This is a genomic window from Nocardia sichangensis, assembly GCF_047200615.1.
GTDB lineage: Bacteria > Actinomycetota > Actinomycetes > Mycobacteriales > Mycobacteriaceae > Nocardia > Nocardia sichangensis.
Window position 1 is genome coordinate 1 of record NZ_JBJZOK010000032.1, and the last position, 52701, is coordinate 52701.

73 protein-coding genes are annotated in these 52701 nt (G+C 66.1%); 22 read left to right on the forward strand and 51 right to left on the reverse strand.

Going from position 1 to position 52701, the window contains the following annotated elements; translation table 11 throughout:
• Window positions 1-160 precede the first annotated feature (160 nt).
• From ACL03I_RS32125 to ACL03I_RS32135, 3 genes are all read right to left on the reverse strand, one after another.
• Complete coding sequence (locus tag ACL03I_RS32125; RefSeq protein WP_412807722.1) at window positions 161-526, reverse strand: hypothetical protein; 366 nt, start codon at window positions 524-526, stop codon at window positions 161-163.
• Window positions 519-914: a hypothetical protein gene (locus ACL03I_RS32130; RefSeq protein WP_412807723.1), complete on the reverse strand. Its 396-nt coding sequence runs from the start codon at window positions 912-914 to the stop codon at window positions 519-521. The genes ACL03I_RS32125 and ACL03I_RS32130 overlap by 8 nt, the downstream gene beginning before the upstream one ends.
• Window positions 915-1047: 133 nt before the next feature.
• Window positions 1048-2337 (reverse strand): M23 family metallopeptidase, encoded by a 1290-nt coding sequence (locus tag ACL03I_RS32135; RefSeq protein WP_412807724.1) that lies wholly within the window; start codon window positions 2335-2337, stop codon window positions 1048-1050.
• 123 nt (window positions 2338-2460) lie between these two features.
• Between ACL03I_RS32135 and ACL03I_RS32140 the strand changes: the two genes are divergently transcribed.
• Window positions 2461-3075: a hypothetical protein gene (locus ACL03I_RS32140; RefSeq protein ID WP_412807725.1), complete on the forward strand. Its 615-nt coding sequence runs from the start codon at window positions 2461-2463 to the stop codon at window positions 3073-3075.
• Between the two features lie 4 nt (window positions 3076-3079).
• Here ACL03I_RS32140 and ACL03I_RS39570 read toward each other — a convergent pair whose 3' ends face one another.
• The 4 genes from ACL03I_RS39570 to ACL03I_RS32160 form a co-directional block, all read right to left on the reverse strand.
• Window positions 3080-3439, reverse strand: a complete 360-nt coding sequence (locus tag ACL03I_RS39570) for a DUF7240 domain-containing protein (RefSeq protein WP_459561395.1) — start codon at window positions 3437-3439, stop codon at window positions 3080-3082.
• Window positions 3364-3960: a hypothetical protein gene (locus tag ACL03I_RS32150; protein ID WP_412807727.1), complete on the reverse strand. Its 597-nt coding sequence runs from the start codon at window positions 3958-3960 to the stop codon at window positions 3364-3366. Before ACL03I_RS32150 ends, ACL03I_RS39570 begins: the two co-directional genes overlap by 76 nt.
• Before the next feature lie 106 nt (window positions 3961-4066).
• Complete coding sequence (locus ACL03I_RS32155; protein ID WP_412807728.1) at window positions 4067-4252, reverse strand: hypothetical protein; 186 nt, start codon at window positions 4250-4252, stop codon at window positions 4067-4069.
• Between the two features lie 106 nt (window positions 4253-4358).
• The gene (locus ACL03I_RS32160) at window positions 4359-4655 is read right to left on the reverse strand and encodes a hypothetical protein (RefSeq protein ID WP_412807729.1); all 297 of its coding nucleotides are present in this window, start codon (window positions 4653-4655) and stop codon (window positions 4359-4361) included.
• Between the two features lie 171 nt (window positions 4656-4826).
• Between ACL03I_RS32160 and ACL03I_RS32165 the strand changes: the two genes are divergently transcribed.
• A complete protein-coding gene (locus ACL03I_RS32165) occupies window positions 4827-5144 on the forward strand; it encodes a hypothetical protein (RefSeq protein WP_412807730.1) in 318 nt (105 codons plus the stop codon).
• Between the two features lie 132 nt (window positions 5145-5276).
• Here the strand turns inward: ACL03I_RS32165 and ACL03I_RS32170 are convergent, their stop codons facing one another.
• From ACL03I_RS32170 to ACL03I_RS32205, 8 genes are read right to left on the reverse strand one after another with little or no spacing between them, the layout of a single operon-like run.
• Window positions 5277-5912 (reverse strand): DUF7172 family protein, encoded by a 636-nt coding sequence (locus tag ACL03I_RS32170; RefSeq protein ID WP_459561392.1) that lies wholly within the window; start codon window positions 5910-5912, stop codon window positions 5277-5279.
• Entirely contained in the window at window positions 5885-6472 is a 588-nt protein-coding gene (locus tag ACL03I_RS32175; protein WP_412807732.1) for a DUF7172 family protein, read from the reverse strand. Before ACL03I_RS32175 ends, ACL03I_RS32170 begins: the two co-directional genes overlap by 28 nt.
• Entirely contained in the window at window positions 6472-7074 is a 603-nt protein-coding gene (locus tag ACL03I_RS32180; protein ID WP_412807733.1) for a DUF7172 family protein, read from the reverse strand. The genes ACL03I_RS32175 and ACL03I_RS32180 overlap by 1 nt, the downstream gene beginning before the upstream one ends.
• A 17-nt stretch (window positions 7075-7091) precedes the next feature.
• Window positions 7092-7757, reverse strand: a complete 666-nt coding sequence (locus ACL03I_RS32185) for a hypothetical protein (RefSeq protein ID WP_412807734.1) — start codon at window positions 7755-7757, stop codon at window positions 7092-7094.
• Window positions 7754-8764, reverse strand: coding sequence for a hypothetical protein (locus ACL03I_RS32190; RefSeq protein ID WP_412807735.1), 1011 nt, complete (start codon window positions 8762-8764; stop codon window positions 7754-7756). The genes ACL03I_RS32185 and ACL03I_RS32190 overlap by 4 nt, the downstream gene beginning before the upstream one ends.
• Window positions 8761-10011, reverse strand: coding sequence for a sugar transferase (locus tag ACL03I_RS32195; RefSeq protein ID WP_412807736.1), 1251 nt, complete (start codon window positions 10009-10011; stop codon window positions 8761-8763). Before ACL03I_RS32195 ends, ACL03I_RS32190 begins: the two co-directional genes overlap by 4 nt.
• Window positions 10012-10013: 2 nt before the next feature.
• The gene (locus ACL03I_RS32200) at window positions 10014-10160 is read right to left on the reverse strand and encodes a hypothetical protein (protein WP_412807737.1); all 147 of its coding nucleotides are present in this window, start codon (window positions 10158-10160) and stop codon (window positions 10014-10016) included.
• An 11-nt stretch (window positions 10161-10171) separates the two neighbouring features.
• Window positions 10172-16024 (reverse strand): hypothetical protein, encoded by a 5853-nt coding sequence (locus tag ACL03I_RS32205; protein ID WP_412807738.1) that lies wholly within the window; start codon window positions 16022-16024, stop codon window positions 10172-10174.
• Between the two features lie 244 nt (window positions 16025-16268).
• On the opposite strand from ACL03I_RS32205, the gene ACL03I_RS32210 reads away from it, so the two are divergent.
• Window positions 16269-16982, forward strand: coding sequence for a hypothetical protein (locus ACL03I_RS32210; protein WP_412807739.1), 714 nt, complete (start codon window positions 16269-16271; stop codon window positions 16980-16982).
• 3 nt (window positions 16983-16985) lie between these two features.
• On the opposite strand, the gene ACL03I_RS32215 is transcribed toward ACL03I_RS32210, so the two are convergent.
• The 13 genes from ACL03I_RS32215 to ACL03I_RS32275 all read right to left on the reverse strand — a co-directional run bounded on the left by ACL03I_RS32215 (window position 16986) and on the right by ACL03I_RS32275 (window position 26813).
• Window positions 16986-17396 carry an HK97 gp10 family phage protein gene (locus ACL03I_RS32215; protein WP_412807740.1) on the reverse strand — a complete coding sequence of 137 codons (411 nt, stop codon included), beginning with the start codon at window positions 17394-17396 and terminating at the stop codon, window positions 16986-16988.
• A 3-nt stretch (window positions 17397-17399) separates the two neighbouring features.
• Entirely contained in the window at window positions 17400-17678 is a 279-nt protein-coding gene (locus ACL03I_RS32220; RefSeq protein WP_412807741.1) for a hypothetical protein, read from the reverse strand.
• Between the two features lie 13 nt (window positions 17679-17691).
• A complete protein-coding gene (locus ACL03I_RS32225) occupies window positions 17692-18237 on the reverse strand; it encodes a hypothetical protein (RefSeq protein ID WP_412807742.1) in 546 nt (181 codons plus the stop codon).
• Window positions 18237-18926 (reverse strand): hypothetical protein, encoded by a 690-nt coding sequence (locus ACL03I_RS32230; RefSeq protein WP_412807743.1) that lies wholly within the window; start codon window positions 18924-18926, stop codon window positions 18237-18239. Before ACL03I_RS32230 ends, ACL03I_RS32225 begins: the two co-directional genes overlap by 1 nt.
• 75 nt (window positions 18927-19001) lie before the next feature.
• Entirely contained in the window at window positions 19002-20216 is a 1215-nt protein-coding gene (locus ACL03I_RS32235; RefSeq protein ID WP_412807744.1) for an SGNH/GDSL hydrolase family protein, read from the reverse strand.
• A complete protein-coding gene (locus ACL03I_RS32240) occupies window positions 20216-20722 on the reverse strand; it encodes a hypothetical protein (RefSeq protein ID WP_412807745.1) in 507 nt (168 codons plus the stop codon). Before ACL03I_RS32240 ends, ACL03I_RS32235 begins: the two co-directional genes overlap by 1 nt.
• A gap of 9 nt (window positions 20723-20731) precedes the next feature.
• On the reverse strand, window positions 20732-21517 hold the full coding sequence (locus ACL03I_RS32245; protein WP_412807746.1) for an LtfC-like domain-containing protein: 786 nt from the start codon (window positions 21515-21517) through the stop codon (window positions 20732-20734).
• Window positions 21518-21521: 4 nt separating this feature from the next.
• Window positions 21522-21743, reverse strand: a complete 222-nt coding sequence (locus ACL03I_RS32250) for an Acb2/Tad1 domain-containing protein (RefSeq protein WP_280413481.1) — start codon at window positions 21741-21743, stop codon at window positions 21522-21524.
• Window positions 21743-22852 (reverse strand): hypothetical protein, encoded by a 1110-nt coding sequence (locus tag ACL03I_RS32255; RefSeq protein ID WP_412807747.1) that lies wholly within the window; start codon window positions 22850-22852, stop codon window positions 21743-21745. The genes ACL03I_RS32250 and ACL03I_RS32255 overlap by 1 nt, the downstream gene beginning before the upstream one ends.
• A 193-nt stretch (window positions 22853-23045) precedes the next feature.
• On the reverse strand, window positions 23046-23297 hold the full coding sequence (locus tag ACL03I_RS32260; RefSeq protein ID WP_412807748.1) for a holin: 252 nt from the start codon (window positions 23295-23297) through the stop codon (window positions 23046-23048).
• Window positions 23287-23826 carry a hypothetical protein gene (locus ACL03I_RS32265; protein WP_412807749.1) on the reverse strand — a complete coding sequence of 180 codons (540 nt, stop codon included), beginning with the start codon at window positions 23824-23826 and terminating at the stop codon, window positions 23287-23289. The genes ACL03I_RS32260 and ACL03I_RS32265 overlap by 11 nt, the downstream gene beginning before the upstream one ends.
• Window positions 23827-23829: 3 nt before the next feature.
• Window positions 23830-24561 (reverse strand): hypothetical protein, encoded by a 732-nt coding sequence (locus ACL03I_RS32270; RefSeq protein ID WP_412807750.1) that lies wholly within the window; start codon window positions 24559-24561, stop codon window positions 23830-23832.
• A 104-nt stretch (window positions 24562-24665) separates the two neighbouring features.
• A complete protein-coding gene (locus tag ACL03I_RS32275; RefSeq protein ID WP_412807751.1) occupies window positions 24666-26813 on the reverse strand; it encodes a major capsid protein in 2148 nt (715 codons plus the stop codon).
• Window positions 26814-27071: 258 nt separating this feature from the next.
• Here ACL03I_RS32275 and ACL03I_RS32280 point away from each other — a divergent pair, with 258 nt between their 5' ends.
• The 18 genes from ACL03I_RS32280 (at window position 27072) to ACL03I_RS32365 (ending at window position 37017) form a co-directional block, all read left to right on the forward strand.
• Window positions 27072-27584, forward strand: coding sequence for a hypothetical protein (locus tag ACL03I_RS32280; RefSeq protein WP_412807752.1), 513 nt, complete (start codon window positions 27072-27074; stop codon window positions 27582-27584).
• A 124-nt stretch (window positions 27585-27708) separates the two neighbouring features.
• Window positions 27709-27951 (forward strand): hypothetical protein, encoded by a 243-nt coding sequence (locus tag ACL03I_RS32285; RefSeq protein ID WP_412807753.1) that lies wholly within the window; start codon window positions 27709-27711, stop codon window positions 27949-27951.
• Between the two features lie 89 nt (window positions 27952-28040).
• The gene (locus ACL03I_RS32290) at window positions 28041-29483 is read left to right on the forward strand and encodes a UvrD-helicase domain-containing protein (RefSeq protein ID WP_412807754.1); all 1443 of its coding nucleotides are present in this window, start codon (window positions 28041-28043) and stop codon (window positions 29481-29483) included.
• A gap of 175 nt (window positions 29484-29658) precedes the next feature.
• Entirely contained in the window at window positions 29659-30219 is a 561-nt protein-coding gene (locus tag ACL03I_RS32295) for a hypothetical protein (protein WP_412807755.1), read from the forward strand.
• Between the two features lie 59 nt (window positions 30220-30278).
• Complete coding sequence (locus ACL03I_RS32300; RefSeq protein WP_412807756.1) at window positions 30279-30491, forward strand: hypothetical protein; 213 nt, start codon at window positions 30279-30281, stop codon at window positions 30489-30491.
• Window positions 30492-30520: 29 nt separating this feature from the next.
• Window positions 30521-31201: a tRNA(His) guanylyltransferase Thg1 family protein gene (locus tag ACL03I_RS32305; protein WP_412807757.1), complete on the forward strand. Its 681-nt coding sequence runs from the start codon at window positions 30521-30523 to the stop codon at window positions 31199-31201.
• A complete protein-coding gene (locus ACL03I_RS32310; protein WP_412807758.1) occupies window positions 31198-31668 on the forward strand; it encodes a DUF6221 family protein in 471 nt (156 codons plus the stop codon). Before ACL03I_RS32305 ends, ACL03I_RS32310 begins: the two co-directional genes overlap by 4 nt.
• Window positions 31658-31918 carry a hypothetical protein gene (locus ACL03I_RS32315; protein ID WP_412807759.1) on the forward strand — a complete coding sequence of 87 codons (261 nt, stop codon included), beginning with the start codon at window positions 31658-31660 and terminating at the stop codon, window positions 31916-31918. Before ACL03I_RS32310 ends, ACL03I_RS32315 begins: the two co-directional genes overlap by 11 nt.
• Window positions 31915-32205, forward strand: a complete 291-nt coding sequence (locus ACL03I_RS32320; RefSeq protein WP_412807760.1) for a PadR family transcriptional regulator — start codon at window positions 31915-31917, stop codon at window positions 32203-32205. The genes ACL03I_RS32315 and ACL03I_RS32320 overlap by 4 nt, the downstream gene beginning before the upstream one ends.
• The gene (locus ACL03I_RS32325; protein WP_412807761.1) at window positions 32205-32504 is read left to right on the forward strand and encodes a hypothetical protein; all 300 of its coding nucleotides are present in this window, start codon (window positions 32205-32207) and stop codon (window positions 32502-32504) included. The genes ACL03I_RS32320 and ACL03I_RS32325 overlap by 1 nt, the downstream gene beginning before the upstream one ends.
• Window positions 32501-32698: a hypothetical protein gene (locus tag ACL03I_RS32330; protein ID WP_412807762.1), complete on the forward strand. Its 198-nt coding sequence runs from the start codon at window positions 32501-32503 to the stop codon at window positions 32696-32698. Before ACL03I_RS32325 ends, ACL03I_RS32330 begins: the two co-directional genes overlap by 4 nt.
• Window positions 32698-33090, forward strand: a complete 393-nt coding sequence (locus tag ACL03I_RS32335) for a helix-turn-helix domain-containing protein (RefSeq protein ID WP_412807763.1) — start codon at window positions 32698-32700, stop codon at window positions 33088-33090. The genes ACL03I_RS32330 and ACL03I_RS32335 overlap by 1 nt, the downstream gene beginning before the upstream one ends.
• Window positions 33091-33170: 80 nt before the next feature.
• A complete protein-coding gene (locus tag ACL03I_RS32340) occupies window positions 33171-33455 on the forward strand; it encodes a hypothetical protein (RefSeq protein WP_412807764.1) in 285 nt (94 codons plus the stop codon).
• Window positions 33445-33708, forward strand: a complete 264-nt coding sequence (locus ACL03I_RS32345) for a hypothetical protein (protein WP_412807765.1) — start codon at window positions 33445-33447, stop codon at window positions 33706-33708. The genes ACL03I_RS32340 and ACL03I_RS32345 overlap by 11 nt, the downstream gene beginning before the upstream one ends.
• Window positions 33698-34087: a hypothetical protein gene (locus ACL03I_RS32350; RefSeq protein WP_412807766.1), complete on the forward strand. Its 390-nt coding sequence runs from the start codon at window positions 33698-33700 to the stop codon at window positions 34085-34087. The genes ACL03I_RS32345 and ACL03I_RS32350 overlap by 11 nt, the downstream gene beginning before the upstream one ends.
• A gap of 208 nt (window positions 34088-34295) precedes the next feature.
• Window positions 34296-34871, forward strand: coding sequence for a hypothetical protein (locus tag ACL03I_RS32355; protein ID WP_412807767.1), 576 nt, complete (start codon window positions 34296-34298; stop codon window positions 34869-34871).
• Window positions 34872-35010: 139 nt separating this feature from the next.
• Complete coding sequence (locus ACL03I_RS32360; RefSeq protein WP_412807768.1) at window positions 35011-35577, forward strand: hypothetical protein; 567 nt, start codon at window positions 35011-35013, stop codon at window positions 35575-35577.
• Between the two features lie 21 nt (window positions 35578-35598).
• Entirely contained in the window at window positions 35599-37017 is a 1419-nt protein-coding gene (locus tag ACL03I_RS32365; RefSeq protein WP_412807769.1) for a hypothetical protein, read from the forward strand.
• A 145-nt stretch (window positions 37018-37162) separates the two neighbouring features.
• Here the strand turns inward: ACL03I_RS32365 and ACL03I_RS39575 are convergent, their stop codons facing one another.
• From ACL03I_RS39575 to ACL03I_RS32385, 5 genes are all read right to left on the reverse strand, one after another.
• Entirely contained in the window at window positions 37163-37336 is a 174-nt protein-coding gene (locus ACL03I_RS39575) for a DUF7196 family protein (RefSeq protein ID WP_459561393.1), read from the reverse strand.
• Window position 37337: 1 nt separating this feature from the next.
• A complete protein-coding gene (locus tag ACL03I_RS32370; protein ID WP_412807770.1) occupies window positions 37338-39431 on the reverse strand; it encodes a hypothetical protein in 2094 nt (697 codons plus the stop codon).
• Window positions 39431-41296: a hypothetical protein gene (locus ACL03I_RS32375; protein ID WP_412807771.1), complete on the reverse strand. Its 1866-nt coding sequence runs from the start codon at window positions 41294-41296 to the stop codon at window positions 39431-39433. Before ACL03I_RS32375 ends, ACL03I_RS32370 begins: the two co-directional genes overlap by 1 nt.
• Window positions 41297-41401: 105 nt before the next feature.
• The gene (locus ACL03I_RS32380; RefSeq protein ID WP_412807772.1) at window positions 41402-41701 is read right to left on the reverse strand and encodes a hypothetical protein; all 300 of its coding nucleotides are present in this window, start codon (window positions 41699-41701) and stop codon (window positions 41402-41404) included.
• Window positions 41698-42042: a hypothetical protein gene (locus ACL03I_RS32385; RefSeq protein ID WP_412807773.1), complete on the reverse strand. Its 345-nt coding sequence runs from the start codon at window positions 42040-42042 to the stop codon at window positions 41698-41700. The genes ACL03I_RS32380 and ACL03I_RS32385 overlap by 4 nt, the downstream gene beginning before the upstream one ends.
• A 169-nt stretch (window positions 42043-42211) precedes the next feature.
• On the opposite strand from ACL03I_RS32385, the gene ACL03I_RS32390 reads away from it, so the two are divergent.
• Window positions 42212-43393: a helix-turn-helix domain-containing protein gene (locus ACL03I_RS32390; RefSeq protein ID WP_412807774.1), complete on the forward strand. Its 1182-nt coding sequence runs from the start codon at window positions 42212-42214 to the stop codon at window positions 43391-43393.
• 208 nt (window positions 43394-43601) lie between these two features.
• Here the strand turns inward: ACL03I_RS32390 and ACL03I_RS32395 are convergent, their stop codons facing one another.
• From ACL03I_RS32395 to ACL03I_RS32480, 18 genes are all read right to left on the reverse strand, one after another.
• A complete protein-coding gene (locus tag ACL03I_RS32395; protein ID WP_412807775.1) occupies window positions 43602-44012 on the reverse strand; it encodes a hypothetical protein in 411 nt (136 codons plus the stop codon).
• 1 nt (window position 44013) lies between these two features.
• On the reverse strand, window positions 44014-44460 hold the full coding sequence (locus ACL03I_RS32400) for a hypothetical protein (protein WP_412807776.1): 447 nt from the start codon (window positions 44458-44460) through the stop codon (window positions 44014-44016).
• A gap of 81 nt (window positions 44461-44541) precedes the next feature.
• Window positions 44542-44886: a hypothetical protein gene (locus ACL03I_RS32405; RefSeq protein WP_412807777.1), complete on the reverse strand. Its 345-nt coding sequence runs from the start codon at window positions 44884-44886 to the stop codon at window positions 44542-44544.
• A 97-nt stretch (window positions 44887-44983) separates the two neighbouring features.
• Window positions 44984-45250 (reverse strand): hypothetical protein, encoded by a 267-nt coding sequence (locus ACL03I_RS32410; RefSeq protein ID WP_412807778.1) that lies wholly within the window; start codon window positions 45248-45250, stop codon window positions 44984-44986.
• Between the two features lie 81 nt (window positions 45251-45331).
• Complete coding sequence (locus ACL03I_RS32415) at window positions 45332-45661, reverse strand: DUF1360 domain-containing protein (RefSeq protein ID WP_412807779.1); 330 nt, start codon at window positions 45659-45661, stop codon at window positions 45332-45334.
• 161 nt (window positions 45662-45822) lie between these two features.
• Window positions 45823-46053 (reverse strand): hypothetical protein, encoded by a 231-nt coding sequence (locus ACL03I_RS32420; protein WP_412807780.1) that lies wholly within the window; start codon window positions 46051-46053, stop codon window positions 45823-45825.
• 8 nt (window positions 46054-46061) lie between these two features.
• Window positions 46062-46313 (reverse strand): hypothetical protein, encoded by a 252-nt coding sequence (locus ACL03I_RS32425; RefSeq protein ID WP_412807781.1) that lies wholly within the window; start codon window positions 46311-46313, stop codon window positions 46062-46064.
• Between the two features lie 111 nt (window positions 46314-46424).
• Complete coding sequence (locus ACL03I_RS32430; RefSeq protein ID WP_412807782.1) at window positions 46425-46913, reverse strand: hypothetical protein; 489 nt, start codon at window positions 46911-46913, stop codon at window positions 46425-46427.
• A gap of 148 nt (window positions 46914-47061) precedes the next feature.
• Complete coding sequence (locus ACL03I_RS32435; RefSeq protein WP_412807783.1) at window positions 47062-47445, reverse strand: hypothetical protein; 384 nt, start codon at window positions 47443-47445, stop codon at window positions 47062-47064.
• Between the two features lie 81 nt (window positions 47446-47526).
• The gene (locus ACL03I_RS32440; protein ID WP_412807784.1) at window positions 47527-49116 is read right to left on the reverse strand and encodes a hypothetical protein; all 1590 of its coding nucleotides are present in this window, start codon (window positions 49114-49116) and stop codon (window positions 47527-47529) included.
• A 76-nt stretch (window positions 49117-49192) separates the two neighbouring features.
• Entirely contained in the window at window positions 49193-49612 is a 420-nt protein-coding gene (locus tag ACL03I_RS32445) for a hypothetical protein (protein ID WP_412807785.1), read from the reverse strand.
• Window positions 49612-49836, reverse strand: coding sequence for a hypothetical protein (locus tag ACL03I_RS32450; RefSeq protein WP_412807786.1), 225 nt, complete (start codon window positions 49834-49836; stop codon window positions 49612-49614). The genes ACL03I_RS32445 and ACL03I_RS32450 overlap by 1 nt, the downstream gene beginning before the upstream one ends.
• Window positions 49837-49886: 50 nt before the next feature.
• Window positions 49887-50420 carry a hypothetical protein gene (locus ACL03I_RS32455; protein ID WP_412807787.1) on the reverse strand — a complete coding sequence of 178 codons (534 nt, stop codon included), beginning with the start codon at window positions 50418-50420 and terminating at the stop codon, window positions 49887-49889.
• Complete coding sequence (locus tag ACL03I_RS32460; protein WP_412807788.1) at window positions 50420-50935, reverse strand: metallophosphoesterase family protein; 516 nt, start codon at window positions 50933-50935, stop codon at window positions 50420-50422. The genes ACL03I_RS32455 and ACL03I_RS32460 overlap by 1 nt, the downstream gene beginning before the upstream one ends.
• A gap of 77 nt (window positions 50936-51012) precedes the next feature.
• Window positions 51013-51492 (reverse strand): hypothetical protein, encoded by a 480-nt coding sequence (locus ACL03I_RS32465; protein WP_412807789.1) that lies wholly within the window; start codon window positions 51490-51492, stop codon window positions 51013-51015.
• An 80-nt stretch (window positions 51493-51572) separates the two neighbouring features.
• A complete protein-coding gene (locus ACL03I_RS32470; RefSeq protein ID WP_412807790.1) occupies window positions 51573-51971 on the reverse strand; it encodes a hypothetical protein in 399 nt (132 codons plus the stop codon).
• Complete coding sequence (locus tag ACL03I_RS32475; RefSeq protein WP_412807791.1) at window positions 51971-52456, reverse strand: hypothetical protein; 486 nt, start codon at window positions 52454-52456, stop codon at window positions 51971-51973. The genes ACL03I_RS32470 and ACL03I_RS32475 overlap by 1 nt, the downstream gene beginning before the upstream one ends.
• The gene (locus tag ACL03I_RS32480) at window positions 52456-52695 is read right to left on the reverse strand and encodes a hypothetical protein (RefSeq protein ID WP_412807792.1); all 240 of its coding nucleotides are present in this window, start codon (window positions 52693-52695) and stop codon (window positions 52456-52458) included. The genes ACL03I_RS32475 and ACL03I_RS32480 overlap by 1 nt, the downstream gene beginning before the upstream one ends.
• Window positions 52696-52701 lie beyond the last annotated feature (6 nt).

A 52701-nucleotide genomic window follows, 5' to 3' on the forward strand; every position in this document is an offset into this window, starting at 1 on the left:
TCCGCCTCACACGCGGAAGGTCGCTGGTTCGATCCCAGCTGGGACCACACATAAAAAGAGGCCCCGACCAGGCAAATCCCTGGCGGGGCCTTCATGTATTTGCGATCACAATTCCGCGACTGTAGCCAAATCTGTAGCCGCCGCCCGAAAAACGACTCGGCTACACCACCGGTCGATTGTTGATTGCTGTCAGCTTTGCTCGGATCTCCGTCACCGCGTCGACATCACCATGACGCTCCAACCGGTACACCGCCAGCAACACGATGTCCTTGAGCGTGAGGATGGACTCCTGGAGAAAGTCGACCTTCCGGTCGAGTTCCGCGATATCCGTCTTCAGTTCCGCGTTCTCCGTCCGCAGCCCTGCCGCCACCTGCCCGGCGATGTCCGCCGCCTGCGCGCCGATCTGTGCGGTCGCCTGCGCGTAGTTTGCCTGCCTACTCCGCCACCCCACCACCAAACCGATGACGCCGACCAGGCCGCCACCAGCGCCGCCGATCGCGGTGATCAATCCCGGCCAGTCATTCACCTTCGCACCTGTCCATCTCCCGCATTCGACGCGTCACCGCGACGATCCACCGCACATCCCCATAGACGAGCCCCACCGCACATACCGTGAGGCTCGCAGTCACCCACGCCGCGAACGACGCCCGATCCGCCCACGTCGCCTGCAACACCGCCACCACATAGGCCGCCGACGCCGCACCCACGCCGAGATTCCCCGACAGCTGCATCCACGGCCCGCCAACCCACCGCTGTGCCGCCAACCCCAGCAGCGACACAGCAGGGAATATGATCAACATCACAATCCACACCACTGCGAACCAATTCCCCATCGCCTGCGACACCGCCCCCGGCGGCGCACCCTTCACCGCCGCATCCATCCCGGCAGCCATATAGCCGAGGAACACAACCACCTGGAAAGGCCGAACACTGCGCCGGTCATCCGGCCCAATCCCCACCACGGCTACGTCAGAACCGCAGCGAAAATGGTTGCCAACGCACCGAGAACCTTCGGCACATCCGACAACTCGAGATGCAGGTAGCTACTCATCCCTTGCTCACCCCCTTCCGCGGATCACGAAATCCCTCGATCCCCAGCCTCTGGCCGAGCACACCGAGCGCTTCCGGCACGGACAGGTCCGCCAGGAAATCCCAGCGGGTCGGGTCGAGATCCCTGCTCGGATCGTCCTTCGTGCCCGGCCCCGCCAGCTGGTCGAGCGTGTGCCCGGCATGCTGGTCGGTCCACGCAAGCATTTCTCCCGCTGTGGCATCGGTGCGTCCGTCCGGCTTCGCGGGCCGGTGCGCCCACACCGCCTTGGCGATCTCTTCTGCACTGGGCATGCCGTCCTCCTCGATGGTCGTGCTGTGGGTGAAATCTGCGACGTCGGCGGCGAACACATCCCACGGGAAGCCGGCACCGACGTCGGTGTGTGTGCCGATGCCGAGGCACTCGGTGACGTAGCGGTGATCGGAGATGCCGGGCCCACGCCGGTACGGCGGCCGGATGACGTTCGTCGAGAACCCGTACTTGCGGGCGTCCTGCACCGCCAGCCACGCCGCAATACGGATGTCGTCACGGATCCGCAGCCAGTCCTCCCGGCTCCATGAGACCCGGCTGCCCGCAAAACAGAGATTGATGGTGAACGAGTTCGCGTCCAGCACCGACCAGCTCGCCAGATCGGTGTCCACCACGTCGACCACGACCCCGTCACGGACGGTGTAGTGGTAGCTCACCCCGTTCGCCGGATTGTTCAGATAATTCGCCAGACTTTCGGCGGTACCGTCGCCCTCCTGCGTGTGCAGCAGGAAGTTCTCTACCTGCGCGCCGTGACGGCTGGACGCCGATTCGCCCATCCGGTCCAATTCGACGTAATCGGGCTTCATGGACTTACCTCCAGTCGATACAGGCTCGCCCGCCGCGGCGAGCCAGGGGAGCGGGTCGACGGCGCGGCCACCCAGGCGACCCGGCGCCGTCCAGGTCTCGAAATGCAGATGAGGACCGGTCGACTGACCGTGAGTGTTGACGGTGCCGACCAAGTCCCCGGCCTTGACGGCATCACCAGCGCATACGAGGGGATCGCCGTGGCCGTAGATCAGATCCCGACCCACCGAGGCCTGGCAGTCGATCCACACCCACCGGCCGAACCCGTCGACATCGGCCCGCTCGCCGCCCTCCACCACCACTCCGTCAGCGACCGCGTAGAAGGGGGTTCCTACCGCTGCGGCGAAGTCGACACCGAGATGCCCTTCCTGTACACCCGTCACCGGGTTGGCGCGCTGACCGAACCCGGACGACAGAACGTACGAGCCGGGGCGCATCGGATGTACGGGGTTCACCCGCGCACTGTGACAATCAGGGGCGCAACCCACGACGCCCCCTGCGCGGTGATCCGCCACACAACAGACTTGGACTATACATACGCTCACCGGTACGGTGGTGTGGAAGGAAGGAGGACCCCGATGACCGTGAGTTTGTCGATCGCCGGCGTGGCCGATCACCTCGGCGTGCCCCTCGCCACCGTCGAGGAATACGCCGCCAACGGGTGGATGCCACTACCGGACACCCACGTCGAAGGCGGCGGCGTCACTATCGACGGCTGGTTCCCCGACACCGTCGAGCGGTGGCACAGCTACTGGCCGACCGAATACCTGTCCCTCGCTGCCCTGGCCGAACACCTCGAGATCCCGCACAAGACACTCGCCACCTACCTCGAGAATCGGAAGTTCGCCGCCCCCGACGCGCGGATCGGCCGCATACAAGGCTGGCTCCCCGCGACCGGCGAAGCCTGGAAAGCCCGCCGACCCGGATCGGGTTCCCGGTCCGCCGGAGCATGGTGGGACCTCGGCAACGAGACGGTTGTCTATCTCAGCACCCCACAGGTAGCCGAGCGGATCGGCGTCCACCGCGGCGCGATGAACCACTACAAAACGAACATCCCTGACGCACGCATCGGCCGCGTCTTCGGCTCCCTGCCCCAGACCGTAGACGACTGGCAGGAGCGTCGACCAGGGAAGCGGACACCTCGCGACAGCGAGGACTGGAACCTTCCGCCAGCCCTGCAACGAATCGCGTAGCCGACTATCCGATCCCGCCCGCGAACGCAGTGAACGCCGCGAAGCCCTCCCGCTGCTCGGCCACCGAAAACCCCGGCGGCTCCGGATCATCCGCCCGGACCGTCGGGGTGTCGTGATACACGCGACGGTTGAACTCGTCCAACTCCTCCGCCGTCATATGCTCGGTGAACATCACCTCCACCACGCTGAGGAGCGCGTGCATATCGGGCAGATCCCGAAGTGGATCACGATGCCCCGCCAGAATCAGGCGCCCCTGAATCGTGCGCCAGTGTTTCGCCGCGAGAACAGCTAGGCCCGCGACGGCGCAGTAGGGCGTCCTGTGCCCTGCTTCGCGATCTGCTCCACCAGCCGCGACAGATCCGATTCCTCGTAATCCTGATCCGGGTCCATCATCGCGGCCATGATCTCCGCATGCGACCGCGCGGACAAGTACTGCACCAGGAACTGCGCGACCGCATCATTCTTCGCCTTCGCCGGGGTGTGCCTGGAATTGATCAGACCGAACACCTGCAAGGCCGCAGGCTTCGGGATGCGGGTCTGAACCGACCGGCCCTTGAACTCGATCGTCTCGTACGGCCATCGCGGCACCGGCTTACCGTCCTCATCCCGGTACGCCTCCCCCGTGTCAGGGTCGACATCCCACACATCGGCATCCGTGTAATCCGGTTCGGACACGGCGGTGTCCGCAGGTTCGGCGTCCACAACCACCACGTCGCCGGCCGGTTCGATCACCAGGGACTCACCGTCGAGCGCCGCCAGCTCGGCCTGCAACTCCGCGCGCCGCCGCTCCAACTCCGCGCGCCCCTGATCCACTCTCCGCTGCTGGCGGGCCCGCAGCATCGCCGCGTGATCTGCTTCCATCTGTGCGCGCTCGGCCTCGATCAACTCGGCCTGCGCAGCCAAATCTTCCGCCCCACTCGGCGGATCGAAACTCGACATAGTCCATCTCCCTCTTCTCGGCTGCCCTGGACACTGGTGCGGCACTGTAGGGCTAGAGGGCGCAGCCCGTTTGACCGATGGCGGTGTGACCACTGTCGGCCGGGATCACGGCCCAATCGTCATCGCCGACCTCGAACTCCTGGCCCGTCGAATCGATCACCGCCGGTGCAGCCGATTCGCTCACCGACGCAGCGGCGTCACCGCGGCGGGCGCGCACGAGCGCCTTCTCCTGCTCCAACAGGTCGCGCTCACCCAATAGGCGGGCTGCCCTGGATACAGGCGCGCACCGTAGGACGGAGGGGTGCAGCAGCTGAATGGCTGCACCCCGCGCGATCGCGGACAGCTCAGTCGGAAATCGCGTAGCCCCAGACCCCCATGCCGAAATTGCCGTCGCCGAGGGGAATCCTCCATTCCATCTGCACACCGGCCGGGTCGGCGGCGCCGGGGAGCCGCTTCATCTTGATCTCGAAGTGCTTGCCCGGCTCGATCCTCTGGCTGACGCTGTTGTTGCCGGGCTCGCCGGTCTTGAGTTCGACACCTCTCGGCGTGAAGAAGATCGCGGCGGCGGGCTTGTCGGTGTTGTTCGTGAAGCGGTAGACGCCCGCGGACGGGCTGGTAACTGCCCAGGGATCTGCGCTCATGAGGAAGTCCTGTCGTCGGTGGATTGCGGTGGTTCACAGACTGATCGAGGACCGGCTCGGATTGTTACGGGCGGCACATCGTCGGCTTCTGTGAATGACTATCCGTCTATCGGTAGACACTTCTGGCGTGGTGCCGTAATCTGTCTACCACTAGACAGTTAGGGAGGAATTGTGGAGCAGAAGATCATCACCGGCCCCGACAACCTGTACCTGCCGGGCACCGAGCACATCGGCTGGCTGGTCGAACCGGTCTTCCAGTTCGACACCGCGGTCGACGCCCTCAGGACCCTGTCGCTGCTCGGTGAGGACCTTGCCACGGCGCGCCAGCAGGTGAACCAAATCATGCGCTACCTGGAGGCGGCGGCCAAGGCCGCGCACGCCGGGACAGCGAAAGACGGGAAGGTCGCGCCGCAAGCCATCATCAACGAATCCGGCTTGGCCCGCCAAACCATCTACAACTGGATCGAGCCCACGAAATCACCTGAGTAGCATCACGATCGAGGTGCAGCAGTACCATCGGATCGGCGAGTCCCCTGGCGGGTGCGGTTCAAATCCGCGCGTGGCGTTTGGTAGCCCGAGGTCGCTCCTCGATCCCCGTTCAATTCGGGGACGGCTCGCCTCCTACGGGATCACCGGGACCGAGAAGAGATCCAACTTCACGGGCCCGACTTTCCCGATGCGATGAGGGATCGGGTCACCGTATCCGCTGTACCAGTTGAGACCCCACGCGTCGGTCTGCCACGACACCTGACACCGTGCTTTTACGGTCTGACCAGCGGGCAGAGTGATCAGGTCGCCGATCGGGAAACTGATCGGCGGTTGACGATCCTCGAGCAGCACGTATATGGCGACGTTCGTACTCGACACGGTGGTGGTGCCCGCGTCGACCAGGCCCCGAATCCGAGACTCCTCGGTCAAGGCCGGATCGGCAGGCGCGACTCCGAACGATGTGCCCCACTGGTACCGGATCACCAGATGTTTCAGGGCGTCGATCTGGTATCTGACCGCGCCCTGGGTCATCTGCGCGTACACCAACTGTGTGACCCCGGTGTTGTTCAGCCACAACACGTTCGTCGTGAACAACACGGTCCCCGGCGACGGGTTCGACGCTGGGGTGAACGTCGCACCCCCCGCTGTCGCGGACGCTCGGTGCGCAAGCTGATACTGCCGCTTCGGCGACAACACCCCGCTGGGAGAGTCGAAATAGGTTGGGTTCACACAGGGATAGCTCACGGCGTCGCCTCCGGAGTCGCCCACAGCCGCAGCCGCACCCAGTAGGCGCGCACCACCTGCAGCGGGTTGTTGGGTGCCCGCCAACTGCCAGGCGTGCTGTACAGCGCGGCGTATCGGGTGTGCACGATCTCTTCCGGTTGGAGGGTGCCGATTGACTGCCACCAGTTGGAGCTATCCCACCTGCGGAAGAACCGCGTGTAGGCGATCTGGTTCACGGTGACCGGTGTGACGCTGATCCGCGCGCCGATCCCGTTCTCTGTCGCCGACGGCGGCGGCGCGACCGGCGCCACCCCCGTATCCCAGCTCACCGCATCATCCAGCACGTACGAATTCGGGTTCGAGGTGATGATCATGCGCGGCGGCCGGTGGATCTCCAGCCAGATCCGCTGCTGCGCGCCTGTCGTGTTCGCCCACGTGAGTTCGGAAGCGATGAACGGCACCGGGTCCGGGCTGCGTTCCACCGCACCGTCCTTCGTGGACGTCGTGAACCGCTCGGCCACGATCCGCGGCACCCAGGCCGCCGCCACGTCCGTGCCCGTCGGCGACGACAGCATCCACTCTGAGGTGCAAATCGGCACAGACACTAGGCCACCCCCTCATCCAGGGTCGGGAACGCCCACAACCGCAGTTTCACGCCACGCGAATACGCCTCATGGACAGGGGTGTTCGCGGACGCGTTGTTGCTCCACGGTGGGGGAGTCCACACGTACACCACATACCGCACATTCAGCGTCGACCCCGCCGGAAGCTCGATCAACTCCTCACTGCTGCCAGCCGGATAATCCTGGTACACGACCCCTTTGAACGGTTGCGTGGTTGTGTCGGTACCGAGGTCCGGCGCCATCGTGCACAACGAATTCACGAGGTCATAGGTGGGGACCGCCGGGGTGCCGTTGATGCGGTAGTTCCACGCCTCCCAGATTTCGACCGCGTTTGGATTCGAGGAGATCAGCGTCCGGTATGGGCGGATCACCTGCAACCGCATCAACGCCGGCAACGGGGAATCCGACGCCCACGAAATCGACGTATCGATCATCAACCGCCCCGGCTGGGTGGTGAGCCCCGACGACGATATCGTGCCGTCACCCACCGATGTCGCGGTCACCTGCGCCACCATCCGCGGCGCCGACCACTTCTCCAAACCCAGCGTCGCGCCACCACCGGTGATCTTCAGATTCTTGCTCACGCATACCTGCGGCACGGCTATCCCCTCTCCGCGATCAGGAACATGTCCAGACTGCTCGGCACACCCGGGGAGAAGAACGCGTTCGCCCCGATCACGGTGGAGGTCTCCGCGATCACGAACACATCGACCCGCTGCCCGGCGACCAAACCCACCACCTTTCCCGGCGGCACTGTCACCCACGGGATCAAGTCCGGGTTGTCGACGCGCCCCCCTGCCACAGGCACACCATCCGCCCGGATCGACACCGACAGCCACTGCCGGGTCTTGAAATGGATGTTCGCCGACACCCAGTAGGCACCCGTCTTCGGAACCACCACCGAATCGAACATGGTTTGCCCACGGGTCCAGTCCCCGCCGACCTCCACCGCTGTGCCATCCCAGATCACCGCCGCGCCACTGGTGCCGATGTTCTGCTCTGCCGTGCGCGTCGCCCCCAACGTCGCCGCTATCGGGTCCTCGATCGCATCCGGATCGTTCTCCCCAGCACCAGGTTTCCGCGCCAGGATCACCGACCCGCCCTCGACATGGGACCCGACCAGATGCCCCTCGGTGGAAGCCGACAGAACCCACGGCCCCACCCGCACACTGGTCGGGTTCTCCAACGACTCGAGTCGGCGCGTGGTGTCGCGCGCCCACTCGGCATCTGTCGCCGGCGGAGTAACCGGCTCCGCTGTCCCGCTCACGTTTGCACCTGCGCTCCAGCTTTCTCGAGGTCGGTCAGGACATCCGGTGTCGCCAAGCGGACCGCTACCGAGGTTCCTTCCGCGCCGCCGGTTACCGTCACCTGGTCCAGACGCAGCACGGTACGCAAACCCAGCGCAGACACCACCAGGTGAACGCCCGGGATCAGCTGGTTCAGCTCGATCGGCGCATCAGGGGACAATGTCGCCGAGGTGGGGATAACCAGTTCGTCCCGGATCGCTGACCGCCGGTTGACGTACTGCGCTGCTGCGGTCTCGATGTTGGTGGCTCCACCGAGATCATCGAGGGACATGATCGATTGCAGATGCAGTCCGACCAGCGGTGTGCGGCCGGTGACAGCGCTGTTCTTCCCCTGCACCCGCACATCGTTCGAGGTCTTCGCGCCGGATCGGCGGATCATCGCGCCACCGGACAGATCGTGCTCGGACAGTTCGGCGACCGGTGCCACGGGCTGCTCACCGAGGACCGGCCGCCCTTTCGCCACCGTCCACCGCAACCCCATCTTCGAGAGCGCATCCATGTCCTGGTGCAGCATTTTCAGGTCGGATTTGACCTCGAAGTCGTAGCGGCTGTCGGTGCGCGCGGGCAGCACGATCGGATCGGCACGCACCGAATGCAGGGTCAGCATTTCCGCCCACAGGTCCGCGGCGATCGGGGCCACATCCATCCCTGACCAGCGGCGCGTGGTCTGTGTCCTGGTGCGCCACATGAACGTCGACACGTCCCGGCAATCCACGCTCATCCCGGTCCGATCCCGGGTGGTCTCCTGCACCGGCCCGATCCACTGGAGGCTTTGACCGTGCCAACAGGAAACCCAATGCAGCCAGGGTGTGATCTCCGCGCCCAAATCCTGCATGGGCGCGGTCAGCTGTAGCCGGGAGACCTCGTTACGCTCCCGCGACCACGTGAAGGTCTTCGGGGTTTCTATCGCGCCCAGCTGCACACCGTCGAACGTGTGCACCCCGAACGCCGCGGGTTCCAGCTTCATGCCGACCTACCTCGTACCTGCACCTGCACCGTGAAATCCAGGCCGGGCTCATGTTGGGCGACCAACTCCCAGCACTGCCCGACATCGAGCACCACCGCGGTCCATGGCGCACCAGACGGGGTGGACACGATCCCGCGCTGCTGGATCTGAGTACCGTCAACGATTGAGTACGGCCGTCCCTGAACCGAGTCCGCGACCACCGTCGCCCCAGCAGGCAACCCCGCGACCGACAGGAACCCGGTCCGGTCACACAGCGCGGTCTCGCCACACGGCCGGAACCAGAAATTCACCGACACCGGATCATCGCCCGCGGTGACGATCACGGTGACGGCCTGGTCCACACACAGCACCCCCGACGCCGTCGGGATCTCGTACACGCTGGTCTCGACCGCGCACAACGGGGTGCAGCCCGCACACACCGGCGGCTGCACCGGCCGCACATCCACCGTCGCAGGCACACACTCCACGCTGGCGAGGATCGGTATCTCATCACACGAGTTGGGGTCCGCGCAGTCCGGGGCGTGTGCCCACGTGATCTGCTCGGTGACCGTCGAATCCCACACCACCGTCGCCGAGGTGACCGGCCCATACACGTACGGGTCCAGCACCGCCAACGAGAAATTTCCTGCGAACAGGTTTCCCTGCCGATTCTGCTCACCCCGCGTCCCCCGCGACTGCGTCACCTGCGGTTCTTGGGTGACCGTGACCCGGTTCATCACCCGCCGCAGACTGGCAGGCACCGCCGCCGAGTTCTCCGGGTGTGCGGCAAGGAATTCGAGGGTTGTCCCGCCCCACGCTTTCGCCGGCCGCAACCGGCATGCCAACCACTCCAGCCCATACACCGCGCCAGCATTGGTGCACGCGACGATGCTGAATTCGATGTTGAGGGTGCGGTATTGGTCGCGGTGTGGACCTGCCACACCACCCGGACCGATCGCGTCATCCACCTGACGAGACACCGGCGTCGGACCCCACCCGTCGATCTGGGTCACCCAAAACCCCAGCAGTTCAGCGGATTGCGGGATCGCCGGGTCGTACCAGGGTGCATCGGCGATCACGTACGGGCCATCTCCGAGGAACGCTTGCAGTCCCGGCCATGAATCGTCATAGGACACGTAGTCGGCGCGGCAGACACATTGCCCCACGGCCTCTTCCATGGTCTGGGGGATGCCGGGGCGCGCGTGCGCCACCAACCGGCTGGTGTTGGTCAGCTCCACACCCGCGAGGGCGAGCCATCCCCTGAACACAATCAGCCCTCCGGATCAGGCGCGGACTCAGCGACCGGGGAAGGCGCGACCACACCCACCAACCCCATGTACGACTCCGGCTCCGGCGCGTCATCAGGCACCAACTCCGGCGCCGACCACGACCGCTGCGCCAAGTCCTCGGAATACACGACAGCCTCCATCAGTTGTTGAGCAGTTCGAGCAGGTGCGTTTGGACCGCGCGCGGGCCGCCAGCACCGACGTAGGTGATCGGCGCATGCACGGTCCGGTTGCCGCCGCGCGGCTGTGTCTCGAGCGCGGTCACCATGCGGTCGAACAGCGCTGTTTGCCGCGGCGACAGCACCCGTTCGGGTTCGACGATGTCCTTGGCGAGCAGGCCGCGCCCGACCGCGACACCACCAGAGTCGAAGCTGTCGATCGCCGCTGCCGCGCCCACCGCCAGCGCGCCGGTGAACACTGCGGCCACACCGCCCAGGGCCGCGCCGACCATCGCGCCGACGGCGGCACCGATGGCGGTACCGATGATCGGAATGAAACTGCCGATGGCCGCGCCGATGGCGGTACTGGCGAGGGTGATCATCGCGCCGAGGATGGCGGTCATGATCGGGATCACCACCGCGGTCATCAGGTATTTCAGGACGGCCTTGATGAGCTCGCGGTTGAGCCGGTTCTGTTCAGAGATCACCAGGTCACGGCTGGACTCGTTGCGCTGCATAAGTTCGGCGGTGTCCGCGACGATCCGGCCTTGGGTGTCGAACGACCCGATCAAATCCCCACGCATCCGCTGGATTTCCTCGAGCGTATTCAACAGAGTGTCCCGGACCTCGATCTCTACACCGGTCAACTGCACGATCAGGTCCACCAGCTGCCCGCCCGAGATGTCCTTACCGAGCACGCCCCGGGACTCGGCGACCCGCGACGGCTTCTGCTGCAACGCTGCGTTCGCGATGTCCTGCGCGACCCGCTGGAATGTCTGTGCCGCGGTATTCGCCACGGACACCACCGCGTCCGAAATCGCGGAGACCGCATCGAACGCGGATCCCGGCGCACCGAACGGCGCCGCCTGCTGTGGGGTATCCAGATTCGACGGCAACGCTTGCACCGCTGCTGTGGTCCGGTCCGTACCGGCCGTGATTTGGGTGCCGATGCCCTTGAGCCAGCCTTGGATCACACCGACGGCAGCGTCCATACCGGACTGGATGATCGGCTGGAGAACGTCGAAGCCCAGCCGCTGGGCGATATCGTCCAGCGCGGCTTGCAGCTGCGCGGTCTGCGCTGCTGTCACAGCTTCCTGACTGGACTCACTACGCTCGATCAGATCCCGCGTCTCCGCCAGGGTTTCGCCTTGCTCCGCGATGGCCTTCTGTGTCGCCTCCACCTGCGCGGCCTGCTGCTGCTCAGCCACCGTGCTCACGGTGGCGACTCCGGACCCCATACCGGCGATCCGTTGCAGCGCAGCCACCAACGCCTCGAACAACCGGGTCTGCTGCGGGTCCAACACCCGCTCCGGTTCGAGCACGTTTTTCGGCATGAAACCGACGCCGCTGGCGATACCACCGGAGTCGAACGGGGTCAGCAGATCGAACGCCCGCCCGGCCGCCCGCCCGGCCAGCTCCTGCGCCTTCGACCACACTCCCGGCAGCGCGCCACCCAGATCACCGACCAACCCGGCTAGGAACTCCACCGACTTGTTCTGCGCGACCGTGAGGAACTCTCCCGGAACTTGATTCCACAACGGTGGGGGAGGCCCGATCCGTGATTCGATCTCCCCACGGATCGGGTCGGTGATCTCCTTGAATATGCGGTTGATCTGCTGCTGAACGAACCCGGATTGGTCTGCGGGCGACGGGCCCACCGATCCGCCGGTGCTCGGCTGGAAGAAACCGTTGGCCCCGATCGGCAGCCCGTACAACATCTGGAAGCTGCCGACCGGAGTTCCACGGCCGTAGTGCACATCGCCCAGCGCGCCACCGGATTCCACCCGCGCGGGCGCGATTCCGAGTTCCGGGATGCCGCGCAGCTCGCCAGCGGTGTGCCCACCGCCGGGGCCGCCGTTGGAGACGCCGATGACCATGCCCACACCGTCGGTGAGGTTGTGCACGAACCCCTGCGGCCCCACCTGCTGGCCGGAGAAGAGGCCGGTGTACCAGTACCGCACCCACTGGTTCATGCCCATGATCACCGCCGCAATGCTGGACATGAACCCGGAGCAGTCGAATGAGTCACCCACCCAGCGCGGTCCGGCCCACTGATAAGGGCGGCCGTCCTGTGCGCGCGCGAAGTCGTGACCGGCCTTCAGCTGATACATCCACGGCATGACCGCGCCCCCGTCACGGAAGCGCGGCAACAACGGGTCGAACAGCCCTTGCGGGTCCACGTTCCCGATACCTGCGGACTTCACCGCGGCCCCGTAGGCGTCGAGGTTCTGGCGGCCCAGGTCTTGGACCACCCGGCCCCCGTCCCAGGTGAAAGGGATTCCGCGAGCGATCATGTCGCGGATCGCGTACCAGACGTTTTGTCCACCAGCGCGGATCACCTCGGCTGCGGTGATGATGTGCTCACCCGTGGACAGCCACGCCGGGATCGAATCCGATGTGCCGGTGCCGGGACCCCACACCGCACCACCGGTCGCGAAACCCAATGTGACAGGGGGGATCTCCGGTGCGCCCGGCAGGAACTGATTGACCGCGTTCCACGCCTTTCTGAGCCCGTCGTTGAACACCGTGTTGACGACGAACCGGACCGGCACGGCCGCCGCTTCCCGTAACTGATCGAACTTCTGTGCGATGCGTTCGACACCCGTGTCGAACCAGCCCTGCACTGTGTCCCACGCTCGACCCAGCGCGGGGAACGCGGTGTCGGTGATCCAGGTGAACGCGTCGGTCACCTTGCCGCGCCACCACTCGATCACGTCGGCGACGGTCTGCAAGCCCATGCGCAGCTGATCAACCCAGTCTCGGATGGCTGGGATCACGTACGGGATGATCACGTTCTGCACGAGCCAGGTCAGGGCATCGATCAGCTTGACCACCTGCGGGGTGATCTGGACCAGGATGTCCACCAGCGGCGGTAGTAGTTCGGCCGCCATCCGCGCGAACTCCGGCAGCAGCGGAGCCAGCGCCAGCAACAAATCAGAAAACGATCGGACGAGGTCGGGGATCGAGGGCGCGAGCTGCCGGATCGCATCAGCCAGCGCGACACCGACAATCCTCGCCGTCTCAGCGAGTATCGGGGCCAGCTCCGCGATGACCGGCTGCATCTGCGTCGCGAAATCGGATATCACCGGAGCGAGCGCGGTCGCCACTTCGGTCAGGGCTGGTGCCAGGGCCTGTAGAACCACGGACAGGTTCTCCGCGATCAGCGGCACCAGCGGAGCCACTGCGGTCACCAGCGCGGAGAAGGCGGTCGCCATGGGTCCGAGGCTCGGGGCGAGGGCCTGAACCGCGCCCACGAGTGCGCTTCCAACCGTCTGTGCGATATCGGACAAGGGTCCGATAAGGGGCGTCAGTGCCTGAAGCGCAGCACCCAGCAGTTGCGCGATCACCGGAAGCACCGGCCGCAAACCTTCAGCAAGCGCGGCGATGAAGGTGCCCAGCTGCGGCATGATCGAGGTCAGGGAGCGAGCGAATTCCGCTCCCAGCGCGCCCAGGGACGGCGCGATCGTGGTAAGCACGCCACCGATGGACGCGAGCAGCGGTCCGAGTTCCGGTAAGACAGCAGACCCGAGCGTGATTAGCGACGACACCAGACCGGCGAGCAGCGGCGCCGCACCCTGGAGAACGCCGGTGAACCCGCTGAACAGCTGCGCGAGCTGCCCGGACTCGGCCGCCGAGCTGATCACCTGCCCGATCGACCCACCGATCTGGGCGATGGCCTGACCGAACCCGAACATCGCCGGTTGGGCGGCAGCGACGAAATCGAGGATGCCCTGTGTAAATCCTCCAGCACCCGCCCGCATACCCTCCAAAAGATTTACGGTCCCCTGGAATACGGACCGGATACCTTCCATGCCGCGGGCGCTGCCGATGAAGTCCAGGAAGGATTTCGCCGCGATGTTCATTTCGCCGGCGACCCCGGTCATGCCTTCCTTGACCACGGGGATGACGCGTCCACCGACATCGGTCAGCGATGCGGCGAGTCCGTCGAACGCGGTCTGCTGCACGCCCTTCTTGAGGTCGGTCAGCATCGGCATCAGCCCGCGACCGGCGACCACGAATTCCGCTGCGGCCGGGGCGAGTTTCGCCATCGCTTTCGCGTAGTCGTCGGCTTTCGGGCTGCCCTGGGATTGCGCTTCCGCCACTGCGGCCTGCGCCTTGACGACCTGCTCTTGTGCCTTGACCAGCGCGGTGTTGGCGTCGGTCACTGCCTGGTTCGCGTCGGCTTCTTGCTTGCGGGCCGCGATGACTTTCTTGTTGCCTTCGACACCCGCCTCGCGGGCCTTATTCGCCTCATCCTGGAGATCGACGTTCGCCTTCTGCGCTTCCTCGTAATCGAGTTCCGCATCCCGCAGTCGCAGCAGCGCATCGATCCGGTCGTCCGGCGTCTTCGCAGTCGCGACGGCCTTCTGCGCTTTCTCCAGCGCCCGCCGTGCTTCATCCTCCGATAGCGCTGACCGCTTCAACTTCGCGTCGTATGAATCCAGTTCGGAACTGGCGTCGGCGAGCGCGTCGGTGACGGCCTTCGTCGCGTCGGCGGCGGCCTCCTCGGCGTCGGTGAGCGTGCGCCGCGCGGAGGTGACCCCATCGAGCGCGGACTCGACCTGTTCCTGTGCCGCGGCCACAGCCTTCGCCCGGGCCGCGCCCTCATCCCCCGCCGCATCGGAAGCATCGGCTGCCGCCTTGAACGCGTCCTTGATGCCCGACAGCCCGACAGCCGCGGTGGCGCCGATCGCCGCGGCGGCGGGACCGAGCGCGGCCATCCCGAGGACCAGGCCACCGACCGCGCCCGCCGCCGCACCGGCCGCACCGCCAATCGCGGCGAGCGCTGCGGCGACTCCGGCCCCGCCACCAGCTATCGCGCTGAAACTTCCTGACAGGCGCGTGAATTTCGCGACCGCGCCGTCAGCGTCGGTGTCTACGTTGACGCGGACGTTGCGGGATTGGATGTCGCGCAGCAGCGCCGCGATAGCGCGTAGTCGCGCCTCGTCGGCCTGGATGTCGATCCGGACGGTGATGTTCTTGTCGGTCAGCCGCCCGATTGTGCGCAGCGCTGGAGCAATCGCCTGTAACCGATCCAGGTCCGCTTGCGACATGTCCAGGTTGATCTTGATCCGGACGTTCTTGTCGCTGAGGTTGCGGATGCTGCGCAGCGCCGGGGTGGCTTCCTTGAGCCGATCCAGGTCCGCTTGCGACAGATCGACATCGATCTTGACCTTGATGTTCTTGTCGCCCAGCGTGCGGATGCTGCGCAGCGCGGGCGCGACCTCTTTGAGCCGATCCAGATCCGTCTGCGACAGATCCACATCGATCTTGACCTTGATGTCTTTGTCGGTCAGCGTCCGGATGCTGCGCATCGTCGGGCCGAGCGACTTCAACCGCTCCAGCTCGGCGTCGGTCATGTCCAGGTCGAACTTGACGTTGACCGTCTTATCGGCCAGCGCCTGCACGCCCTGGATCGCGGCCAACTGATCAGCCGAAACATTCAGGTCGAGATCGACCTTCATGGTGACTGTCTTGTCGGCCAGTGTCTGGATCGCAGCCAGCGATGCCAGTTGATCGGAGGAAACATTGAGGTCGAGATCGACCTTCGCGTTCGCGGTGAGGTTCGCACCGGCCAGCGTGGTTTCGGCCGCACTGATGGCCCCGGCCACGTCGAGGTCGACCTCGACATGGGCTTTCAGGTCCGCGCCGGCCAGCTCGGTTTGGGCGGTGGAGATGACCCCCGCCATGTCGAGGTCGATCTTGATGTCGAGCGGTTTGATGTCCAGTTCGGTTTGAGCCGTGCGCATCCCGTCGAGGACCGCGTCCCGCAGCGACGTCCCGAAGTTCGACCCATCAGCGGTGATGGGGATACGGATGCCGCCGGGAGAAGTCACGGCGGGGAAGGTGGCAAACAGGGGCGCAAACCCCAGGTCAGCCGACCCCCAAACGAATTCCTAACTCAACCGAAATTTGGTCGAAGGTCAGGCCAACCCATCCGCGGCGAGTTCGTCGGCGACCGCGCCGGACAGGAAATTCGTGGCCACAATGCGCGTTTGTAAAATGAAGGCGCACAAACGAATAGGGCTCCGGCGGTAGCGCGAACTACCCCGGAGCGTGGCCCACTGGTTAGGAGTGGACATGACGCAGCATATCTGCGCTATCGAATACTGCAACAAACCGGCCGTCGGACGTGGCTGGTGCCGCGCGCACTACACACGGTGGCATCGGTACGGCGATCCCCTGGCGAGTGCCCCTCGCGCTGCGCGTGCGCTCACCTGCACAGTGGAGGACTGTGAGCGGGACGCGTTCAAGCGCGACCTGTGCCAGCTGCACTACCACCGGGAGCAGCGGAAAGGGTCTGCCGGTCAGGCCAAACCGATCAAGGAACGGGGCGCGGTCGTGGCTCACATCGCTCGGCGTGTTCCGTCGATGACGCCCGAGCGGTGCGAGACCGAATGGCCTTTCTCGCGGTCGAAGGGGCGACCGGCGGCCTGGGACGCGGACCGCCAGCGGAATGTCGGCGCGGTCCATTACGCCTGGTATCTCCTTCACGGCCGATGGCCTTCGCAGTTGAATCACACCTGCCACGACGGCGACTGCTGGAATCCGCACCACGTCTACGAGGGAACCCAGCAGGAGAACGTCCGCGACATGATGGAGGCGGGCCGGTATCGAGGACTGAGCGGAGCCGCGTCCCCCGTCGCACGCCTGACCGCTGATCAGGTGCGCGAGATCAGGGCGAGGTACGGCGGGAAGTACGGCCAGCGGCGTAGTCTCGCCCGCGAATTCGGCATCTCGGAATCCACGATCGACGGAGTGCTCAAGGGCAAGACATACCGCGACTGCACGTAGAGGTCAGCCCAAGTCGTCCGCTGCGATTTCGTCGGCGACAGCACCAGCCAGAAAGTGGATCCCGCGTTGGCCTGGGTGGTTCACCCGCATCGCGAATACCGTGCGGCCTCCGGCCTGGAACGCCAGCGCGCGCGCTCGCCGGGGCCGGATCACATGTGGGTCGGTCCCGTCCTCCATGTACCGGGCGTGTGGTGCGCTGGCGAATACGTCCAACCGGACCGATGACGTGTTGGAGGACACCGATGATCCGATACTGTCCCGCAACGCACCGGTCCGGACAGGCACCCGCCTCCGCGCGTTCGTGACGATGCGCCGACCGAGTCCGCCCATGATCGGCACTGCGCGCGACACCGCGACCTGCTGCGCCCCTTCCGCCGGTTCGTACTGCGCGGTGAGTCGCACCTGTAGGGGCATTGGCTATTCCTCGGTGGTGCGAGGGCGGCGGGTCCGCTTCGTCTTCGCCGGCTCGGCTTCAGGGACGTCGATCGGCTCCGAGACTGTCTCGGTCTCCTCAACCACCGGTGGTGTTTCCTCAGCGACCGCAGGGGCTTCCTCGACCGGTGGCGGGTCGAACGGGACCTGCCGCACCAACCTGTTCCGCAGCAGTCCTCGGATATAGGGGGTGAGTTCCACGGTGCGCTGCTCGCCCTCCCCGAGCGCATCGGAGGTGACAACGCCCTCGATGGTGATCTGCATACTTCTCGTCCTCCTACAGTTGAGCACTCGCTGTGGTGAGCCATGCGGTCACCATTCCTTGGGGGCCCCACGCCTCACCTGCGCCGATTGCCGTTGCCGTTGCCGCCTGTACCTCTTCGGCTTGCCGCATGGCCGCGCAGAGCGCCGCCTCGATCCGCCACCCGTCGTCCCACTGGATTTGCGCTTCCTCCCACAACTGCTCCAACGACCCGTCCATCGGGTGGCAACGTGCTATCCCGGCTTCGATCGTGATGGCGCGTTTCGATCCGCAACCAGCAGAAGCGGCCTCGTCAGGGAACACCGCAGTGCGCCCTTGCGACGACCCCCCGGTACGCCAGCGGCGAGCCAACCGCACCCACAGGTACGGGCCGCAGCCATCACACGACGGTTCGTCGTCGTCTCCGCCGACGAGCCACGGCGGCGGAACCACTGTTTCCCCGGCGAGCACCCACACATCCGTGGTGCCTCCGCCGAGCGGCGGCACGTCCTGCGCGGGGTCGAACCACTCTCGCAGCGAATCGACCACGAGACCGAGCACGCGAACAGCTTTGTCGGCCACTATGCACCGGCCGGGTAGTCGGGGGAGCTGACCGAGGAGGGTGCGACGAGCTGGTGGGGGTTGATCGCCGATATCCACATGTCGATCTCCGGAATCCCCGTGCTCCGCGACTGGAACAGGACGGCGGGGTCTTTCATTTTCATCGAAACGCCCTGCCGTGTAAGAGATTCCACACGCCGGGGGAGTCGGCATTTGCCGCCGTTGCACGCGTTCCAGAACTCCAACGCCAGCAACCCCACCATCTCGTCGGCACCTGCTGGCGGCTCCAGCCCGGACAGGTACTCCACCACCCAGGTGCCCGGCATCCCAGCTGGTTTACCGAGGTCCTGGTTCGGCCACCGGCCGCCGGTCGCGTATAGCCGGTCGCCCTCGAGCGCCCATGCGTCCTCGGCCAGCGCCACACCGTCGACGGTGACCGCGGTGACCTCGTACACCGGTCCCGGCAGATGCACCACCCCCGGCCCGCTCACCGTGCATTTCGGTCCGCACACACACTCCGCTGTCACCCAATCCGCCGCGCTGCCGACATACCAGGACCAGCCCGGCATCCATGAGTCCTCACGCTGAGACGGGCACGGCCGCGCCAGGCGAGGGCACACCCCGAACTGGCGGCCGGTCAGCGCCCAGAGGATCAGCACCGCGGTATCTACACAGTTCTGCATCCGCGCGATGTCCGTCTCAGCGGTCACCTCCGGAAGGCATCGGGTGGAGGTGGGCCACGTGCAGCTCATGGTGGGGACCGTATGCCGGTGGGGTGCAGCCGTTCAGGGCATGGACACGCACAGCTGGTCGGCCATCACCATCGCACCCAGCCACGACGGGTGGATCGAATCCGGGGTGTATTGGTCGACCAGGTTCTGTGCGGTGGTGCCGCGCAGCGCGCCGTCGAAGTCGACCAGGCCGCTGCTGAACGTGGGCAGCTGGCTGATCCATTCGTTGTAGGTCAAGCGGACCGCGTCGCCGGTCGAGCCGCGCGCGAGGATCGTGGCCATGTATATCGGTGCCGTGACACCGAGTGTGGATTGCAGGTAGGACACGATCGTGAGCACGTCGGCTTGCATCTGGGCCAATGTCCTACCGCTGTTCATATCGTTGCTACCCGCTGAGATGATCACTTCGTCGATGTCGGATGCGGTGAAGCTCTGCCGATTCCACAGGTAGTTGCTGGCTGGGGTTGTAGCGAAGTGTGTGAGCGCGATTCCGGCGAGCGACAGGTTGACGATCAGCCGGTTGTCGCGGGCCGCCCACAACCAGAACGGGCCACGCCACAACGATGTCGAGGACAATGACGAGTTGCCGCCCATGATGCCCTCGGAGATCGAATCACCGATCACGAGAGTGACTTTCCTGCGTGAAGTGACCTGGTACTCCACGACCCAGTCGAACGGGATGTACTGCTGTGTCGCACCAGATCCCGCCACCGTCGGATCAGTCGCCGACGTGCTGTTGGTCCAATGCCAGCCACGACCACACCCCGTCGACACAGCAGTGCTGGAAGCGAACGTGTAACCGAACGCAACCAGCATCTCCACACCAGCTGGGAACTGATCACCGCCAGCGGTCACCCATGGCGAGGTGTACCACGTGCCGTCACCCGGAATCGTCTGGTCCGTGCTGACGATCGTGGTAGCCGCGTTGCCCGTAAAACTGCCTGTTTCCAGGGCTGTTCCAGTCGTTGCCCTTGCGTGTCCGCCGACGATGAGCTTCTTCAGTGTCCCCGCGGTGAGGTTCGTCTGGCCGTAGTCGCGGTTGCGGATCTTGATCCGCCACTGCGTCGTCGTGGTGGGCAGCTTCACCACGAACCGGACACTGCCAGCCGTCGCCGCGCTGATAGAGGTAGCCACTGTGCCACCCAGGCCGCCGTTGCTGTGCGGCAGCGTCAAAGTCCGCGACGGCGACGACAGATCGGTGATCGTGTCGCTGCCGGGCAGCTCCTGGGTTGTGCCCGCCACGTTGACCAGCGGGAGCCGCGCCACCATCAGGCCAGCACCACCGGCGGTTGCGACTGGAAGTTGAGAGCTGCGGCTGCTGTAGCGAATCCGACCCGCTGCACCACGTTGCCCGATCCGGACGGAGGTGTGGCGGTTGCCAGCCCCGCGGTCGTCGACAGGTACTGCACACCGGGCGTCAAACCGGTGACACCGGAGTTCGTGCCCTCGAAGTAGACCGTTGCCGCGGCACCACTCGATACCGCGCTGAGCACGAACCCGTGTGCTTCTTTACCTGCCACGGTGGCATCTGCTTTGCGGGCCTTGGCGCCCGTGCTGTTCCAGATGTTGACCAGATCGCCTGCTGCCAAAGCTTCGGAGGTCGTGACCGATGCAGTGTCTGCGGCGATGCCTGTCGGCATCATCGACGTATCGAGTTTGCCTGCGGTATCCAGTGCTGGGATCTTGCCCGCGTCACCAGCACCGGCCGATGTTTGGATTGCGGCCTTCTCGGTGATGGTGCCCGCGTTGTTGTAGAGGTATTTGTCGCCAGCCATGGTGTTCTCCTAAACGAGGTCGATCGACGGTTGACGGTCGACATAAATCGAGGTGAGAGTGGTTGCGGTGCCGAGTACCGCCAGGAAGTCAGCGCCCACGGGGGGCGTCTGTGTGAGTAGGCCGTTCGTGCCGAGGAAGATCGCGCCCCCCGCCGTCCAGGACCAGGACCCCTCGGTGATCTCACCGAGCGCGACCATCGACACCAGGTCCCCGGCGTTGGCCGCGCCGAGCGTCACCCAGATCGGCACATCCATATGCGCGGGGATCACGCAGGAGGCGTATTCGATCTGCTCGTCACCGCGGCGATAGACCGCGCGGTGCCCGCCGAGTGGGACACCAGCGGTGCCGGTGAGAACGACCCGCGATGTGGCCGCGTCCCCCGGCGGCCCCGGCGGGCCAGGCACCGGCACAGCCACCACCCCGGGACCATCCTGCGGAACCGCCAGCACATACCCGAATCCCGGTTTCCGACAGCCGAACTCGACATTCCCCTCCGCCCACAGCAGAGGTTCCGAATCCGGGTAGAACAGCCACAACTGTGCCCAGCTGTGCCGCGGCACCGCTTGGACGTTGACCGACGGGATCGCCCACGACATCAACGGCCCCGCGACGGTGGCGGTCCAGACGGCTTCGAAATCGGTTCCGCGGGCGGTGAGCTGGATTTCGGCGGTGGTGCCGTCCGGCCACGACACCGCGACACCCTGCGCGGTGCGCAACTCGATCCGGCCGACGAAATTGGCGGCCGGATCGAGCGACAACGTGAGCGGGGCAGGAACATCCCCCAGAGTGACCACGAGCTCAGTCCTGTCGGGCCACGCCCGCGTTCGCCCAGTACATGGCCTCTTCGATCTTCGTGAGAGCAGAGGCCAGCTCACGTGGGCGACTGTCCGGAACGGTGTCGTTGACCACCTCGGCGAACGCGCGGGCCGCCGCGCGGATCGTCTCGTGCGCCTCACGCCGTTCGTCGGTGGTCGCTGGATGAAACGCGAACCGGTTATCGAGATCCTCGCCAGACGCCATCAGTAGACGCCCCCGGCCTGCGACTGTGCGATCGTCACGTTCGGGCTGGTGCCGCCGGTCAGGTTCGCTGTCTTGGTCATCAGCGGGAGATTCAATTCGGCCAGATCACCGACGAATTCGACGGTGTAAGGACCACCCGTGCTGCCGGTGACAGTGACGTTGTCCTCACCGATCGTGGACAAGGCCTCGAGCGCGGCCTGCACCGCCGCCGCTGCCGCGTTGTAGGCGAGCGGCGTGGTGGTCGCACCCTGGTAGATGAGGGAGAACGTGCCACCAGTCGGGGTGCCGGTGATGGTCACCGTCTGGATTTCGTTGGAGCCGACCGCGCCACACGCAGGCTGCGACGGTGCGGTCGTCGCCGCGGTCTCCCCGTAGTACGGGGACGGCAGCACCAGCGGGCAGCAATCCTCGTCGGCCTCCGGCGGCGCGACGGTGGTCTCGAAGCTGATGTGATGGGCGCCGATCTCGATCGGCTCCAACATCCGGCGCGGGGTGTTGGAAGCATCCGCGGGCATCACGTTGTACGGCGACAGCCCCCACCGGGTCGGGCTGTTGGTGATCCCGTTGAGCTTGAACGTGGACACCTTCGCACCCAGGTCGAGGTCAGCGCCGAGTGCGAACTCACGCACGGCCGGCCACGCCAGGTACCCGTATTTGGTGGTGTCACCGGCCGCGCCGGTCAACAGGATGTCGTCGGTGGTGGGGATCTCGTCGCACTCGTCCTCGGAGCCGACGCCGGTCCAAATCTCGACCGCCACACCACGATCGGGGCGACCGGACCGCTTGTCGGTGAAGCCGATCGGCTTGCCCTCCCAGCTGGTGACGAGCTTCCAGTCCAGCAGCATGTTGTACAGGCAGGTGTTGACCTTGCACAGCTCCAGGCCGATGTTCCACCACTTGCGTTCAGCGGGGGTGCGGTCCGAAACACACACCCGGCCTTCACCGTTGGTTTGCTCGAGTTCTTCCGCGTCCCGCATGACCGGGCTCGCAGTGAGGGTGATGAGCCCACTGGTGGTGAGGCGCGACCGCGGTCCCGCGATCGGCATCCCGCACCGGTCGACCACGGTGAAACGCGCACGCCTCACCTTGACCATTCCGTATGTCGCCACGTCCGTCTCCGAGTTTGTCCACGTGGCTGCCCGGCCCCGGAACACGACGCAAGGTAGAGGGAGGGGGCGCAGCGGCCCCCTCCCTCACGGAGTGGTGATGTCGACCTTGATTTTGAGCGGGATATTATCGCCGCCGAAGTTTCACCACGAACACAAATCCGCAGGTCAACGGCAGGTTATAATATTTCTTCCCTCATTCGGGGCGTGCGTGCTTCCCCGTCGCCTGCGCGACCAGAGACGCGGTTTCCGGATCACCACGCAGTGCGGACCCGATCGACGTCAGGATCGAAATACCGGCCGCGACACCAGCGATGCCGAGCCCGTTGGTGATGCTCGCCCAGTCCGGTCCGGCGAGGTAGATCACCGATATCGACGGAATCAGCGCTTGAACGAACGTCTTCGTCGCCCGCTCGGCGGTGTCCTTCCAGAACGCGCTACTCCACATTCGAATCACCCGCTTCTCTCGCATCGGCCGCCGAGTCTCCTGCGGCGACGGTGTCGTCACTCGAAGCCGACTTGCCTGCATCGGTCTTCGGGGTTGTGGCTTTGCCTCTCGGTGCGGCCTTCGCCGGGGGTGCCTTCTTGGCGGGGGCCTTCTTCGCCGGTTCGGCGTTCTTCTGTTCCTTCGCGAACGCCGCTTCTGCATCGAGCCATGCTTCGAACGCGCGGACCTCTTCCGGGCTGAACACGCGTTCCGGCTCCTGAACGGTCGTCGGCGAAAGGCCGATCTCGCTGGCGACGCCACCGGAATCGAACTCGCTGTCCGCCTCGACCGGGACCAGGCCCGCCGCTTCGGCGATGGCGGTGGTGACTTGATACCCGCGTCCGCCGCCCTTGAGAGATACCGAGCGCACCGCGCGCGCGTTCCCCGGTCCTGCCGCTTGGAGCAGTAGCGCCGCCAGCCGTGGCCGGTCGCTGTGGTGAAGTGGTCGGACGGTGGCAGTGTCGCCGTCGATCTCCGTGATTGCCTGCATTTCCTATGCTCCGATCGTTACAGCGGTGGTCCAGCACTCCCAGGTCACAAGCACCTCGCGCTCGGCTACGTCGAGGCGCTGGTTGTGGGTGTAGTCCGGGCCGGAAGACGGGATGACCGGGCCGCGGTGCACAACGACCGGGCCGGTGGCGACGAGGGTTTCGTTCAGGTCCGCGTACCCGGCGCCGAACGCCCACCGGTGGCCGAGCGGGCTGACCAAGTACGAACCCGACACACGCACCAGTTGCGCGTTGTACAGCGGCGCGGCGAGATGCGGTGCTGCGTGGATGACACCGGTGAAACCGAACTCGGCGACGGCTTCCTCGAGCGCGCCAACAGCGGCCACTAGGCCGGTCACGTCGGTGGGGCTACCGGCCATCGCGAGCAGACGCGGCACCAGCTTGTCCTCGACGTGGACGGACTCGTGGAGCCGCTGGAGTTGTTCCGCGCGCTGCGCCGCCTCCGCTGGCGGGACGAGCGCAGAGCAGTTGTCGTGGGCACCGAACACGTCACCGGTGAAGGTGTGCTCGTCCCAATCGGTGCGGCCCTCTTCGCCTTTCGGGGATGGATCGGGTGGGGTGGCGTCGCAGTCGATGGGCCACACCCACGACGGCCCACAGTTCGCGGTCTCGACTTTCATGCCGAACTGGAGACGCGTGTTGTTCTCCAGGATGGTGGCTGCGCCGTATAGGCCACCCGGCGCCGGGTTCGCGAGTGGCGGCCGGTAGACCTCCACGGGCTTCCTCCAATCAGGTCAGGGGTCCAGCCGGGGCGGTGCGAGGGGCAGCCACCGGGAAAGGGGGGTCTCGCACCGCCCCGGACTGGAGAACGGGACGCCGACTAGGTCAGCGTGTTCGGGGCACCGGCCGTGGTCTGGGTGACCGCGATCGACGGCGAGCTGCCACCGGTGAAGCTGCCGGTGGCGGTCATCGCCGGGACGTTGGTCGCGCCCAGCAGGGCCTGGAACGTCACCGTGTAGGGTCCACCGGCCGAGCCGGTGACAGCCACGTTGCCCGCGCCGATGGTGGACAGCGCCGCCAACGCCGCCTGGACCTGCGCCGCGGTGGCGTTGTACGCCAGCGGTGCGGTGGTCTGGCCCTTGAAAGTGAGCGTGAAGGTGCCGCCGGTCGGTGAACCCGAGATGGTCGGAGTCTGGACCTCGTTCACCGTTGTGGGGCAGGTGATCTGCTCACGCGCACCAATGGATCCGTTGGCGCACAGCGGGACCGTCACCTTCTCCGAGATCCGGCAGCGCTTGTCGATCGCGTACTCGTCCTCGGTGAAAATTTCCATGTACCGGTTCTGCTGCAACATGGCCTTGTCGTAGAGGGTGCCGACCTCGATCACCGGCTGAAGGTGCTGAACAAACGCACCCGCCGGGTACAGCAGCGCGTCAACGCTGTTGGGCCACCGGATCGAGTTGACGGGCAGCTCCTGCCAGTGCTGCACCCACTGCATCCTGATGTTGCGCGATAGCAGCCACGAATCGATCTCCTGATCGGTGACCGCCTTCACCTCGCGGCCCTGCTGCAACGCCATGTCCGCCTTCGCGACCTCCAGCGCCCACGCGGGCGCGACACCCTCGATGAGGGCGGTGCGGTCGACGCGCTCCTGCTGCCGGATCAGGGTGGAGCGCAACGCGAACCCGTTGAGCATCGCGCCCGCCGCACCCACCGCGCCACCGGTGATCGTGTACGCGGTCGACACATCGGCCATGTCCATGATCGACCACAGGCTGATCTTGATCAGGTGCGCCTTGACGACCTCCTCCAGGAACCGCTGCACCAGCTCCGGGTGGCCGCGCTTCTGCAGGATGCCCGCGGTCACGCACAGGCCAATCGCTTCGACCTCGATCTCCTGCCAGGTGGTGCACGGGATCTCGACACACGGCTTTGTCACCACCGGGTTGCCGCTGCCGTCGACCGCCTCCAACTCGGTGGCCGTGTACCGCCACGGGAGGGTGGCGTACAGCTCACGGAAGTCCGGTTCGACCGGGCGCCGCTGCCCGCCGCGCGGTCCGAAGTTCGCGCTGGGCAGGGTGAGCAGACCCGTTGCCGGGTTGACGTCGCAGAACGTATAGATCGTCTCCGGGACCGCGCACCAGCCACCGGCCGCGGTAAGCGCGCCCTCGTCATCGAAAGCCGATGCCCGCCAGTCGGTGCGCTCCACCAGCGAGGTCAGCGCATCCCGGTACTCCTCCTCCGACTCGGCGTTGATGATGTCGGCGTCGGAGAAGCCACGATCCAGAGTCGCCAAGCTCAGCGGGATCTTGCCGAGGCTCGCGCCGCCATCGAAACGCAGCGGGTCACGGTTGCCGTAGATCCGTTGCCCGGTGGTCATCGCATTGATCGACGCCGCCAACTCCCGAAAGCCGACGTGCCCGCCCACGTACTTGTGGGCGTTCGGCCGCATGATGAATCCGACCTCGGCGGGACTGGGCGCCTGGGTGGCCAGCGCGCGGCCGGTGCGCGCACCCAACCCCCGGAACGACGGAGCCGCCGGCGCGGGGGCAGGCGGGGTAGTGGACGCGGTCACCGCGGGCGCTGCCGTGGCGGCCTGCTCGGTGATCTGCTCGGCGGCGGTCACGACATCCGCCGCACCGCCGTCGGTGCCACCGGTTCCGCCGTTGTCGGGCGCGGTGCCCTCCGGAGTAACCGGCGCGGCGGCCAGTTCCGGGGTCAGCTCCACTACCGGCTCCGGCGTCGGCTCCGGCACGGCCGCGCGGGCGGCGCGCGCCTCGATCAGTTCGCGCGCCTCGGCCGCGCGCGCGGCGTTCTCGGCGTCGACGGTGTTGATCTGGCCGGTAAGGGTGTTCGCGGCGGTGGTCAGTTCCCGCAGGCGTTCCACATCGGCCTGGCTGATGATCTGGCCGTCGGGGCGGGGTGCGGCCGACACGCGATCGAACTCCGCCTCCGCCTGTGCGAGCAGCGCGGACAGTTCATCCCGCGTCAGCCCGGTCAGGTCTTCGGGCATTTCGAACGGGTCCATCGGTTTCCTCCCAGGGCATGAGTGATTGCTCGGGAGGCCCGCAGCCATACCCCGACTCAGGTGTGGGAGGCCCGCAGCCATACCCCAGCTCCACCGGGAGGCCCGCAGCCATACCCCAGCGATTAGGGCGGAAGCTACGGAAGGGGGGCGCAACACGGGTTCGGGCGGTTATGCTGCGGCGGAAAAACGGGGGGTGACCTGCGGTTATTCCTCGAACATGTGTGCGAGAGGGGTACGCAATTGAGGCGAGTACTGGGTGTGGCGATCTGCACGGTCGCGCTGACAATCACGGGGTGTTCCGGTGACACCGACACGCGGGGGGATTCGACACCGGTGATGCCCGGCACGACCACCGCGGCGGGCGCCTCGCCGGCCACATCCAGTCCGGCACGGGGGGTGCTGGCGCCGACCGACACCGGCCACAGTCAGAACACCGGAATGGACGTGATGATCCTGTCGGTGGAAGACGTCCAGTCGCGGTACGGTCCGGTCACCGTGTTCACGTTCCAGCTCGTCAACACCGGAACCCAGGTGTTCCAGGGGTACAACTGGCCTACCCCCACGCTGGTGTACGGGCCGTCGGGGAAGCCCATAGATCAGACGGTGTCATTTACCGAGGGGTACGGGCAGGGAGTGTCGGGTGCAATCCCGCCTGGTTCACGCCAAACCGTCAAACACGCCTACAAAGTCGCCAAAGCGGAGTTGAATCCGGCGGTGGTGACGGCGGGTTCGGTGTTGTGGCAGGGGGATTTCTCGACGTTCCAGCGCTGATCCGATGTTGGGGCGGCATCCGATATTCGTGCCGCCCCAACCCGATTGACCAATCGGTTGTGGGTGTGTATTGTCGTGGGTGCAGGACGGAGTAACCGTCACAAACCGGAGGAGAACCGGAACCATGACCACGATCACCGACAAATCCCTCGAACTGTTCCTGGCCTACGCCCGAGACGCTGGCAACTGGTCCGGCACCCCGCTGGTCGGCGGAAACGTCGGCGGCTCCAAGGAAGACCGCGGCAACCTGACCCAACTCAAGCGCGCCGGACTCATCGAGACATTCCGGGAATCCGGCGACACCTGGATCGAGTTCACCGATGCCGGAAAGGCTCTCGCCCAGGAACACGGGGTGCGCGTCAACTGACCGACGCCCCCCGCTCGGCCGCCCGCACTGCGCGGGCGGCCACCACCCCCACCCGACGGACTAGCCGTCACCAACCGGAGGAACCGGACATGCCTGGATACAAACCGACCACCGAACAGCAGCTGATCATCGACGCCGCCCGCACCGGACGAAACCTCGTCGTCCAGGCCGGAGCCGGAACAGGAAAGACCTCCACCCTCAAGATGGTCTCGCGAGCTCTGGCCGACCGCACCGCCCTCTACGTCGCCTACAACCGGGCCACCGCCGACGAAGCCCGAGCCAGCTTCCCCGACAACGTCACCGTGAAAACGGCGCACGGACTTGCCTATTCGGCGGTCGGCGGCGACTACCGCCACCGATTGAACGGCCCACGTCAGCCCGCGCGCCGCGCCGCCGAACTCCTCGACATGAAAACTTGGCTCGACCTGGAGACGGTAAAAATCGCGCCCCGCACCCTCGCGCGCATCACCATCGAAACCGTAGGCCGCTACTGCTACAGCTCGGACCACGAGATCGGCACCCAACATGTCCCGTTTCAACGGGGCCTCGACCGCGACCAGCAGACGGCCATCGCAAGCTATGTCGTGCCGTATGCCCGCAAGGCATGGGCCGACATCGTCTCCCGCGACGGCCGCTTGAAGTTCGAACACGATCACTACCTGAAGATTTGGGCGCTCACGAACCCGGTCCTGCCGTTCGATGTCGTCATGCTCGATGAGTGCCAGGACTCCAACCCCCTGGTGGCGCGCCTGGTTCAGTCCCAGCCCGGACAACAGATCGCCGTGGGCGATTCCGCACAGCAGCTGTACGCCTGGCGCGGCGCGGTCGATGCCCTCAACACGTGGCCTGCCGACGAACGCCTGTACCTCAGCCAGTCGTGGCGATTCGGTCAGGCCGTCGCCGACGAAGCCAACAAATGGCTGTCCCTGCTGGACACCCCACTCCGGTTGTCCGGGAACCCCTCGCTCGCGTCGAAACTCGAGTCGGCCGCCAACCCGAACGCGATCCTGTGCCGCACCAACGGTCGCGCCATGGCCGAGGTGATGCAACGCCTCAACGCCGGCGTCCGCGTCGCGTTGGTCGGTGGTGGCGGCGCGATCAAACAACTCGCGCTCGCGGCCCAGGACTTGAAGGCTGGCCGCCCCACCTACCACCCCGAACTGTTCGTGTTCACCACGTGGCAGGAGGTGCAGGACTACAGCGACGAACCGTCAGGGCAGGACCTGCGACCGTTCGTCCAGCTCATTGACGAGCACGGCCCGGACGCGGTGATCGCGGCGACCGAGAAGCTGACCGACGAACGCCGCGCCGACGTGGTGATCTCCACCGGCCACAAGGCCAAGGGCCGCGAATGGGATTCGGTGTTGATCGCGAGGGACTTCACCGAACCCGAACTCGACCCCGAGACTGGTGAGTACGAAGAGATCCCCGCCGCTGACATCATGCTCGCCTACGTGTCGGTGACCCGCGCGAAACTCTGCCTCGACACCGGCGGCCTCTCATGGATCGACAAGTACCTGATGGCGGCCTGATGGCGTCGTACGCCGAAATGCTGATAGCAGTCGGGGAACTCCACCCCGGCTGCTATGAGCACGGCCACATCTGGACGAAGGTCCCCAGCCCCCGCGCCGCCCGCGAGGGATGCGTCCGCTTCCTATGCGCACGCCCCGGCTGCGGCGCTGACAGCACCGTCACCACGGACATGGAGTGGCAGTTCGAACCCCGGCACGCCTGGCCTTCGCCACGCCCATGGAACCACTGACCGAACTGGACAAGAACATGCCCGAACGCACCTACGATGCCGACCCCACCCACCCTTGGGCGCAACGGTGGCGCATCCCGCGCGTCACCACCTCGCACCCACGCTGGAAGTACGAAGTCGCCGTGGTGATCCCAACCCATGGTGACACCTTCCTGCTCGACGGCGAACTCGCCGAGCCGTCCGAGCGTGAAGCCGAGATCATCGGATCGTTCATCAACTACCGACGCGCCTACTACTACGAGCACTGGGCTGCGCGGATGCTCGCCGAGCCGTTCGACGTGGACGACTCCACCAACACCGTCGTCCTCGCCAAATCCGTGGCCGGGTGGCAGTACCGGCGCGCAACCTTCCGACATGGGCTGTGGCCGTTCCGGAACGACCCGGCCACACAAGCCCAGTTCCCGCCCACCGCAGCGGGATTACGCGCCCTGATCGACCACATCAACGGCAACGGGCGGCAGTGGGTCCAGTGGAAATCTGACCACCCCGCCGTCTTCATCGACTGATTCAACATTCGGGCCGAAACCTTCAACGCGGCCTCCCATCATGAAAGGAACCTTGAGCCTTGGAGGGCTACATCACGGTCGCGGTTGCGATCGAGAACGGGAAAAAGCCGATGCGGATCTCGCTCCGCTCGCACGACTGGTCGACCGGCGACAACCCACGCTTCATCGCGCAGGACGTGGCCAACGCCGTCGAAACTCTGTCACAGCGGATCCAGACGCATCTTGCCCAGGAGTTCGGCGACATCCGGCAGACGCAGCAGGGAGAGATGTGATGGGCCGCCACGGTGATCCCGCTACCCGTATGAAGCGGTACGAAGCGGTGACCAACCCGCATCTGCTGCCCCGTACCCCACTGTTCGTCCGCGTCGACGGCCGCGCCTTCCACACCTACACCCGGAACATGGCGCGCCCGTTCGACCCACATCTGATGGATGCGATGGTCCACGCCACCCAGATGACCGCAGCGGACATGCAGGGCTTCAAACTCGCCTACACCCAATCGGATGAGTCGACATTCCTGCTCACCGACTACGACACCCTCACCACCGCGGCATGGTTCGACCGCGACCTGTCGAAGATCGTCTCCATCACCGCCGCCCTGTTCACCGCGCACTTCAACGACGCCATGCACGGCCGGACCGCGAACCTCGCCGTGTTCGACGCCCGCGCGTTCTCCGTGCCCCGCGCGGACGCCCCGAACGTGTTCGTGTGGAGGCAACAGGACTGGGAACGGAACTCGCTGTCGATGCTCGCCCGCGCCCACTTCTCCCACCGCGAATGCTACGGCCGTAACCGGGCCGAGCTGCACCACATGTTGTACGGCAAGGGCATCCTCTGGGCCACCGACCTCACCGGCCGGGAGAAGAACGGCACGTTCGTCCGGGTCGGCGGCGAGGTGAGCCACGACGTATGGAACTACACCGACCTCGATGACTACCTGACCTCGGTGATCGCGTGCGAGAGAGAGCAGGCCACGACGTGACCACCATCCTCGAATTCATCACCGCGCGCCTGGCCGACGACGAGGCGCGCGCACGCGCCGCGATCGAGTGCGCCCGGGAGGACACCAACGGCGATCCGGGGGAGTGGTTCGCCGGGCAGACCGCCAAGGTGTCCGGCGGGTGGGTGACCTCGGGCGCCGACCCCAACGCTGACGACGGGATCGAGTGGGGCAACGTCGTTCACGACGAGGGATTCCCGCGCGTTCCGCAGTCCGTGCACATCGCGGCCGAGGACCCGAACGCCACACTGCGCCGGTGCACGATGGTCCGCGCCATGCTCCGCCACGCGGAAAACGTGAAAGAGGACGAGCTGGAACAGGCAAGCGTTCTCGGCTACATCGGTCGCGTAGTCCAGCCGTACACCTTCCAGAAGATGCACCGTGACCTCGCCGCGTACTGGAACACACACCCGGAATACCGGAAGGAATGGGCCACCGATGCCGAATGACAACACACCCCACGTGGACTGGGAACAGGTCGCCGCTCACCTGCGACAGGCCGGGGAAGGATTCGCGCGGGCCGGACAGACCTGGACTGTGCAGGGCGCGATGGGCTGGATGTTCCGCGGCGACATCGACCGCGCCCGCGATGCCCTGCGCCGAATCCCCCGTGAACGCCTGGTGGAGGTATCGGCCGCCGCCGCCGCGCTGTCCAGCCTGGCCGACGAGATCGCCGCCGAACCAGGAGAACCACAGTGAGCTGGAACCCACTCCGTGCACGCTGGGAACGCGGTCGCCTCCGCATCGCCGCAGTCCTGCTCGAGTCCCCCGACGACGAGCACTACGGATACCCGCTGTCCCGCCGCGCGCGGGTCTCATCGGGTGTCCTCTATCCGGTGCTCGCGCGGATGCGCCGGGACGGCTGGTTGACCGACGGATGGCAACCGGTGGTGGAGGGCCAACGGTATCGGCGCCGCTGGTACCGCCTCACCGATACCGGACGCCGCGAACTCACCCAATTACTGACCGAGGCAGGAGAACCCTGATGGGCAGAGACTTCTACTCGCCGGACGATATCCAGGAACGGCAAATGCTGGCCTTGGAGCGGATAGCAGACGTGCTGGAAACACTCCCATCGCGGGACGCCATCGTGGATGCGGCGATACGGGAACGGATGCAGCCCGGCGATTACCACCGCGCGGTCGACCCGAGCGGCGAGCATCGCTTCGGCGGCACAGACGGAGAGTGGGTCAAGGTCGAAGCTGCAGAGGCTGGGCTGACCGTCGAACGGTTGTGGACCTACACCGCCACCGAATACCGGCCCGAGATGGGCACGCCGCGGTGAAGCAACCGATACCCGTTGATCAGTGGCCGCAGCACTGCTACGTGTGCAACACACTGCTGGGTTCGCGGCCAGACCTGATGAAGAACGCGGGCACCCTGCTGTCGTTCCCCGACGTGGAGAACCGGGTAGGGATGGAGATCCCGGAGATCATGCGCCCGGTGTGCTGGGGCTGCATCGAAGAAGGAGAAGCCTGATGACCGAGCAGACCGATCGCGTTTACGAACGTCTGGTCGAGGGCCTTCGTAACAAGATGAACAGCCTTGAGCGGGTCAAGTCGATGACGGAAGCCGAGTTGGCCGAAGCGACCGGGTACAGCGAGAAGTACGTCTCGCGTGTGCTGGCCGGGAAGGTCGCGGCCACCACCCGCGTGTGGACGAACCTGCTCGCCGCAACGGAGATCCCGCCGATTCCCGCGGACACCGAATGCGCCCACTGCGGCAGGCCGTTGCGCGCCCACGTCGGTATCGAAGGCCAGGAGTGCCTGAGCCACGGGGTGATGGTCAACATGGACACCGGCGCCGAAGTCGCAAGCTGGGGGACCAGTAGGCCGACGACGTTCCTGCGCGCAGACAGGACCACCAGCTGATGGCCGATCCGCATATGGTGCACTGCCGGTTCCACGTTCGTCGGCCCAGTCCGGAATCGGGGAAGTTCAGATACACGTCCGTGTTCTACGGGAGGGCCAACGACAGCGTGGTTCACCGCACGCCGTACCCGCCGTCGGTAGGTGATGTTCTCGGCGTGGTCGATGAGGACAACCAGTTTCTGGTGGTGCGGGTGATCGCACGAGATTGGTCCTATCCGGTGTCGGGGTCGCACGACTGGCCGACCGGCGCGCCGTCGCCGAGGAAAGGGCCATCGCTCACGCTGATCGTGGAGGAATGCTCTGGCCTATTCCACGACGAGTACGCGGACCCAGCCGAAGACGAGGACACCACAGATGACGAATGACCAACCCGGAGACGACCACGACACCCACGGCAACGCACTGCTGACCCTCACCACGGAGACCAGCGACGGCGGCCGGATCACCCAGTCCTGGACCATCTGCGAATGCAGCGGGACCGGAATCCGGGATGGTTTGGGTGCACCGCATCAGCAGTCGTTTGCGACCGCTGAGCAGGTGGCCGTGCTCGCGCGCGCGGCACTCGAACAAGGCGGCATACATCTGGGCGTGGAAGAGGACACCACCGATGCAGGATGACGAACTGCGCCTGCGCCTGGACTTGGACGCCGGCCGCGCCAAGCGCCGGGACTTGGACGCGGGACTGGCCGAGGTGTTGGCCGCCGAGTTAGAGATCACCGAATCCCCGGTCACCACACCGCCGAACTACTGGATGGACACCTACGTCGATGAGGACGGAACCGAAGTCCCCGGGCATTGGATGGTCCTGTCCCACATGCGGGATATCAGCTTTACGACGGACTGCGAGATGTGTCGTCATACACATGGCGTCACCGCTCGGTTCTTTCACACTCTGAACTATCCCGAGGGGTTGGAGAAAATCCGGGAGGAATGCCGGAAACGGCTCCTCCGTGAAGTGACGACCCCACACACCGCGCCCCCGGCGAGGTCGCTGTGAGCGGCGACCAGGCCACAGAGGCAGCGGATCTTTATGTCTGCCAGCCTGGCCGAGGACGCGGTGCGGGAGCGCAGGAAGACGGTCCCCGCCGGGAGGACTGTAGATACGCGAAACCCGGCTCACCAACCGTCCGGATGGCTGCCGGGCCCACTTCAAAGACGCTATTGCATCTTGCGCAGTCGATGATACACGAGGAGGCAACCACCGGATGAGCTACGCGAATAATGAACGTGAGCGCGCCATTCTGCGGCTCGCCGTCGCCATGGAGCTCACCCCCGAGGAAACCGAAGCACTGCTAGCCCGCCCCTCCGAGTGGGAGGTGTGGGAGCAAATGCGGCTGGAGGCAGGCGAGCGAACAGCCAGGGTTGTCGCTGACCTCGACAGGATTCTCGCTGACCTCGATCTGGCCGCGGTGCCGCGCACCGACGAACAGAAACTGATCGACGCTGGCAGCTACGCCATCGAGACGGGCGTCCGGTACGACGCCGACTTCCTACAGTCCAATACGCACTATCAGGGCGACGCGACCCGCGCACAGGAACACCTGACCGAGTACGTGCAGCGCACCGCTGCCACGCAACTGCTCTGCGGGCACGGCGACCTCACGGCGCCTCTCGCCGAGGGTGAGTACGTGCACCTCGCGAAGTCCTGCCCTGAACCGGGCTGTGACTGGCTGCTGCCGATCGAGTGGCGCTACGAAACCCAGATCGGCGTGACCCGGCGACGGGGGCTGCTCGAAACCGACGCGCTGTGCCGAGCGCACATGGAACAGCACACCGGCTAGAACCCGTCTACTACACGAGTACGTCGAAAAACCGCACGTGCTGGACGTAATCCCGACGACACGACCAGCTTCCAGCCTCGCTGAGCAGCGGTTTCTGGAAGCCTAGCTGCGACACATTGGCGGGAGAGAGGACGAGACGATGGGCAGCATCCGCAAAATGACCAAGGCTCAACTGCGTCAGCAGGACTTGGATCAAGAGAACCCGGCATTCCTGGCGTGGCTTGCACGCATGGACGAAGAGGTCGAACGGTTCTTCACCGAAGACGCGCCAGCAGTCGGCGCGTTGGAAAACCGTTGGACGCAGGAAGGTTTGCGGATCGCCGCGGAGACAGCGCGCGCGATGTGGCCCGACTATCGGGCGGTTCTGGAGCCGGAAAACGCTGATGTGGTCGACCGGTTCGGCCGTTACGTAGGCGAGGTATTCGTCCACGCATTCGAGGGCAGTTGGCGGAACGTCCCCGGCAACGGCCCCGACGATGTGCCGTTCTTCGCGTGCGTGGGCAACATCGCGTCGATTGCCTACCTGGAGCCGTTCAGCGTGTTTAAAGCCGCCGTCGCAGAGGGACGCGCGAAAAATGTGCCGCTGCATCCCGGCGGAACGCTCGTCTGGCTGTGGGGCAACGCGCGAGAGAACTACGACCAGTGGGTCGCGGCCGGTCAGCCCTCGGCCAGCGAGTGGGCCGACATCAAATTCCGAAGAAAATAGCAACACTCCCGTGGGGGATGAATGGGCTCTGAAGATACGCCGGACAACCTGAGCCCGGCAGAACGCGAACAGTACTACCGGTACGCCGAAGGCAAATACGGACGCGGCGAGACACCGAGAACGCCGATGGACTGGCGAGAGGCGTCGGCCACGATGCGGGCGCAATTCCTCACGGGCAAATTCGTGCAGGAGGGCCTGAATCAGATCTACAACCTCAGGGGTCTGGGCGCGCAACCGGAAGTCACCGTCCGAGCGGGTGAACAGATCATCCGCGTGGATTGGCGTATTCCCGCACGCGATCTGGTTGTCGCGATCAATATCGAAACCAAGGGCGGCAGGTTCGATCAGCAACGCGACCTGACGCAACTTCGAGGCTATGCGGCTCTATTGGAGCAGGGCCAGAAGGTCGTCTACTTCATCCGAGCGGAGAAGGAACCGAAGCTGTCGAAGGAGACGCGAGACCTTCTCGTGCAATTGGAACAGCAGTACCCGCAGACGTTCACGGTGCAGCGAGCGAGCGAGAAGGTGTTCGCTCGCGTCCTGGCCGCCGGGATGCGGGTAGTGCATGAGCAGCAACAGCAGAGGCTTCAGGAGAACGTCGCGAAACTGCCGCCTCGTGAAGCCGCTGCGTTGACGGTTGAGCAGATCGCCAAGGACTACCTGATCGAGATCCATCGCGCCCGAGAAGAAGGGCGGGAGATCGGCATCGACCAGTTGCGTTACATGGACGCGACTTTGAAGGACTTGGCTGCCGCGGAATTGAAACTCGATCTCGAAACGGCGGACAAACACCGGGAAGCGTTGGGGTTGCGGTTCCACGAGTCGCGGGCTGTCGAGCAATACTTGGAGTTGAAGGCGCGCGATCAGCACGGAGAGAGAATGTCTCCTGTCAACATGGTCACGCACGAGTTGCTCGACCGAGAGCGCGCTGAATTGGCAAAGACCGCCGCGGAGATTCACGCGCACATCGAACAGGCCCGGATCGAGGGAAAGACCCTGGATCTGGAAGCACTGCGCAAAGACCATGCCGCGTTGGCGAACACGCTGGGGGCGGTGCAATCCATCGAGACTCAACTGTTCAACGACACCGCATCCAACAGCGTGCAGAAGGGGCTGCCCGAGCATGAAGCGCGCGATTGGCTTGAGGCAATGCGCATCATCCAAGAGGAACGCGACCTGAACACGCAGAAGCAAATCGACGCTATCGCTGCGGTTGCCGAGCGGGAAGAGAAGGCACGCGAGGAGGCCGAGTTGGCGCGTGCCGCGCACCAGCAGCACCTCGACCGCCTTCCGCCTGAGGTCGCGAAGCTGTTGGAGGCGGGACAGGCGCAGCCGCCGCAGGCCGCGGTGAATCGCGATCCGAACATTGCCGCTCCGCAGGTCCAGCGCGGTGGTAGGCACGCCCAGGGGCAGGAGCGGGGGCTGGAGCGGGGACGGTAACCACTGGATCCGTTACGACACGAACAGCGAAGTGCCCCACCGGAATCCGGTGGGGCACTTCTTGTGCGGTGGGGTGGCGCGTGGCCCCCCTCAAAGGGGTAGTCTCGATCGATCGGGACGCCCGGACGGTAGTGGCGATGCTATCTCACGTTGCTTCTCGCACCGGTTTGATGACGCCGCCACCCACCTCCATGACCTTGATATTGGCCTCCGTGCTGGTGAGGAATGGCCCGAACTCCTCACCTGTATAGGCGATTACCCGATACCCGGTCACCTTCCCGGCTTTCGGTGCTCGACTACCACCGCAGCAGCTACCCATCTCAGCTCGCCTTCCGTTGTGCGGCCATCGCCGCGACCTGTACCCGCCTGCGGTCAGAGGCGGCCTCGATCAACTGTCGTGCGGCGGCTTGGCGCTGCTCGGCGGCCACCTGCTCGGCGTACGCGGCTGCGCCGCGGCGGGCGATGTCCTCGAGCAGGGACGCGGGCAGCGGCGGCCGGGACGCCGGGGACGGGCGCGGCCCGAAGCTGGCGACCAGCGCCAGATCGCCTTGACGGTCGCGCAGCCGCTGCGACAGCGGGATCGGAAAGCCGGGAGAGTTGACGGCGTGCCCGATGAGGAGTTCCGGGTGGCCGCCGACGCGTTCCCAGTGACCGGAATGCGGCGTCTGGAGAGCAAGTTTCACCATGCTCTCCGGGGCGTTCATCTCGATCGCACCGGACACCCAGATCCCGTGATCGTCCTCGCCTGCGCGCACGTACGCCCAGCAGGTAGTCACGTCGTCGTAGTGCTCGATCGCGGCACGCATGCCGCGGCCGGCGGGGCCGTGGCCGCCGCCGACGGTGAGCCGCCCGCACCGCAATACCTCGTCGGTGTCGAGATGCACCGGCGACTGGTGGAATTCCGCGTACCCGCTGTAGCTGCGGTAGGGGGTGCGCTGCATGTCCGGGTAGGCGGTGTGCATGGTCTCCCAGCACGCCAGATGCCCGACCACGCGCCCGTCGGCGGTGGCGTGGATCGGGGTCGGCTCCGCCAGCTCCGGGTTCGCGAAGAACGCGGCCGGGTACAGGTCCGGCGGCACGATCCGCGGCACGGCCGCCGCAGCGACCAGCGCCAGCCCGTGCGCCTCGTCCTCGGCGCCGACCTCGTCACCGAGAACCATGTGGGCGTCCCGGAACTCCGGCACGCTGACTAGGGTGGCGGCGACGATTTCGGCCACGTCGATCCGCTCGAGGACGGTCGCCCCGGCCAGCCACATCTGTTCGGCGATCTCGGGGGTGACCGGGTTTCCGGCGGCGTCGGTCAGCACGGAACTGCGCGCGCACAGTTCGACGCTGGGCCGGGTTACTCCGGCTGCGACCTGCTGCATGGCCTCGGCAGCTTCGGGGGAGTCGAGGGTGACCCCGCCAAACCAAACCGCGTTGTCGCGTACCTGCATGGTTTCCACGACCGCGACGGTGTAGGCACCGTCGTGCCCGGGGTCGGCGGTCTTCTGCCACTTCATCGCGAGCGGCAGTGCGGTGTCGACCAATTCGACGTTGCGGCCGAGCATCCAGCCTTGCGATCGGCCGGGCTCGCCGAGCGGGATAATCATGGCCTCGAATCGACGGCCCATCTTGGTGCCTCCTGGTTGGGCCGCGCTGGCTGCGACGGCGGGATCTGGGGTGGTGCTGGCGGCGAGTGCGTCGAGCGGGGCGGCGTTGAGGATCAGCAGCACGCAGCGACAGCCCGCGATCTCTTCGACTGGGCCGTTCGGGTCGTGCGGGTACATCAGGTCGGCTCCGCCGACCTCGAACGGTCGGTCGATGGGGACGCGCTGCCGGTCGGCGTCCAAATGCGTTGGGCGCGTGGCGGCGTCGTGCAGGCTGATCCATTGTTTGTCCAGGCGGGCGCCGGTCGCTGCCGCGTGCTCGACGGCCGCGGCCAATCTGGTGGCGTTGAACGCGGCTACGGCTTCGTTGCGGGCGAGCAAACCGGCGTCGTCTGTCCACTCACCCCACGACAGGGCGGTGTCGACGGCGGCGCGAACCACGTCAACGGCAGCGCCGGCGGCGTTGTTCATCGCGGCGCGGACGCGGCGGGTGGCGCGGGCGGGCAGCGACGACAGGCGTTGGCGCGCCGACGCGAGATACCTGCTGCGCCAGTCGGTGAGGCGTTCGGCGGTGTCGCCGAGCAGGCGGGTGACCGCAGCAGCGAGGCGGGGCATGATCGTGTCATCGACGGCCTGATCCCACGCTGCGTCGGCGTGGCGGCCGATCGCGTCCGGGTCCGGCGGGATCGCGGCGGCGGTGAGCGCGGGCAGCGCTGCCGCGCGCGCCACCTCGAGCCAACCCTGTAAGGCGGTGGTGGTGGCGTCCTGCAGCTCTTGTTCCAGCTGGAGAAGCGTGAGCAGGTCTTCGCGGGGGATGTCGGGCATCAACGCTCCCACGGCATGACGGGGCGGCGGCCGGTGGTGAGCGCGGTCGCGCATGTGGTGACCACGACATCCCGCAACACGGCGTGGGTGATGCCCGCGGCTGCGCACACGGAGTCGTCCACCATGTCTTGCCAGCCGTCGATCAGGCGGGCGATGTCCGCAGCTCGTGCGGGTCCGAGGTATTGGGGGAGGTGGAATTCGGCGGGCTGTACGTCACGCAGCCGGTAGTGGTCGCCACGCCCAGACCGGCGCGTACCTGCCAGGCGCATGGCCTGGTTGACGCACATGCGGATGATCGGGCCCGCGGCTGAGGCGGTGACCGCCGAGTTGTCGCGTGTGTCAGGCGTCGCGCCAGGGCCAGGTTCCAGTTCCGGTTGTGGCCGGGTGGCCGGTACTGCGACAGGGGCCGGGTCGGGGAGCTCGGCGAGGGAGGGCACCAGCACCCGCAGGATCGGGGATAGGACCGCGAACAGTTCCGGCTTTCGCCGTACCTGGTCGGTCGCCCACAGCGTCCACCCGTCGACGGAGGTGAGGTCGTATCCGTCGTCCTCCGGAGACATTCCGAGTTGCCGCATGTAGGCGTCGGCGTTGACGACACCGTCTGTGTAGCCGTTGCGTACCTTGTTGATCTGGTCCGGCTCAGCATCGACGTCGCTGGTGTCGTACCAGATGACCGTGTTCCCGGCCTTGGCGCCGAGCATGGGGTGCAGCAGTTCGCGGGTGAGGGCGTCGCAGATGACTTCCATCTCCGGTGAGGCGTGCCAGCGCACGGCCTGTTCTTCGATACCGGCCAGCGACCAATGATTCAGTGTTCCTTGCCCGAGGAGCACTTCGGCGGGCATGTCGAGGGTCATGGCGAGGCGGCGCACCGCGGCCTCGAGTGCTTCGAGTGCCCTCTCCCCGATCTCGGTGTCGAACTTGAGGTGTTGTACATCCTTGACGAATTGGCCTGCCACCATCAGCACGATCGGCACCAGGGCCTCAGCGCTGGAGGGGTCTTCGATCGCCTTGGACATGGCCTCCTGGATGGCCTTGCGGATGTCGGAGGCGCTGACGAATTTCGCTGCGGGAGGCGGGGGTGGCGGCAGGTTCGGGGCGTCGGGGTCAGGGGCGGCGCGCGGCGCGGGCTGCGTGGGCATACTGACCTCGCTGGGGAGGATCAGGACACCGTTACCGGCGAGTCGTGACTTGCTGGCGGCTTCGATTGTTTGTGTGGCGCGGACGATTTGACGCAGGATCGGGCGAGCGGCCTTGACCGGGGACCAGGGCAGTGAGGAGCGTCGGGGGTCGGGCCGCCAAATCCGGGACAGGGTGTCCGTCTTGGGGTTCATCGTGTATTTCGTGCCGTCGAGACGAGTGATCACCACGTCCTGACCGGAGGTGTGTACCTCCTCCTGCGACAGGATGTGCCATTCCTCGACATCGTCGGGGTAGATGATCGCCAACCATCCCTGGCCGGGGATGGTGAGCAGCGGGGTGAGACGGGCCAGCATCTGGGATTGGCCGGTGGCGCCGCCCGCGATCCTGGCGACGAGTTCGATCGCGGCCTGATTGTCGGTGGTGCCCGTGGGTTTGCCGGTCTCCGGGTCGATATCGGATGCCACCAGCCGGAACCGGGAGATGAGGGCGGTTTTCCACAGCAGCGCGAAGGACAGTTCCCCGACGACGTCAAGGAAGTCCCAGCATTCATCCGACCATTTCCCGTCGCGACCCTGCTGCTGAGGGCGGGTGATGCGGCCCCACTTCTCGGGGGGTACAGGGGCGGACGCTGCGGTGAGTCCGTCGAAGTCGCCCGACAACGCCGAGACCACCGGGGGTTCCGCTGTGCCCTCGGTGGTACGCCGCTTGCTCCAGATCAGTGCCATCGGCACGGGTTGTACGGGGGAGGGGCGCAACCGGGTTTGGATATGGACGGCCCCCTGAACCGGTAGAGGGTCCGGTTCAGGGGGCCGCGTTATCGCACGATAGTCCTATGGGTTTCGGGATAGGTAGTCGTGCGCGGCCCGGTACCACGAACAGGTGTGACGGCAGCTGCCGTGGATGCTGAGCAGCGTCTCGGCCTGCGTGGTGGTGAGATGTTGGAATGCGTTGCTGGTGATGGGGGCGAGGCCGAGCACGCACGCTTCCCGCCCCACCCGCAGCCGTATCTCAGCGGTCGATGGACCATCCACAGTGGGAGCGCGAGAGACGTAGGTGCACCACACGAAATAGAGGACCATCGCGGCGACAGCGACAGCGGCGACGACGACCAAGATCCGCCACACGGTCATGGCAGAAGAGGGTGGGCCGGGGGAGTTGGGGCGAGCGTCGGCCACCGCCTGCGGTGCTCCCACATCTGTTCGGGATCCAGCACGATCACCGACGCGTGCTCAGTGAGCGCGCGGCGCGCGACCCATACATGATCGATATGGGGCGCGATGACGACCGTCGCGGCGGCTTCGCGTAGCGCCATCACTGTTGCGGTGACCGGCATGAATATGCCCGGCGAGACCTCGAAAATCGAGTGCAGGGTGTGGCCGTACCGTTCGGCGGCGGCCCTGATCCGGTCGCGATGTACCCGGTCAGCGCGGCCGGACAACTCGAGGTCCAGCACCCCTATCGCAATCGCCAATTCCTGTGCCCCCTTGCGGAGTGGTTGGGTAGCACCCGACGCCGCCGGGGCCTGGGGGTGGGTGACACATTCGGCTCACGTCGGCGTCGGGGCTTGTACTGACGCTATGCGTTCGCTGACGTACGAATGTACGAAGAATGTACGAAATTCTGCTGCTAGGGTGTGAAGGGTGAAGGACGAAGACCTCACCTATGTCGGCGGGCGAATCGCGCACTTCCGGAAATTGCGCAAACTCACCCAGCACCAGCTGGCTGCGCAGGCGCATGTTTCGCGCTCGATGCTCGCCGACGTGGAGCGAGGCAAGGCGAAAGCGAGCACGGTGTGGATCGGCGCCGTCGCCACTGCGCTGGCCGTGGACGCATCACGCCTCTACGGCACCAACACCGAACCCGAACAGCTGGCCGAGATCCTGCCGCAGCTGCGCCGCACTCTCGCGGCGACCGATTTGATGTCCCCGGACACCGTGCCCGGACCCGTCGACCAGCTGGAGCGGATGGTCGCGCGGGTCGGGGTCTGGCGGCGCGAGACCCGGTACCGCGACATCGCCGCCGCACTGCCCGATCTCGTGGACCAACTGCTGGTGATCGGCTCCGATCAGGTGCCACGCAGCCGCCCGTACACGATGCTCGCCGAGCTGTACCGGGCCGCGAATACCGTCGCTCACAAACTCGGATATGTGGACCTGAGCCTCACCGCCACCGAACGTATGGAGTGGGCGGCGACCCGCGCCGGTGACCCACTGCTGCTCGCCACCACCCACTATGTGAAGGCGGCCACGCTGTCCCGGATGGGCGCGACCGATCACGCCCTGCGGCTCCTGTCGCGCGCGATGGCCGACATCGATCCGCTCCTCGAGGACGACGACCAGACGGTAGCGGCGGTGTACAGCCTGCTGCACATGCGGGCCGGGACGATCGCCGCGGCGACCGGCGACGCCGACACCGCGCGGTCCCACCTGGAGGAGGCCGGGAGGCTCGCAGCCCGGTTCCCGGATGGAGTTGTGTACGGGACACCGGTCGGTCCTGCGAACGTGAGCCTGTATCAGCTGTGCGCCGAGGCGGACCTGAACGAGCCGGGACGGGCATTGGAAATCGCGAACCGCCTGAACCTGCCGAAGGGGATGGCCGCCGAACGAAAAGCGTACGGCGAAGTCGACCGCGCGCGCGCATTCCTGCTGGCCCAGAAGCTCGATGACGCGATGGACGCTTTGGAGCGCAGCTACCAGGCCAGCCCGGAGCATTTCGCCGCGAGCAACGCCGTGAAGGGCACGGTAACCACGGTGCTCGCGCAGCAGCGGCGCGGCACCGACCGCGCTACTCGGTTGGCTGGTCTGGCGGGACTGGATGCGTAGATAGCGCGTCGACGTAGATTTGGCGGGCGTCGCGCACCAGCTGCGCCAACCGCGGCAACTCGTGCCAAGGGATTGGTTCTCGTCGCAGGTTTGCGCGGTCGAGGGTGGCGGCGACGGCATCGAGGGTGGTCCAGGCAGCTTGGACCGGTGTGCGCTGAGACATGAACTCCCTTTCGTACCAGCGCACACCGACAAGCCGCAGACTTCCTCACAACTCCGTGCCCACGCGCACCACGCGCCGCTTGTACGGCTTGGGCTTGGCCGATTTCTCGCGGGGCTTGGGTGGGAGGAGTTCACCGGCGGCGATGCGTTCCTTGCGTCGGCAGCTCATGCAGATGCCGCGTTCGTTGTTGCACAGCACACGGTCTGTCCGCCAATGCGAAGGCCAGTTCTTCACATACAGCTGCCGACCGCACCCGGCGACGCAGGGAAAGTCCGGTGGGGTGTCGGAGACGTCGAGGCCCAACATCGCAAGCAGAGTCGCCTCATCGGATGCGGATTCGGCGTGTCGGCGGGTGAGGCGACGCACCGCTTCACGGTCTTCGCTGGTGATGGCGCGGCAGCGGTGAGAGGCGTCCGCGAGGGACAGCCCATGGTCCAGGTCGTCCCACTGTCCCATGTCAGTCCTCCCCGTTGCGGGCGCCGTCGGTTTCGGCCCAGGTGATGAGGTCCACGATCAGCTGTGCGTGTGCGAGGTCGTCGGTGTCGACGGTGACGACCTCGGTGCGGTTGGTGGGCTGGTACTCGACCGCCCACTTCCCGGCTTTGTCCCGGCCGGGCAGGTAGGGGCTGGCAGAGAACCGGTCGTCCCGGGTGCGGAACACCCCGGCGCACAGGGATTCCCGCAGCTGGTTCGGGTGATCGTAGGCGGAGGCGATCACGTCCAGGGTGTGGGGGACATGCCCGGCGGGCCACATGTGCGCCCACCGAGATTCGGCGAAGACGTGACGGTCCCAGGCGGCGCGGTAGGTGTCCAGGTCGCGGGGGACGGCGGCGGTGAGACCCTGGCAGGCGTCCCGCATTTCCTGCGCGGCCTCTACAGCTTCACGGGTGTAGACGATGGTCATGTCCGGTTCCTTCCGGGTTGTGACGGTGCAGTCCGTCGAGGGTGTATGGCCCGCCCCGGTGTGAGGCGGGCTCGGTGGTGGTCAGGCGGTGGTGACGGCTTCGAGGGGGTCGGCGTCCCACGGGAGGTTGTCCAGGATGTCCTGGAGTTCGGCGTCGTTGGTTTCGGCCCAGCCGCGGGCGGCGGCGAAGGAGTCGAACCCGGATGCTTCGCGGACGGTATGGTCGGCGTGCTCGGGGACCAGGACCATCGAGACCGCGGCGCGGATCATGCCGTCGCGGTCGGCCCACACGACGGTGATCAGTTCACCGGCGCGCAGTGGGCGGCCGTCGCCGAGGATGTGGCGGTGATCGCCGTCGTTCCAGGGGCGCGCAAGCCAATGCGCGGGGATGGCGTCGCGTTGGGTGAGCGCGGGGGTGGTGAACATGTGCCGGTCCTTCCGGTAGGTGACGGTGTGCTCCGTCTGGGGTTGGCTGAGCTGCCAGCTCTGGCCCCACCCGGGGCGGGTGGGGCCAGCAAGCGGTTCAGACGGGCCGCACACGCATCGCGTTGATGAGCCGGTATTCGGCGAGGTACGCGCGGCCCTCGGCCAGGGCTTCGGCGGCGATGTCGAGCATGTCCATGCTCAGCGCGTGATCGGCGGTGTTGGTCGCCTGTTCGGCCAGGTGCAGGGCCGCCGCGGCGCGGCGGTCGAAGTAGGCGGCGATGGTCGCGCGGGTGCGGACTGCGGGGACGGGACCGGCGATCGCCGCGATGTCTGCCCGTACGTCGGTGGTGTGGGTGGTGTTCATGTCCGGTCTCCTCCGGGTGGGTGACGGTTACTCCGTCTAACACCATCGAATATACATACCTTAACCCCAAGGATCAATGGGTCAATCGGATTCCAATCCCCGTAACACGAGCGCTGCCTGCGACGCTGCCAGCGCCAACGCGGGCGACCACCACAACGGCAAATCGGCCACCAGCGCCGCCGGTACACACAGCACCGCCCCGAACCACACACTGATGCAGGCGTAGCAATGGAGAGCGAACGTGATGGGGTGGGATCGCACCGGGGCGTCGGGAGCCAGGGGCTCCTCACTCGGCCAACGCTCGCCAGCCCACGACCGCAGCGGGGAACCGATCTTGTCGAGCACGATGACACGGGTACAACGCGCGACGACGAACACGTAGATAACCAGGGCGAGGACTGTGGTTGCCATGAGGGGGACGGTAGGCCCGTCCCATGCAAAGCTGCGTGGTGCGCGTCGCGGCCGAAGCCGTTGGCGCGCCACTGGACGAGAGTTTCGGCGTCGGTGGTGAAGTCGGCGGGCGCCGGCGAGGTGACAGCCATGTCGGTTGCAGACCCGTGCGGACCGGTGAACTACGCGGCTCGGCACGGTTGGGTGATGTTGCCGCCGTGGGCGCGGTGCTCGCGGATCCACGCGCGTTGGGCGACAAAGTCGACGTTGTCTATCACGCTCGTAGCGAGAGCGCGGTTGACGTCGCTCGCGACGATCTTGCCGGTGCTGGTGTGGGTTTCGCCGCAATCGCACGCGACAACGATCGGGAACGTACGCCCAATGTTGTCGAGGCTTGTCGGATCGTCGAACACGACGGCGCTCAGACGGCCTCATGGAGGAGCGATGCGAGCATGTGCCTGTCCAACGCCCGCTCCATCGCGGCCCGGTCGCCGAACTTGCGGGCCTTCTCGATCAGGCTGTCGCGCTGCGCCTTCAGCTTGTCGCACGCCCACTCGAACTTCCAGCGGTCGCGCTCGTCGGCCTCGCGCGCCCTCTGCAACCACAACTCCACGTGCATGCACTTGGAGTTGAGCGCGGAAGCGATGGCGTCGGCCCACTCTTCGGTGGTCATCTCGGGTGAGTCCTTTCAGGGGTTGTGGCGGCTGGTTCGCGGGGAGCGTCGTTGATCCCCTCCGTGCTTCGTTGAACGGGAACCGGCCGCCACCATTCGGAGGGCTACGGGTTATTCGGGAGGCGTGTCGGCGATGGTGACCGCGTTGTCCGTGACGATCAGGTCCCAGGTGGCTTGTGGGTCTTCGCCCTGGGCGTGAATGACGCCGTTCACGACGTGATCAAAGGTGAAGTCCTCGAACCCTTTATGCCCTTCGGCCTGCGCGCCGCTGCGAAGAAAATGGTCGATGAGGTACTGCATCCAGGCATCGCTGTCGTAGAACTTCTCGCAGCTGTCCCATTCGATGGCGGTCCCGTCCTTGGTCGGCACCCATCCGCACCACGGGCCGGGCTGCCCTTTGGGTGGCCGGTTGCAGCTTCGGATATCGGGGTCGTGCCCTTGGTCATGGCCGATCGCGCCGTCCGTCCCGTCCACGAAATAGGGGCCACTGGTGCGGTCCATGTGGCGGGTATGGGCGAATCGCCACAGATAGGTGCGCTCGCTCTCGTTGAGCGGGGGTGTGACGGTCACGGAGCCTTCGAAGTCGGTCGTGTATCCCATGTGAATCTCCTTGCTTATCTGGCAGTTTCAGGCCGCCGACGAATCGGGTTCGGGACTCGTTGCGGTGCTCGTGGATCCAGTGGTTTGCGACCCGGCCAACGCTGGGCCGGATCGGTTCCTCTTCGCGGACACGGCCGGGTACTGGCGTCTACTGCGGATGGTGGGGGCACTGGCACCCCACGGCCGAGCAGGTTCCCGGCGTCGGTGCCGCCGGATGTGTGTACGGGTGTTCGCACCGGCATATCGGCACCCACTGTCCCGTGGCCGTTACCGACGACTGCCGTACCTGCTTCAGCCGGGTTGTGGGGTAGTAGTGGTCGACCAGGGTCAATCGCCCGTCGTCGCCTACCGAGACGACAACGAATTCGTCCCAGTGGAACAGGATGATCGACCCGTGGTACTCGACCACGTCGCCCGCGCGAAGATCCTGGTGTGGGCGGGGCTCAACTGCCGGGTGGGGACGCCACCGCATCGCGTCGGGGCCGGTCTCGTCGTCCTCGAGTGCGTTGTCGATGAGGGCGATGATGTCCATGCCGGGCTCCTCCGGTAGGTGACGGTGCAGTCCGTCTGACCTCAATAACTATACATACTCTCAACCGATGGGTCAATGGGTTCAGCGCAGGCCGTCACTCATCTGCCCCCACGAACCCGCACCATCCGCCAGTCCGGTGTCTCCACCGCCGGACAGGTAGTTGTAGGCCACCACCGCAGCCGACACCCGGTCGGGGGAGTGCTGTCCTTCCATCCATGTGCGAGCCATGAATTCGAACGTGGCGAGCTTCTGCCGCACCACCCGGCACCAACCCGTCGACATGGCGTTCCGTAGACCTGTGGACCGCACGAGGGCGTTGCCGTCGCCCTTCCATGGGAAGACGTGGAAGGGCCGCTCATCAGGCACCCGCACCCCCTCCACGATCCCGTCCTTGTCCAGGTCGGCCGCCTCTGCCACGAGATCCTTGTACGCCTGTTTCAGGGTCCGCTCATACGTGACCGCTGCCGAGTACGCCTCGAAAACCACCTCGGTCGCCCCGGTGCGCAGCGCGAGCAGGCACGCCTTGCGCGGCCACTCGGCGGCCGACAGGGCACCGCTCGCGTCGTCGGTGAGGACCACACCCCCGTACTGGTCGGTGCCCGCGGCGATGATGCCAGCCTGATCGCCTTTCCCGGTCTCGGCGGGATCGATCGCCACGATCCGCCGATACAGCGGCGGCTCCCGGTCAAGCCGCCACCGGTTGAACCACTTGATCGAGAACAGGGTTCCGTCCTGCGGGGTGGGGTTGCCCTGGTACATAGACGACCACACGCGTTCGGATTTCGTGGCTCGGACGGCGCTCCAGTCGGTCTTGCCGCGGGGGTTGACCAGCTGCACGCCGGGTTCGCGGCCGAGAGAATCGTGCAATCCCGGTTCGGCGATGGCCGGGAAGTTCAAGACTCGCCAGCGGTCCGGCTCCAGGCTGAGCAGGTAGGCGTGGGCGTCTTCCTCATTCCAGCGCGTGCCGATCATCACGGCTGGTGCCTGCGGTCCCAGTCGCTGGGATCCTACGGTGTCCCACCAGACCCTGACCTGTTTCCGGTGCGCGGGGCTGTCAGCCTGGAGCATCCCGGCGAAAAGGTCATCCAACAGCATGTAGTCGGCGGGGCGGCCGGGCAGCGCGGTACCGACACCTGCGGCGACCAGACCACCCTCGCGGCCAGCCAGCTGCCACCGCGACGCTGCTGACTTCTTCCCGATCCCGATGCCGAGCCGGTCCGGCAGCGGCGCACCGGTGAGGGAGTCCCGGGCGCCGGTGCCGAACGTTCGGATGATGTTGCGGACCGCTTCGGAGTGGGTGAGCGCCAGGTCCTCGCTGTGGGTGACGACGATGATGCGCCAGTCTGGGTGACGCATGAGCGCGTGCACAGTCCCCCAAACGGCCACACGCAGGCTCTTGCCGGTCTGGGAAGGCTTCGAGATCATCAGCCGCGCCGCGGGTTCGCCTTCAGGGCGGACGTGCTGCGCGGCGGCCAGCTCCCGGTCGATCATCTCGAGGTCGGGAGTCTGGACCGTGGTGGGATCGAGCGCCATCGCGAGCGCGCCGGCGGTCGGGTACTTCCGGACTGCTTCGCGGCGGACCAGTTCTTGGTTGGCCCATGCGAGAAACGCCGCCCGCTGCCCCGGCGGCAGTCGAGCGGCGCGCTCGAACAGTGCATCCGTCCCGGCCATCGACCGGGATATACGAGCTAGGGGCGCAAGACCTCTTACCGCACTGGGCCCATTCAGACCGGGCGGCGGTCTCTCGCTACCGGCGTGGCATGTGAATGAGGGTCGGCATCTCCGGTTCGCCGTCGTAGCCGTCCTCGTACAGCGAGTAGCCGAGGAAGTCTCCCGGGTCGGCGTCCACGAACTGCGTGATCCAGTCGAGGAACGCGGCTACCTCGCCGTCGTAGTGCCGGAAGGCGCTGTGCACGGTCAGCATCGACCGGAGTTCGTACCCGTCGACGCTGCCTCGGCCGAAGGCGAGTGGCGGCCCGACGATCGGCGTGGAGATTTCATCGACTCCTGTGAGCGCGAGATGCCAACGGCGGCAGGCGAAGAACGGGTGCGCGTCGTACGCTTCGAGGTCGTTCCCAGCGGCGATCTTCTCCAGCCAGTCGAGCAGGCCCGCAGGGGTGTCGTCGCGCAGGTGGACGCGCAGGAACAGTTCGGTCATGTTCGCCATCAGCGGTCGGTCTTCCCGTATCGGATGCGGACCACCTGGCCGCCGTCGAGCAGGTGCCGCAGGAGCGCCGCTTCCACGAGTGCCCTGCGTAGCGGGTGGAGGTGCCCCTGCTGCGGCGGATTCAACGTCGGTAGGATGTCGGACGCGGAGAGCGCGGCGCGGACCGGCGCAGACCCCTTGAGGGCGGTTGGCTGTAGGAGCTGCAACAGGTGGTTCGACTCCACCCCTGCGCCGCTCTCCTCGCGCCAGCGGTCATTCCGACGGGGGCGGCGCTTCATCGGGGGATCTCCGGGTCGTCTGGCTCGATCAGGTCGATGATTCGGCTAGGTGCTGTCAGGAACAGGTGGCAGTGTCCGCAGTACCGGTTCACGATGTCGTGCGGGTTGTAAGAGGTGCGCCCGCACACCGAACACGTGATGCACGGTCTCGATCCCGGACCGGTCGACTCGAACGCCTTCGGCGCCCGCGAACACCACGGGTAGTGGTTGCCCGCCGAACTGAGACCGCATTCGGTGCAGATACCCAACCGTCGTTGTGTGCGCCGTTCCTGGCTGCACACGCAGCAGGATTCGAGTTCGTCGCAGTCCGGGCAGCGGAGCGGGCCGTCGGGCTTCACGAGTTCACCCACATCGCGGCCGGGAGGCGGGCACACGTCGATCTCGACGGGCTCGTAGGTCTTCCATACGTCGTTGTGGTGGCGCGGGTCGTCCGTGCCGACGCAGTCGGTGAAACCGCAGATGTGCACGGTGTACCAGCCAGGGCGGTCGGGGTCCGGGCTGGTCTTCTGGTAGTGCTGGCGGTCGATCATCAGGCGGCTCCGGCGTGTTCGTTGGCGATGCGTTCGGCTACCCAGTGCAGGGGGACGGGGCGCAGCCCGTGGGCGTCGACACCGACGTGCAGCTGTCGGCCGCGCTGCTGCACCGCGGAGTGGGTGTGTCCGTGCAGGAGCCATTGCCCGGTGTCGGGCATCCGCCATTCGTTGTGGCGGAGCACTTCGGTGTGGTCGCCATCGGGGTCGTCACGGTAGGGGAAGTGCGACAGGAGGACTCGTTGCCCGCCGATGCGGCGGACGGCGGTCTGTTGAACGGTGGCGAACACCTCGAGCCAGCGGGGGAGTTCACCGGGGGCGCCGGTGTGCATCGGGTGGACCGAGCAGTGATTCCCGGCCACCAGGTGCACGGTCCTGTTGCGGGCGGCGATCCAGTCCAGGCCGCGGCGTTCGTGCCCGCGGCGGCCGATGAGATCCCCGAGCAGCCATACCTGGTCGTCGGGACGGATCAAGCGGTCCCAGTGCTCAGCCAGGGCGGCGTCGTGGGCGTCCACATCGTCACCAAAACCGCGCAGTTCAGCGACGAGACGGTGACCCACGTGAAGGTCAGACGTAAACCAAACAGCGGACATCAGGCCGACCCTTCCGTGTGCGTGTTGCGTTCCCGCCGGACTTCGGCACCCGAACGGGTGTCGTGTTGGCGGATGTATTCGGCGCACCCGTCGCACACCATCGACCAGCCCAGGGCTGGCACCATGACGGTGTGGGTGGCGGGCTCGGCGCCGGGCTCGTGGATGCCGCTGCGGGTGAACCGGCACATCGGGGCAGGCCCGTTCCAGCCGTGCTGTGGGTAGGCGCGGCCCGCACACTTCTCGGTGTGGGTGCAGCGCCATTCGATCGGCCCGGTTTCGGGGATATGTGCGATGCGGAACTGCGCGGTGCCGACCCGCCCGCAAACGACACAGATCCGGGCGTCGCCGGTTCGTGGCGCGCCGATGTCCAGCCAGCATTGCCAGCAATACACGTCGATCTGATGCGGGCCGCCTCTCTCTCCCGCGCTGAACACCACCCGGCATTCCGCCCCCATCGTGTCCTTCCGCCGACCACTCACACCCGGCTTACTCGACATCGTGTGCGCGGTACCGCACTTCGGGCACGCAGCGCCGAACAGTTCCTGGATGTACCGGGGACTCATTGCCCCGCCGGTGCGGGTGGGCACTGACTGTGGAACCAGAACCGTTCGCCGGTCGGGAGGGGGTCGGTGACCGCGCAAGCGCCGCGTTGCCCGCACCACAGGCAGGTACCTGAATCCTGGTTCGTGGCAGGGTCGAACAGGGTAGTGATGGGCAATCCGAGACGCGTTCTCCCGGAGTTGTACACCGTGGACCGCTCCACCTGACGTTCGCCTGTGTCGGGGTCGCGGCCGGTCTCGCGTTCCGTGTGTATCCGCACGGTGAACCCGCCGCCGGTGATGGTCTCGGCGACCTTGGTCAGGGTGTCGATGATCGGTGAGGGCTCACCGTTCTCGGCCTGCGCATCGGTGACGTCGATTTCGAGGGTGATGGTGTGACGTGGTCCGGTAGTCGACATCAGTCCGTCTCGAATCCAGAGATCGCGGCATGGAGCAGGTTCCGGGCATCGACCATGACGGCATAGTCGATCTCGAACATGGCGACGTTTGAGCCGTCGACCATCGCCACGGCGGCGTCTCCCCATCCCGGTTCATGGATCGGGCCGTCGCTGCGGCCGGTCGCGCCGTAGACGTAGCAGGATCCTTGCAAGTACAGCCAGCCGCGGGCGAGTTCGTACCGGTCGTAATTACCGGGCTGCTCCAGACCGCAGGTTTCTGCCCAGGGCGACCGCCAGCGGTCAGGGAAGGCGTCGGAGTCGATTACTTGGCGTAGCGCTTCCAGCAGGGGGCGGGCCTGGTCGACCGGCACACCGAGACCGACATGCGAGTCTCGGCCTTCAGCCCGTCGGACACGGGCCTGTCCACCGTAGAAGTAGGCCGAGTTCGATCGGACTTCGACGCGCCAGGGGGCCATGTCGGCGGTGGGTGTGAGGATGGCGCCCATCAGATCTTCCTGAGTTCAGCGCGATAGTTGGCGATGCGGCCCAGCACGGTGGCAACGTTGTCGGTGACCGTCAGGGGTTCGGGGGTGCCGAGAATGTGGACAACGCAGCCTTGTTTGCCGTCGGCAAACGTGTGGGGCCGCACCAGGGAGATGTGGTCGAGGTTGACATACACGGTGCCCTCAGCAAGTTCGTTGAGGGGGATGAATCCGGTGGGCAGATTCGGCAGGTCGTCGCTCACGGTGGT

Excerpts from the sequence above, each read along its gene's own strand:
- ACL03I_RS32140 (WP_412807725.1), top strand. The coding sequence starts at position 2,461 with ATGACCGTGAGTTTGTCGATCGCCGGCGTGGCCGATCACCTCGGCGTG.
- ACL03I_RS32160 (WP_412807729.1), bottom strand. The coding sequence starts at position 4,655 with ATGAGCGCAGATCCCTGGGCAGTTACCAGCCCGTCCGCGGGCGTCTAC.
- ACL03I_RS32190 (WP_412807735.1), bottom strand. The coding sequence starts at position 8,764 with ATGAAGCTGGAACCCGCGGCGTTCGGGGTGCACACGTTCGACGGTGTG.
- ACL03I_RS32210 (WP_412807739.1), top strand. The coding sequence starts at position 16,269 with ATGACGCAGCATATCTGCGCTATCGAATACTGCAACAAACCGGCCGTC.
- ACL03I_RS32215 (WP_412807740.1), bottom strand. The coding sequence starts at position 17,396 with ATGCCCCTACAGGTGCGACTCACCGCGCAGTACGAACCGGCGGAAGGG.
- ACL03I_RS32220 (WP_412807741.1), bottom strand. The coding sequence starts at position 17,678 with ATGCAGATCACCATCGAGGGCGTTGTCACCTCCGATGCGCTCGGGGAG.
- ACL03I_RS32235 (WP_412807744.1), bottom strand. The coding sequence starts at position 20,216 with ATGGTGGCGCGGCTCCCGCTGGTCAACGTGGCGGGCACAACCCAGGAG.
- ACL03I_RS32240 (WP_412807745.1), bottom strand. The coding sequence starts at position 20,722 with ATGGCTGGCGACAAATACCTCTACAACAACGCGGGCACCATCACCGAG.
- ACL03I_RS32250 (WP_280413481.1), bottom strand. The coding sequence starts at position 21,743 with ATGGCGTCTGGCGAGGATCTCGATAACCGGTTCGCGTTTCATCCAGCG.
- ACL03I_RS32260 (WP_412807748.1), bottom strand. The coding sequence starts at position 23,297 with ATGTGGAGTAGCGCGTTCTGGAAGGACACCGCCGAGCGGGCGACGAAG.
- ACL03I_RS32265 (WP_412807749.1), bottom strand. The coding sequence starts at position 23,826 with ATGCAGGCAATCACGGAGATCGACGGCGACACTGCCACCGTCCGACCA.
- ACL03I_RS32275 (WP_412807751.1), bottom strand. The coding sequence starts at position 26,813 with ATGGACCCGTTCGAAATGCCCGAAGACCTGACCGGGCTGACGCGGGAT.
- ACL03I_RS32285 (WP_412807753.1), top strand. The coding sequence starts at position 27,709 with ATGACCACGATCACCGACAAATCCCTCGAACTGTTCCTGGCCTACGCC.
- ACL03I_RS32290 (WP_412807754.1), top strand. The coding sequence starts at position 28,041 with ATGCCTGGATACAAACCGACCACCGAACAGCAGCTGATCATCGACGCC.
- ACL03I_RS32305 (WP_412807757.1), top strand. The coding sequence starts at position 30,521 with ATGAAGCGGTACGAAGCGGTGACCAACCCGCATCTGCTGCCCCGTACC.
- ACL03I_RS32315 (WP_412807759.1), top strand. The coding sequence starts at position 31,658 with ATGCCGAATGACAACACACCCCACGTGGACTGGGAACAGGTCGCCGCT.
- ACL03I_RS32325 (WP_412807761.1), top strand. The coding sequence starts at position 32,205 with ATGGGCAGAGACTTCTACTCGCCGGACGATATCCAGGAACGGCAAATG.
- ACL03I_RS32335 (WP_412807763.1), top strand. The coding sequence starts at position 32,698 with ATGACCGAGCAGACCGATCGCGTTTACGAACGTCTGGTCGAGGGCCTT.
- ACL03I_RS32345 (WP_412807765.1), top strand. The coding sequence starts at position 33,445 with ATGACGAATGACCAACCCGGAGACGACCACGACACCCACGGCAACGCA.
- ACL03I_RS32350 (WP_412807766.1), top strand. The coding sequence starts at position 33,698 with ATGCAGGATGACGAACTGCGCCTGCGCCTGGACTTGGACGCCGGCCGC.
- ACL03I_RS32355 (WP_412807767.1), top strand. The coding sequence starts at position 34,296 with ATGAGCTACGCGAATAATGAACGTGAGCGCGCCATTCTGCGGCTCGCC.
- ACL03I_RS32360 (WP_412807768.1), top strand. The coding sequence starts at position 35,011 with ATGGGCAGCATCCGCAAAATGACCAAGGCTCAACTGCGTCAGCAGGAC.
- ACL03I_RS32365 (WP_412807769.1), top strand. The coding sequence starts at position 35,599 with ATGGGCTCTGAAGATACGCCGGACAACCTGAGCCCGGCAGAACGCGAA.
- ACL03I_RS39575 (WP_459561393.1), bottom strand. The coding sequence starts at position 37,336 with ATGGGTAGCTGCTGCGGTGGTAGTCGAGCACCGAAAGCCGGGAAGGTG.
- ACL03I_RS32370 (WP_412807770.1), bottom strand. The coding sequence starts at position 39,431 with ATGCCCGACATCCCCCGCGAAGACCTGCTCACGCTTCTCCAGCTGGAA.
- ACL03I_RS32375 (WP_412807771.1), bottom strand. The coding sequence starts at position 41,296 with ATGGCACTGATCTGGAGCAAGCGGCGTACCACCGAGGGCACAGCGGAA.
- ACL03I_RS32380 (WP_412807772.1), bottom strand. The coding sequence starts at position 41,701 with ATGACCGTGTGGCGGATCTTGGTCGTCGTCGCCGCTGTCGCTGTCGCC.
- ACL03I_RS32395 (WP_412807775.1), bottom strand. The coding sequence starts at position 44,012 with ATGGGACAGTGGGACGACCTGGACCATGGGCTGTCCCTCGCGGACGCC.
- ACL03I_RS32400 (WP_412807776.1), bottom strand. The coding sequence starts at position 44,460 with ATGACCATCGTCTACACCCGTGAAGCTGTAGAGGCCGCGCAGGAAATG.
- ACL03I_RS32405 (WP_412807777.1), bottom strand. The coding sequence starts at position 44,886 with ATGTTCACCACCCCCGCGCTCACCCAACGCGACGCCATCCCCGCGCAT.
- ACL03I_RS32410 (WP_412807778.1), bottom strand. The coding sequence starts at position 45,250 with ATGAACACCACCCACACCACCGACGTACGGGCAGACATCGCGGCGATC.
- ACL03I_RS32415 (WP_412807779.1), bottom strand. The coding sequence starts at position 45,661 with ATGGCAACCACAGTCCTCGCCCTGGTTATCTACGTGTTCGTCGTCGCG.
- ACL03I_RS32425 (WP_412807781.1), bottom strand. The coding sequence starts at position 46,313 with ATGACCACCGAAGAGTGGGCCGACGCCATCGCTTCCGCGCTCAACTCC.
- ACL03I_RS32430 (WP_412807782.1), bottom strand. The coding sequence starts at position 46,913 with ATGGGATACACGACCGACTTCGAAGGCTCCGTGACCGTCACACCCCCG.
- ACL03I_RS32435 (WP_412807783.1), bottom strand. The coding sequence starts at position 47,445 with ATGGACATCATCGCCCTCATCGACAACGCACTCGAGGACGACGAGACC.
- ACL03I_RS32440 (WP_412807784.1), bottom strand. The coding sequence starts at position 49,116 with ATGGCCGGGACGGATGCACTGTTCGAGCGCGCCGCTCGACTGCCGCCG.
- ACL03I_RS32445 (WP_412807785.1), bottom strand. The coding sequence starts at position 49,612 with ATGGCGAACATGACCGAACTGTTCCTGCGCGTCCACCTGCGCGACGAC.
- ACL03I_RS32455 (WP_412807787.1), bottom strand. The coding sequence starts at position 50,420 with ATGATCGACCGCCAGCACTACCAGAAGACCAGCCCGGACCCCGACCGC.
- ACL03I_RS32470 (WP_412807790.1), bottom strand. The coding sequence starts at position 51,971 with ATGTCGACTACCGGACCACGTCACACCATCACCCTCGAAATCGACGTC.
- ACL03I_RS32475 (WP_412807791.1), bottom strand. The coding sequence starts at position 52,456 with ATGGGCGCCATCCTCACACCCACCGCCGACATGGCCCCCTGGCGCGTC.